Annotated in this window: 55 protein-coding genes and 2 pseudogenes (2 of these 57 cut by a window edge); 30 read left to right on the top strand and 27 right to left on the bottom strand. The window is 52.9% G+C overall.

Annotated features, from left to right (window positions below):
• The 13 genes from E3E29_RS08655 to E3E29_RS08595 form a co-directional block, all read right to left on the bottom strand.
• Positions 1-1,396 carry the 5' portion of a serine/threonine-protein kinase gene (locus E3E29_RS08655; protein WP_167910565.1) on the bottom strand. It extends 578 nt beyond the left edge of the window, so 1,396 of the gene's 1,974 nt are visible here — the first part of the coding sequence; it begins with the start codon at positions 1,394-1,396; its stop codon lies off the left edge, out of view.
• Entirely contained in the window at positions 1,383-7,271 is a 5,889-nt protein-coding gene (locus E3E29_RS08650) for a PEGA domain-containing protein (protein WP_167910564.1), read from the bottom strand. Before E3E29_RS08650 ends, E3E29_RS08655 begins: the two co-directional genes overlap by 14 nt.
• Positions 7,272-7,277: 6 nt before the next feature.
• Entirely contained in the window at positions 7,278-8,486 is a 1,209-nt protein-coding gene (locus tag E3E29_RS08645) for a 26S protease regulatory subunit (protein ID WP_167910563.1), read from the bottom strand.
• A 46-nt stretch (positions 8,487-8,532) separates the two neighbouring features.
• On the bottom strand, positions 8,533-9,657 hold the full coding sequence (locus E3E29_RS08640) for a pentapeptide repeat-containing protein (protein ID WP_167910562.1): 1,125 nt from the start codon (positions 9,655-9,657) through the stop codon (positions 8,533-8,535).
• A 2-nt stretch (positions 9,658-9,659) separates the two neighbouring features.
• The gene (locus tag E3E29_RS08635; RefSeq protein ID WP_167910561.1) at positions 9,660-14,048 is read right to left on the bottom strand and encodes a DUF2341 domain-containing protein; all 4,389 of its coding nucleotides are present in this window, start codon (positions 14,046-14,048) and stop codon (positions 9,660-9,662) included.
• A 73-nt stretch (positions 14,049-14,121) separates the two neighbouring features.
• Positions 14,122-14,739: an SNF7 family protein gene (locus tag E3E29_RS08630; RefSeq protein WP_167910560.1), complete on the bottom strand. Its 618-nt coding sequence runs from the start codon at positions 14,737-14,739 to the stop codon at positions 14,122-14,124.
• A complete protein-coding gene (locus E3E29_RS08625) occupies positions 14,736-15,344 on the bottom strand; it encodes a chromosome assembly protein (protein WP_206205843.1) in 609 nt (202 codons plus the stop codon). Before E3E29_RS08625 ends, E3E29_RS08630 begins: the two co-directional genes overlap by 4 nt.
• Positions 15,345-15,390: 46 nt before the next feature.
• A complete protein-coding gene (locus tag E3E29_RS08620) occupies positions 15,391-15,759 on the bottom strand; it encodes a nucleotidyltransferase domain-containing protein (protein WP_167910613.1) in 369 nt (122 codons plus the stop codon).
• The gene (locus E3E29_RS08615) at positions 15,755-16,180 is read right to left on the bottom strand and encodes a DUF86 domain-containing protein (protein WP_167910559.1); all 426 of its coding nucleotides are present in this window, start codon (positions 16,178-16,180) and stop codon (positions 15,755-15,757) included. Before E3E29_RS08615 ends, E3E29_RS08620 begins: the two co-directional genes overlap by 5 nt.
• A gap of 9 nt (positions 16,181-16,189) precedes the next feature.
• Complete coding sequence (locus E3E29_RS08610) at positions 16,190-17,926, bottom strand: hypothetical protein (RefSeq protein WP_167910558.1); 1,737 nt, start codon at positions 17,924-17,926, stop codon at positions 16,190-16,192.
• Position 17,927: 1 nt separating this feature from the next.
• Entirely contained in the window at positions 17,928-18,443 is a 516-nt protein-coding gene (locus tag E3E29_RS08605; protein ID WP_167910612.1) for a hypothetical protein, read from the bottom strand.
• Positions 18,444-18,745: 302 nt separating this feature from the next.
• Entirely contained in the window at positions 18,746-19,168 is a 423-nt protein-coding gene (locus E3E29_RS08600) for an NfeD family protein (RefSeq protein WP_167910557.1), read from the bottom strand.
• A gap of 5 nt (positions 19,169-19,173) precedes the next feature.
• A complete protein-coding gene (locus tag E3E29_RS08595; RefSeq protein ID WP_167910556.1) occupies positions 19,174-20,142 on the bottom strand; it encodes an SPFH domain-containing protein in 969 nt (322 codons plus the stop codon).
• Between the two features lie 228 nt (positions 20,143-20,370).
• On the opposite strand from E3E29_RS08595, the gene E3E29_RS08590 reads away from it, so the two are divergent.
• The 9 genes and pseudogenes from E3E29_RS08590 to E3E29_RS11875 form a co-directional block, all read left to right on the top strand.
• Positions 20,371-21,579: an ATP-binding protein gene (locus E3E29_RS08590; protein WP_167910555.1), complete on the top strand. Its 1,209-nt coding sequence runs from the start codon at positions 20,371-20,373 to the stop codon at positions 21,577-21,579.
• 84 nt (positions 21,580-21,663) lie between these two features.
• Entirely contained in the window at positions 21,664-23,559 is a 1,896-nt protein-coding gene (locus tag E3E29_RS08585) for a phosphoadenosine phosphosulfate reductase family protein (RefSeq protein ID WP_167910611.1), read from the top strand.
• 55 nt (positions 23,560-23,614) lie between these two features.
• Positions 23,615-24,919, top strand: coding sequence for an ATP-binding protein (locus tag E3E29_RS08580; RefSeq protein WP_167910554.1), 1,305 nt, complete (start codon positions 23,615-23,617; stop codon positions 24,917-24,919).
• A gap of 33 nt (positions 24,920-24,952) precedes the next feature.
• A complete protein-coding gene (locus E3E29_RS08575; protein WP_167910610.1) occupies positions 24,953-25,567 on the top strand; it encodes an HVO_0476 family zinc finger protein in 615 nt (204 codons plus the stop codon).
• 51 nt (positions 25,568-25,618) lie between these two features.
• Positions 25,619-25,795 (top strand): hypothetical protein, encoded by a 177-nt coding sequence (locus E3E29_RS08570; protein ID WP_167910553.1) that lies wholly within the window; start codon positions 25,619-25,621, stop codon positions 25,793-25,795.
• The gene (locus E3E29_RS08565; RefSeq protein WP_342764697.1) at positions 25,792-26,382 is read left to right on the top strand and encodes an adenosylcobinamide amidohydrolase; all 591 of its coding nucleotides are present in this window, start codon (positions 25,792-25,794) and stop codon (positions 26,380-26,382) included. The genes E3E29_RS08570 and E3E29_RS08565 overlap by 4 nt, the downstream gene beginning before the upstream one ends.
• 34 nt (positions 26,383-26,416) lie before the next feature.
• On the top strand, positions 26,417-26,617 hold the full coding sequence (locus E3E29_RS08560; RefSeq protein WP_167910552.1) for a hypothetical protein: 201 nt from the start codon (positions 26,417-26,419) through the stop codon (positions 26,615-26,617).
• On the top strand, positions 26,607-27,056 hold the full coding sequence (locus tag E3E29_RS08555) for a type II toxin-antitoxin system VapC family toxin (RefSeq protein WP_167910551.1): 450 nt from the start codon (positions 26,607-26,609) through the stop codon (positions 27,054-27,056). Before E3E29_RS08560 ends, E3E29_RS08555 begins: the two co-directional genes overlap by 11 nt.
• A pseudogene (locus E3E29_RS11875) lies at positions 27,052-27,168 on the top strand (adenosylcobinamide amidohydrolase); the annotation flags it as partial. The gene E3E29_RS08555 and the pseudogene E3E29_RS11875, both read left to right, overlap by 5 nt.
• 7 nt (positions 27,169-27,175) lie before the next feature.
• Here the strand turns inward: E3E29_RS11875 and cobT are convergent.
• Positions 27,176-28,177: a nicotinate mononucleotide-dependent phosphoribosyltransferase CobT gene (gene cobT, locus E3E29_RS08550; RefSeq protein WP_342764702.1), complete on the bottom strand. Its 1,002-nt coding sequence runs from the start codon at positions 28,175-28,177 to the stop codon at positions 27,176-27,178.
• A gap of 55 nt (positions 28,178-28,232) precedes the next feature.
• Between cobT and E3E29_RS08545 the strand changes: the two genes are divergently transcribed.
• Both E3E29_RS08545 and E3E29_RS08540 read left to right on the top strand, forming a co-directional pair.
• On the top strand, positions 28,233-28,973 hold the full coding sequence (locus tag E3E29_RS08545; RefSeq protein ID WP_167910549.1) for a radical SAM protein: 741 nt from the start codon (positions 28,233-28,235) through the stop codon (positions 28,971-28,973).
• Positions 28,958-30,409: a cobyric acid synthase gene (locus E3E29_RS08540; RefSeq protein WP_167910548.1), complete on the top strand. Its 1,452-nt coding sequence runs from the start codon at positions 28,958-28,960 to the stop codon at positions 30,407-30,409. Before E3E29_RS08545 ends, E3E29_RS08540 begins: the two co-directional genes overlap by 16 nt.
• Here the strand turns inward: E3E29_RS08540 and E3E29_RS08535 are convergent.
• The 9 genes and pseudogenes from E3E29_RS08535 to E3E29_RS08495 all read right to left on the bottom strand — a co-directional run bounded on the left by E3E29_RS08535 (position 30,406) and on the right by E3E29_RS08495 (position 34,260).
• Complete coding sequence (locus E3E29_RS08535; protein ID WP_167910547.1) at positions 30,406-30,621, bottom strand: hypothetical protein; 216 nt, start codon at positions 30,619-30,621, stop codon at positions 30,406-30,408. The two genes, E3E29_RS08540 and E3E29_RS08535, sit on opposite strands and share 4 nt — an antisense overlap.
• Entirely contained in the window at positions 30,608-31,165 is a 558-nt protein-coding gene (locus E3E29_RS08530) for an NTP transferase domain-containing protein (protein ID WP_167910546.1), read from the bottom strand. Before E3E29_RS08530 ends, E3E29_RS08535 begins: the two co-directional genes overlap by 14 nt.
• A 16-nt stretch (positions 31,166-31,181) precedes the next feature.
• Positions 31,182-31,562 carry a PIN domain-containing protein gene (locus tag E3E29_RS08525; protein ID WP_167910545.1) on the bottom strand — a complete coding sequence of 127 codons (381 nt, stop codon included), beginning with the start codon at positions 31,560-31,562 and terminating at the stop codon, positions 31,182-31,184.
• Positions 31,549-31,755 carry a DUF2281 domain-containing protein gene (locus E3E29_RS08520; protein ID WP_167910544.1) on the bottom strand — a complete coding sequence of 69 codons (207 nt, stop codon included), beginning with the start codon at positions 31,753-31,755 and terminating at the stop codon, positions 31,549-31,551. The genes E3E29_RS08525 and E3E29_RS08520 overlap by 14 nt, the downstream gene beginning before the upstream one ends.
• A 51-nt stretch (positions 31,756-31,806) precedes the next feature.
• Positions 31,807-32,502, bottom strand: coding sequence for an adenosylcobinamide-GDP ribazoletransferase (gene cobS / locus E3E29_RS08515; protein ID WP_167910543.1), 696 nt, complete (start codon positions 32,500-32,502; stop codon positions 31,807-31,809).
• Positions 32,499-32,912: an alpha-ribazole phosphatase CobZ gene (gene cobZ / locus E3E29_RS08510; protein WP_167910542.1), complete on the bottom strand. Its 414-nt coding sequence runs from the start codon at positions 32,910-32,912 to the stop codon at positions 32,499-32,501. The genes cobS and cobZ overlap by 4 nt, the downstream gene beginning before the upstream one ends.
• Positions 32,909-33,346: a PIN domain-containing protein gene (locus E3E29_RS08505; RefSeq protein ID WP_167910541.1), complete on the bottom strand. Its 438-nt coding sequence runs from the start codon at positions 33,344-33,346 to the stop codon at positions 32,909-32,911. Before E3E29_RS08505 ends, cobZ begins: the two co-directional genes overlap by 4 nt.
• Positions 33,347-33,580 carry a hypothetical protein gene (locus E3E29_RS08500; protein ID WP_167910540.1) on the bottom strand — a complete coding sequence of 78 codons (234 nt, stop codon included), beginning with the start codon at positions 33,578-33,580 and terminating at the stop codon, positions 33,347-33,349.
• Between the two features lie 36 nt (positions 33,581-33,616).
• Positions 33,617-34,260, bottom strand: a pseudogene (locus tag E3E29_RS08495) (diphthine--ammonia ligase).
• A 42-nt stretch (positions 34,261-34,302) separates the two neighbouring features.
• On the opposite strand from E3E29_RS08495, the gene E3E29_RS08490 reads away from it, so the two are divergent.
• Genes E3E29_RS08490 through E3E29_RS08480 form a run of 3 tightly spaced genes read left to right on the top strand, consistent with a single transcriptional unit; the run spans position 34,303 to position 36,901 of the window.
• Positions 34,303-35,049 (top strand): uracil-DNA glycosylase family protein, encoded by a 747-nt coding sequence (locus E3E29_RS08490; RefSeq protein ID WP_167910539.1) that lies wholly within the window; start codon positions 34,303-34,305, stop codon positions 35,047-35,049.
• A complete protein-coding gene (gene cbiB, locus E3E29_RS08485; RefSeq protein WP_167910538.1) occupies positions 35,037-35,921 on the top strand; it encodes an adenosylcobinamide-phosphate synthase CbiB in 885 nt (294 codons plus the stop codon). Before E3E29_RS08490 ends, cbiB begins: the two co-directional genes overlap by 13 nt.
• Positions 35,906-36,901, top strand: a complete 996-nt coding sequence (locus E3E29_RS08480; RefSeq protein ID WP_167910537.1) for an aminotransferase class I/II-fold pyridoxal phosphate-dependent enzyme — start codon at positions 35,906-35,908, stop codon at positions 36,899-36,901. Before cbiB ends, E3E29_RS08480 begins: the two co-directional genes overlap by 16 nt.
• On the opposite strand, the gene E3E29_RS08475 is transcribed toward E3E29_RS08480, so the two are convergent.
• On the bottom strand, positions 36,866-37,141 hold the full coding sequence (locus tag E3E29_RS08475) for a hypothetical protein (RefSeq protein WP_167910536.1): 276 nt from the start codon (positions 37,139-37,141) through the stop codon (positions 36,866-36,868). The two genes, E3E29_RS08480 and E3E29_RS08475, sit on opposite strands and share 36 nt — an antisense overlap.
• Before the next feature lie 146 nt (positions 37,142-37,287).
• Between E3E29_RS08475 and E3E29_RS08470 the strand changes: the two genes are divergently transcribed.
• The 10 genes from E3E29_RS08470 (at position 37,288) to E3E29_RS08425 (ending at position 47,273) form a co-directional block, all read left to right on the top strand.
• Positions 37,288-37,995, top strand: coding sequence for a TIGR02253 family HAD-type hydrolase (locus E3E29_RS08470; protein WP_342764701.1), 708 nt, complete (start codon positions 37,288-37,290; stop codon positions 37,993-37,995).
• A gap of 49 nt (positions 37,996-38,044) precedes the next feature.
• Complete coding sequence (locus E3E29_RS08465) at positions 38,045-39,046, top strand: 2-hydroxyacid dehydrogenase (RefSeq protein ID WP_167910535.1); 1,002 nt, start codon at positions 38,045-38,047, stop codon at positions 39,044-39,046.
• A gap of 10 nt (positions 39,047-39,056) precedes the next feature.
• Positions 39,057-39,515, top strand: a complete 459-nt coding sequence (locus tag E3E29_RS08460; RefSeq protein WP_167910534.1) for a M42 family metallopeptidase — start codon at positions 39,057-39,059, stop codon at positions 39,513-39,515.
• 4 nt (positions 39,516-39,519) lie between these two features.
• Positions 39,520-40,290, top strand: coding sequence for a sulfite exporter TauE/SafE family protein (locus tag E3E29_RS08455; RefSeq protein WP_167910533.1), 771 nt, complete (start codon positions 39,520-39,522; stop codon positions 40,288-40,290).
• Between the two features lie 38 nt (positions 40,291-40,328).
• Positions 40,329-41,063, top strand: a complete 735-nt coding sequence (locus E3E29_RS08450; RefSeq protein ID WP_167910532.1) for a sulfite exporter TauE/SafE family protein — start codon at positions 40,329-40,331, stop codon at positions 41,061-41,063.
• A gap of 40 nt (positions 41,064-41,103) precedes the next feature.
• Positions 41,104-41,385 (top strand): hypothetical protein, encoded by a 282-nt coding sequence (locus E3E29_RS08445; RefSeq protein ID WP_167910531.1) that lies wholly within the window; start codon positions 41,104-41,106, stop codon positions 41,383-41,385.
• A gap of 150 nt (positions 41,386-41,535) precedes the next feature.
• Positions 41,536-42,543 carry a hypothetical protein gene (locus E3E29_RS08440; protein ID WP_167910530.1) on the top strand — a complete coding sequence of 336 codons (1,008 nt, stop codon included), beginning with the start codon at positions 41,536-41,538 and terminating at the stop codon, positions 42,541-42,543.
• A gap of 194 nt (positions 42,544-42,737) precedes the next feature.
• Positions 42,738-43,862, top strand: coding sequence for a winged helix-turn-helix transcriptional regulator (locus E3E29_RS08435; protein ID WP_240922826.1), 1,125 nt, complete (start codon positions 42,738-42,740; stop codon positions 43,860-43,862).
• Positions 43,863-43,897: 35 nt separating this feature from the next.
• A complete protein-coding gene (locus E3E29_RS08430) occupies positions 43,898-44,587 on the top strand; it encodes a metallophosphoesterase (RefSeq protein WP_167910529.1) in 690 nt (229 codons plus the stop codon).
• Between the two features lie 46 nt (positions 44,588-44,633).
• A complete protein-coding gene (locus E3E29_RS08425) occupies positions 44,634-47,273 on the top strand; it encodes an ATP-dependent helicase (RefSeq protein WP_167910528.1) in 2,640 nt (879 codons plus the stop codon).
• Here the strand turns inward: E3E29_RS08425 and E3E29_RS08420 are convergent.
• Both E3E29_RS08420 and E3E29_RS08415 read right to left on the bottom strand, forming a co-directional pair.
• Positions 47,247-48,464, bottom strand: a complete 1,218-nt coding sequence (locus E3E29_RS08420) for a methionine adenosyltransferase (protein WP_167910527.1) — start codon at positions 48,462-48,464, stop codon at positions 47,247-47,249. The two genes, E3E29_RS08425 and E3E29_RS08420, sit on opposite strands and share 27 nt — an antisense overlap.
• 283 nt (positions 48,465-48,747) lie before the next feature.
• Positions 48,748-50,211 carry a DHH family phosphoesterase gene (locus tag E3E29_RS08415; protein WP_167910526.1) on the bottom strand — a complete coding sequence of 488 codons (1,464 nt, stop codon included), beginning with the start codon at positions 50,209-50,211 and terminating at the stop codon, positions 48,748-48,750.
• Between the two features lie 126 nt (positions 50,212-50,337).
• Between E3E29_RS08415 and E3E29_RS08410 the strand changes: the two genes are divergently transcribed.
• From E3E29_RS08410 to E3E29_RS08400, 3 genes are all read left to right on the top strand, one after another.
• Positions 50,338-52,050 (top strand): DUF2226 domain-containing protein, encoded by a 1,713-nt coding sequence (locus E3E29_RS08410; protein WP_167910525.1) that lies wholly within the window; start codon positions 50,338-50,340, stop codon positions 52,048-52,050.
• Positions 52,051-52,133: 83 nt separating this feature from the next.
• Positions 52,134-53,279 (top strand): cation:proton antiporter, encoded by a 1,146-nt coding sequence (locus E3E29_RS08405; protein ID WP_167910524.1) that lies wholly within the window; start codon positions 52,134-52,136, stop codon positions 53,277-53,279.
• 110 nt (positions 53,280-53,389) lie between these two features.
• The gene (locus E3E29_RS08400) at positions 53,390-53,863 is read left to right on the top strand and encodes a pyruvoyl-dependent arginine decarboxylase (RefSeq protein ID WP_167910523.1); all 474 of its coding nucleotides are present in this window, start codon (positions 53,390-53,392) and stop codon (positions 53,861-53,863) included.
• Here E3E29_RS08400 and E3E29_RS08395 read toward each other — a convergent pair whose 3' ends face one another.
• A complete protein-coding gene (locus E3E29_RS08395) occupies positions 53,864-54,352 on the bottom strand; it encodes a hypothetical protein (RefSeq protein WP_167910522.1) in 489 nt (162 codons plus the stop codon). It lies immediately after the preceding gene.
• Between the two features lie 99 nt (positions 54,353-54,451).
• Here E3E29_RS08395 and speE point away from each other — a divergent pair, with 99 nt between their 5' ends.
• The 3 genes in view from speE to E3E29_RS08380 are tightly spaced (at most 45 nt apart) and all read left to right on the top strand, a layout consistent with a single transcriptional unit that may run on beyond the window.
• Positions 54,452-55,321, top strand: a complete 870-nt coding sequence (gene speE, locus E3E29_RS08390; RefSeq protein ID WP_167910521.1) for a polyamine aminopropyltransferase — start codon at positions 54,452-54,454, stop codon at positions 55,319-55,321.
• Complete coding sequence (locus E3E29_RS08385) at positions 55,318-56,181, top strand: lysylphosphatidylglycerol synthase domain-containing protein (protein WP_167910520.1); 864 nt, start codon at positions 55,318-55,320, stop codon at positions 56,179-56,181. Before speE ends, E3E29_RS08385 begins: the two co-directional genes overlap by 4 nt.
• 45 nt (positions 56,182-56,226) lie before the next feature.
• A protein-coding gene (locus E3E29_RS08380; protein ID WP_167910606.1) for a creatininase family protein crosses the window boundary here: on the top strand, positions 56,227-56,714 show its 5' portion. The gene runs 229 nt beyond the window's last position; only the first 488 of its 717 coding nucleotides appear in the window; it begins with the start codon at positions 56,227-56,229; its stop codon lies off the right edge, out of view.

Genomic DNA, 56,714 nt, shown 5'->3' with positions numbered 1-56,714 from the left:
AGGCGTAGAGGATCGTCTTATGCCTCACGAGGGAGGACTTCCTTGTGGCGCCCGTGGTGAGCTTCGCCAGACCCCAGTCCCCGAGCTTGTAAGTGTCGCGGCCGAAGATGAGTATGTTACTGGGTTTTATGTCCCTGTGGAGAACTCCCTGGGAGTGGGCGTGGGCTAAGGCCCTCGTCATTTCGAAGATTATTCTTCCGGCTTCTCTTACGCTGGGGGGCCTTTCCTTCATCATCTCCTCCAGGTTGCTGTTGGCGAGCTCCATCTCGAGGAATCCCCTCATGAAGTCGGCGTGGTACACTTTGACGATGTTCTCGTGGTTGAGTTTGTTGGCGGCCGCGAATTCGCGCTTGAACGTTGAAACGGAGTCTTTGTCGAGGTATTTGAGGACTTTTAGGGCTACCTTGTGGCCGCGCGGGTTCTTGGCCTCGTAAACGTAGGAGAAAGCACCCTCCCCAATAAGCCTGGTTATCTTGTACTTCTCCCTTATCTCCTCCAGCCTCTTCTCGTACTCCACGGACTTGTTGAAGAACTCCTCCACGTCCTCGCTCTCCTCGATGACGAAGCTCTCCTTGTTCGGAATCCTAAGCTTCCATCCCGGTGGAACCTCCGCCGTTTCAAGGAGGTAGTTTATGCCCCTAATGTTCTCCGTACAGACGTCCAGGAGAGTGTTTATCTTGGTCGTCTCCTCTAGGCCGTACTTCTTGGCGGTTTCAAGGAGTGGTTCAAGCATCTTCTTTGCTTTCTGGAACGTCTTTTCAGCGGAGTACCAGTCCCCCTTCTTGTACATCTCCGCTGCCTGGCCCATCAGGTCGATTATGGAGTTCATCTCCATTACCACGAGCTTCCTGTGGGCGAAGACTATGGCATCGACCCTGTCGTCCTCCATCGGGACTGGGGTTGTCTCGAGTTCCTTGAGGGCGGTCCACAGCTCGTTCTGGTTCTGGGCCTGCTTTATCCTCTCGAATATCCTCCTGAAGTTGGCTATTTTTAGCAGGTTGTCGGTGGTGTCTATAGTGTTCTTTATCCTCGAAACGTTCTCCTCCTCAAGGCCTTCCAGCTGGCTTATCTCCAGCGCCTGCCTGTACTTCTGAAGGGCCTCGTTGAACTTTGATATTGCCTCTTCGAACTTGTTCCCCTTGAGGAGCCTCTCTCCATCCCTCCTCAGGCTCAAAGCCGTGCTGAGTATGTACTTCCTGTCGGGCAGGGCATGCAGCTTGGCCTTCTTTATTACCTGAAGGGCCTCCTCGACCTTGTCCTCACGGAGGAGCTCCAGAGCCTCACGGAGGAGCTCCTTGGCTTTATCCGGTTCGGAACCTGGTAAACCCAGGTTCATAGACCTGGTGGCGTCGTTAACGTCCCTCCTAATCTCGGTGAGGGATTTAATGCTCGGCATCTACCTCACCCCCTTCGCCAGATATGGCTTCTCCTTCCCCAAATATGGCCTCAATACTCCGAATTATCTCCTCCTTCAGCTCGTCATACTCTCTCATCTTGGCTTCCACTGAGCTTCTGAGCCCGTCTATCTCCTCACGAATCCTCTGGAGCTCCCCTATGTTGCCCGCTTTGTACGCGTCGGCTGCCCTGTTGACGAGCTCCTTCATGCGGTTCACTTCATCCCCGGCCTCATCAGGTACTATCCCATCATCTATGGACTTGTAGGCGTTTACTATACTGAAGTACACGCCGTTGAGTCTCCTTCTCCGTATCAGCCTCCAGAGGAGGAGTACACTGAGGAGTATCAGAATTCCTGCTCCTCCGTAGATGTAGAGGTTGTTTATCGTGGGCGCGAAGTCCTCCCAGTTCGGCACTCCGTCACCGTCGACGTCGTTGGCTGCCGCTATAGCTTTCTCCGCCAGTTGTTTTGCTTCCTCAAAATGTCCCGATGAGAGGTTAGACTTGGCCTCGTCTAGGAGCTCTTTCGCCTTTTTGGGGTTGAGCCCCATATTCTCGGCGTCACGTATTGCATTTTCCGCGGCGGTTATGTTACCCTCTACGGAATCCCATTTCTTTTTGAGCTCCCATGCCGTTGAGTTGGTCTGTGTCACTAAGCTCTGGGCCCTGGATATGTTGCCGGCCCTGAGGGCAGCGGTGGCATTCTTCAGGATTTCCTCTGCCGGCTCCATGTAGTATCCCTCCCCCTTCCAGGATGTGACCGTGGAATTCACCTCGTCCAGAGCGTTTTTAACGGTCTCTCCGGATTGTTTGCATTCCTTTGCTTTTTCAAGCGCTTTAGAGGCCACTTCCTCTGCTCCTGTGTAGTCTGCTTCCTGATACTTTTCCTGAGCGCTCTGGAGCAACTTCGTCGCATTGGGGCATCCTATCCCCTCTGAGTTGAGCTCCGCGAGAATTGAGGCAGTCTCGTCCATTGCATCCTTCGCACTCTCTGCCGCTTTGATAGTTTCGTTACATGACCGGAGCGCGACCATCGCGTCCTCCGCGGCTTTTAAGTACTCCTCGCTGTTCAACTCATCTATTGCCTCCTGTACCAGAGCACTCTCGTTCTTCACGTTTATGCCATGGCTCTCTGCTGTATCGGTGCAGTTCTTGGCGCCCACGATAATGTTGACCGCGTACTTCCTGGCCCCATCTTTGGCATCCTGCATTGACTGGTTTGCAAGCTGCAGAGCCTCCACAGCGGACAGTTTGGCGTCGGTGTAGTAGCCGTTCTGGAAGTAGTTTTTGGCATCCTCCAGTTTTGTCTTGGCGGAGTTGAGCTCTGATTCGGCCTTTTCCAGCGGAATCCCCGCGCTCTTGAGTGTCTGAATGCTTCTTTCCGTTGAGTTCACGGCCTTTTCGGCCTCGGATATTTCTTCACTGGAGGCGTTCTTCTCCTCCTCCAGTTTGTTTTCGGCCAATGCCTTCGCCTCCTCAGCAAGTCTGGCCGCATCGGGATACAGTTTCAGGTTGAATTCGTTCAGGGCCTCCTGGAGTTTCTCCTCCGCTTCGCTCGTATCGATGTGCTTCATTTTTATGCTCTGTATCGTCTGGTTGGCGGCCTTTATCTCGCTCAGGGCTTCGCCTCTGAACGTCTCCATTCTGCTTCCAAGCACGGATTCAATTCTGGCCGCAATAGCCGCGGAATCGTTCGCCTTCTCCCCCGCGGCAGGATAGTAGCCCTCATTGTATAGTTCGGTTGCGTTTTGCAGCTCGTTCTTGGCTTCCGTCAGGTTGGCTTCGACATCTTCCACGTCAATCCCGCCGTTTCTGGCCGAGTTGAAGAACAGGATGGCGTTCTTAACTGTGGCATTGGCGGATGCTATGGCTCCCTCCGCTTCTTTCCTCGCTGCTTCCACAGTGGAAGTAGCCGTTTCGAGCGCCTGGTTTGCGTAGTTCTCGGCGGAATCGTACTTCCCTCTTTTATATGCTGTCTGGGCCTTCTTCAGGAGGCTCTCCGCCTCCGATACGTCTATGCCGTGCTCCGTGGCATTGGAGATGACCTCTCCGGCAGCTTCTATCGCTTTTTGGGCATTTGTCTTTGCCACGGCCAGTTCTGCTTTCTGTTTGGCCTCTTCCGCAAGAGATTTGGCAGTGCTGTAATCCCCCGAGTTGAACGCGGCCTGTGCCTGGTTTAGAAGGCCCTGGGCGCTGCTAACGTTGGCACCTTCGTTGAGGGCGATGGTTATGGCTTTCGTAGCGTTCTCTATCGCATCTTTTGCATAGTACTTCTCTATTGCCGTCTCCGCTATATCTTCAGCGTTGAGGGCCTTCTCCTTGGCCTCAGGATAGAACCCTTTGCTGTAGAGTTCTCTGGAGCTGTTTAAGAGGGTCTGTGCTTCGGAGACGTTTAGGTCCAGTGAGAGGGCTTCGTTTATCTTTTTCTCTGCGCTGGAGATGGCGCTCGCAGCCTCCTCCCTTGCAGTTTCTATCGCCTGGTTGGCCTTATCCAGCGCTGCCTGTGCATCCGCCTTTGCGCTCGCATAATCTCTCTCTCTGAACTCTTTCCTTGCCCTGTCGAGGAGAATCTCGACGTCGGAGACGTCTATTCCGTGCTGCTCCGCGTAGTTCACCTGGTTGGTTGCCTGGTCTATCAGCGATTGGGCCTCTTCCTTCAGTTTTATTACCTCCATAGGATTGAACATATCGAGTACGTTGCTTCCAACCGCCATGCTGCCCGTGGGTGTAAAGGAGATGCTCCATATCCTTGAGGGCTCGGAGTAGCTCCATACAACGGCCCCGGAGGTGTCGAACACGTACACCTTCCCAAGCTGGGTTCCTGCGGCCACGTACTTTCCGTCTGAGGTCATTGCCAGAGTGGAGACTCCGCCATTAGTGCTATAGTTCCACAGGGAGTGACCACTTCCGTCCAGCAGGTAGACCTCACCTTTCCATGTGCTGGCGGATATTGTCTTTCCATCACTGGAGATGGCCACGGCACTCACGTCATAGCCCGCGTTGAACTTCCACTTCAGAGTTCCTGTCCTGTCAAAGAGGTACACGTTGTTATCGTAGGAACCGGCCACCACGTAGCTTCCATCCGCCGATAGGTCGACGCTTCTGACGTCATCCCCAAGGCCTTTCCACCATTTGAGGTTGCCGTTTATATCGAGGAAGAAAAGCTTTCCGTCCTCCCTTCCAGCCGCCACGTATGCGTCGTTGTTAGAGATCTTCACTGACCGTACACCCGAACCGCTTGGTATCCCACCTGGGGATGGGTACTGCCAGAGTAGGTTTCCGTTCCTGTCGAAGAGATAAACGTATGAGTTTCTGGAACCTACCGCTATGTACTTTCCATCCTCCGAGACGTCGACGCTCCACACCTCCCCAGGGATATCATGCTTCCAGAGAAGGTTTCCATTTCTATCGAAGGCATATACGAAGTAACCGCTTGTTCCTGACTCGAGAGGAGCAGCGATGCCCGCCACGATTAGAGACCCATCAGAGCTAAGGTCAATAGCATTAACTTTTCCCCCAGCGTTGTACTCCCAGAGCGGAGCCCCTGTTGAGTTGAAGAGAAGAACGTAGTCTCCAGAGCCGGCCGCGGTGTAGTTCCCGTCGCTGGAGGAGGCGGTTGCATAGACTGCTCCAGTCCCAACGAACCTCCAGAGGATTCCTGAATTGCTGAGGGATGTTAGGTTGACGTTAATGTTATACCCACCTCCAGCCTCGGCAGATATTAACTTTGAATAGTGTGGATAGTTTGGATATGCGAGCTGGAGAAGGTGGGGGCCGATTGATAACGTGCCCTCCAATGGGGTTGCTCCCACGTAACTTCCATCGAGGTAGACCTTAGCCCCTGATGGGGTTGAGTTGACAGTTAAAGTTGGGGGCATGGGCGTTAATTCTACGTTTATAACTTTGCTGTCACTTGCGTTGAGATACATAGTGGTCATGTAGTCTTTGTAACCCTTCTTTGATATTTTGACTTCGTATGTTCCTGGTGGCAGGCTTACGGTTATCGGAGTCCCTCCCCAATATGCATTGTTGATGAGTACGCTTGCGCCGCTGGGATTAGAGTTAATTGTAAGTGTTGCTGGTTTTGGAGTCAACTCCGCGTTTATTGTCGTAGTCTGGCCCGGATTAATTGTTATTGTCTTAATGTAATCAGCATAAGCTTGTTTGGAGAGTTTTAACTCGTGTTGTCCTGTTGAGAGCTTGTAATTCTCCAGTGGGGTCGTTCCAATGAGAGAACCGTCAACATAAACATCAGCGCCAGATGGGTTGGAGTAAACTGTTAAGTAACCAAAGGCGGGCGTTAGGGTTATTGAGAGGTTTTTAGTCTCTCCAGGGCCGATGGTTACAGTAGTAGTGTAGTCCTCGTAATCCTGCTTGGAGAGTTTAATCTGGTATGTTCCCGGATTGAGGGTTAGGGTTAACGGCGTTACCCCCTGATGAGTTCCGTTAATGTAAACTTCAGCCCCATTCGGCTCAGAGGTTATTGATAATGTCGCTAGTGGGGTCAACTGGGCGTTTATTGTTGTTGTCTGACCCGGGTTTATTGTTATTGTTCTAACATAATCCAAGTAGCCTTGCTTGGTAACTCTGACTTGATAAGTCCCTGGCTGGATGGTTAGAGTTAATGGAGTTATTCCTTCATAAGTCCCGTTAACGTAAACTTTAGCTCCGGATGGATTAGAGAATACTTGTAGACTTCCATTGGTCAGTTTACCTGTCTCCAATAAGTATACACTTCCATCAGTACTTCCCACTGTCGCGAGGTAATTCTCTGAGATTGCGTTTCCATAAACTCTCCCGTTTGTGTTAAAGGATGCCAGAATCTTTCCGTTTGTGTTGAGGATGTTAACTTTGCCACATGCATCTCCGGTGACTATAAGTGAGAAGTCTGGGGTGGCACTCAGTGAATCAATGTAACATCCAACGTCCTGTCTCCACTGAAGATTTCCCCCTCTTGAAAACAGGTATACATTCCCCCATCCATCCCCAGCCAGAACATAATCCCCTGTAGGAGAAACTAATACCTGTGATACCTCGCTGCTGGTTTTATACTTCCACAGAGGACTTCCACTTTTCGTGTAATAATAAACATAGTAGTTGCCACTTCCTGTCCATGTCCCGTTCGAAGTACAGTGTGTTCCAGTACCGACTGCAATATATGCCCCATTCTCACTTATGGATACAGCGTTAGTTGTATCATTAAAAATTTTTGTCCACAACTTGCTCCCGTTCTCGTTGAAAAGATAGAGGTAATTGTAGTTCTCTTCTCCGTTTATATAAAACCAGTTTCCGTGAGCTACTGCAATATATCCGTCAGAGGACAGATCAATTGCTCTAATCCTCATTGCTATGTTATCTTTCCAAATGAGATTGCCGCTTCTATTGAGAGCATATACAAAATCGTCAGTGCTTCCTGCTACTACATAGCTTCCGTCAGGGGATATCTTGACCCTCCACGGGAGCAAAGAGGTGTTATCTTGCCATAATAAGGTACCTTCTTTGTTAAATAACATAACTCCGTTTCCGTAGTCTGCAATTGCTATGTAGTCACCGTTGGGAGTTATAGCTACGGAGGTTACTGGGCTGTTGAATGTTTTTTTCCACAGAAGACTACCATTTTTGCTTAATAAAAACAGTGAGCCGCTATCGTTCGATTGTAGTAGGTTATCTCCGTTCTTGTCAGCCCATGTACCGACGGCAATGTAATTCCCGTCGTCACTTATATCTATCGAGAGCACCTTCTCCGTCGTGTTGTATTCCCATAAAATGTAGTTCCCCGTAGTTGCGGAAACAGAGGGGATAGCGTGGGTTGTGCTTATAACAGGAATTAAGACGGCCAAAATTAAGATTAAGACAACATAGTGGATTGATCTCATCTCTCCTCACCCCCCGAACTCCTCCGCCCACTTTTCGTACCTATCGATGTCCTTTCTCGTCAGCGGGCTCTTGATCTTCTTGAACGCCTCCTCGAAATCCCTCATCTCAAGCGGCCTCGTCCTCAAGGAGTGCTTTCTCAGCTCTTCAAAGGGCAGACTGGCCAGTTCGTGGAGATTTGGATTCTCCTCCCTTATCATGTTCCATATCGCCTGCTGGCAGAGGTTTTTCAGGTCCCTTCCGGAGTAGAATCTCCTCACGCTCTCCCCTGCTATTGCGTCAAGGTCAAGCCTTGAGATGTCCAGCCCGCGAGTGTTGATCTTGATGATCTCCTTCGTGGCCTTCTCATCCGGCAACGGAACGTAAATTCTCCTCGGGAACCTTGAGAGAACAGCTTCGTCCAGATCCCAAGGCGTGTTTGTGGCCGCGAGCGTTAGGATGAGCTTGTCGCTCTTCTTGTCCTGGAAGCCGTCGAGCTCAGTCAGAAGCGTCGCCAGCATCCTCCTGCTGGCCTCGCTCTGCTCCCCGCTCCTCTTGGTCGTCAGGGAGTCAATCTCGTCGAGGAAGACTATGCTCGGCGCTTCCTCCCTCGCCACCCCGTAGAGGGCCGTTATTATCTTCGCAGACTCGCCAAGGTACTTGCTGAGGACGTTCGAGGCCTTGACGCTGAAGAAGGTGGCGTTCAGGCTTCCAGCGGCGGCAGAAGCGAGCAAGGTTTTACCCGTTCCAGGCGGTCCGAAGAGAAGGATGCCCTTCCAGGGCTGGATCGACTCCGGCCTCTGGAGGGCCGAGATTACAACCGTCTCCATCATGAGCCTCTTGACTTCATCGAGGCCGCCTATGTCGTTCCACTTGACCTTGGACTTGCCGATGAGGTTGTTTCTGACGTAGGCCTTGAACTTCTCCTCCTCGCTCTCTACTTTGTTCTCTCCCGGATTAGACCCCGGGAGGCCTCCAGTAGGGGGCGTTGGTTTCGTGTTTCTGGTGGTTATCCTACCATTTTCAATGTCTCTGGCCAGGTTTTCCCACTTCTTGGCCTTCCTCAGGTAGCTCTCGCGGTTGAACTCGTCGTACTTCGAGAGCTGCTTCAGGATCCTGGAGCACTCAAGGGCCTTCTTCTTAGCGGTCTCCATGTCACCTTTCTTCATAGCTTCCTCGTATTCCCTCTTTGCCTTCTTGAAGGCGGACATCAGGGGTCCGGAAAGGTCAACCGGCATCTTTTATACCTCCTTACACCGTTTCAGGATAAGTCAAATTCTCATCCTATCTAATAAGTTTTCTGCTTATCACAACAACGAAAAACGCCATCAGGAACGCGCCGATGAATGCCTCACTTGCCGCGAGCAGGCGGTAGTTGGCTTTAGGAACTATGTCGCCGTAGCCGACCGTTGTAAATGTAACTAGGCTGAAGTAGAGGCTCTCTGAGAAGGAAGAGCTCCCCAGGGCGCCGGCGAGCCAGTAGATAGCGGCATAGACGAACACAATCCCTATCGTTGTGATAAGAACCCTGGAAGCGCTCTCCCCGTAGCTTGACGTTAAGCGGTAGATGACGTTCAGGAGCCACCGCGTTTTTCCTTCTAATGCAACGAGCCACCTCTTTCCGCTTCTGGCCGTGAAGGGCACGAACTCCTCAAGCTCGGCCGGACTTTCAGCCCTGTGGGCTATGCTCTGCACCTTCCCCCTTACGCGCCACTCCCCTATCGTGTAGGCGCTCGCCCTGTCGTAGATGGCCCGCGAGCGGAAGGTCTCCTTCAGCTCAAGGTAGACGGAGAGGGCCTTGAGGTAGGACTCGATGGCCCTCTGGGGGTCTTCCTTCCTCAGCCGGTCTCCTTCAGCCTCTTCGATGACCTTGGTGTCGAGGCGAGCGTGTTCAATGTTCTTAGCGCCCTTGAACGAGACGCCGTGGAGCCTCGCCCCGCGGAGGTCGGCACCGAGTAAATTGGCTCCCTCGAGCTCCGCCCCATAAAGTTCAGTTCCCCTCAAATCTGCCCTCGTGAGGTTTGTCCCACGGAGGCTGGCAAGGGAAAGTGTAGCTCCTATAAGAGAGGCCCCGCTGAGGTCGGCTTCCTCAAGGTTGGCCCTTGTGAAGTCTGCCCTCTTAGCGCTCGCACCGCTGAGGTCAGCGCCCGTAAGGATGGCCCAGCTCAGATCAGCCCCGTCAAGGATTGAGTCGCTCAAATCGGCGTAGCGGAGGTTGGCTTCGCTGAGGTTCGCCCCGGTTAGGTTCGCTTCGCTCAAGTAGGCCTCCTCAAGGTCTTCACCGCTTAAGTTCTCCCCGCTGAAGTCCTTCCCTCCCTCCGGGAGGTGGAAGGGGCAGTAGGGGAGGCCCTCAAGGGCCTCCCGCGGGCACTCCTTGAGCGAGTGGCGGTATTCGTAGGTGCACCTCAAGGCTACACCTCCTTGAAGCCCAGGCTCACCTTGTGGGCTATTATCTCGGCTTTAGCCAACAGTTCCTCACTCACAACGTTGAGGCCCTCCTCGAGGCGGAGCTTTATGCCCTCGGCCAGCTCCTCAACGTCCCCTGACAGCTCGCCGGAGGCGTAGAACTTCAGGTCGCTCGCGTACTTGTAGGCCTCCTTCAGGTTGCCCATCTTGAGGAACATCAGCATGAGCTTGCCCGCGTAGAAAGCGGCTCTTGGAGCGTCGTTGAGCGTTATGGACTTCTTCAGCGCCTCGAGGTATTTGAGGCCGAGATATGTGGCGAGTTCAAACTGGAGCTCGGCGGCGCTCTGGTAGCGCTCCTCCCTGTCCTTCTGGAGGCAGGTGAGGATTATGTGCTCCACATCCTTCGCCTCGGGGTTGATCTCTGAAGGAGGAACCGGCTCGTCGGTCGCTATCCTTGAGACGACCTCAATCAAATCATCGCCCTCGAAGGGGAGCCTTCCTGTAACGAGCTGGTAGAAAATGACGCCCAGCTGCCAGATGTCGCTCCTGTGGTCTGGTTTGCCGAACCGCCTTGAGGTCTGCTCCGGGGAGGCGTAGAAGGGCGTGAAGCTGGCCATTGTTGTGGAGTGGGTTTCGGCCATCGCCTTGCTGAGCCCCCAGTCGGAAATCTTCGGTATGCCGTCCTTCAGGAGGATGTTTGAGGGCTTGAGGTCGCGGTGGATTATGCCCTTTGAGTGGGCGTACTTCAGTCCTTCGGCAATGTTGAAGACTATCGAGGCAGCTTTTTCGACCTCCATCGGTTTTCCGAGCTTGGCTAAGGAGCCTTCACAGTACTCCATCTCGAGGTAGGGGATCGGGATGACGTTGACATCGTAGAGCTCAACGATGTTGGTGTGCTTGAGGTGAAGCCAGTTGCTTATCTCCCTCACGAAGGCCTTGCCCGTTGCGGGATCGAGGGTCTTCGGTATCTTGACGGCGACGACCTTCCCGTCCCTCTTTCTCCTGGCTTTGAAGACCCTCGCGAAGCCGCCCTCGCCGACGTACTGGAAGTCTTCATAGAGGGCCTCAAGCTCATCCGGAGCGGCCTTGGGGGTCGTTGGCCTCGGCGTGAAGACCCCGGGTGAGTAGTAGTCGCCGACCTTGACGCGGAGGGTCTTGGTGGTCTCTCCTATGCTGGACGATACCCCCACGTTGAACTCGAAGTCCCCCTTGAACTGGGGGACGAGCTTCACGTCCTTTCCGAGGCTCCTTCCCGGCCTTATCGGCGGGAACTCGATTTTCTCAGCGTCCATCGAGAAGTAGGCGGCCATATCGGAGAGGTCTATGGTGAGTCCCTCAATCGTCTCGTCGAGGTTGTTGGTCACGTTAACCCCGAGGGTTACCTCGCGGTTGTAGGGGAGCTCCCTCGGAAGGGCTATCTCTATCCCGTCCCTCAGGACTTCGAGGCGCCACTGCTTTCTCCTCTCTTCGATCTCAGCTTTCAGCGATGCCATCAGCGAAGAGTCGCCGAGCTTTTCTGCCAGTTCCAGGGCTTGCGAATAGAGCTCGATGGCCTTTCCGTGATCCTTCTCCTTCCTCGCGTCGCCAACGAGCCGAGCTATTTCGCCCCTCGTCTTGGCATCCTCCAGCTTGTTCCGTATCTCCTCGACGCTCACCGTTCCGCCGGTTCTTTCAGCCAAAGCGAGGGCCTCACTCAGGCTCTCAACGGCCTCACCGTAGTGCCCCTCGGCCATCGCCTGGGTGGCTCTGCTCACGAGGGCTGAAACCTTTGAGCTTATCTCGCTGAGATTCTCGTTGGCCTTCGAGAGCCTCTCCCTTGCCATCTCCGCCAGGGACTTGTCCCCCACCTCCTTCGCTATCTTCAGAGCCTCCTCGTACTTGGAAGCGGCCTCGGAGTACTTCTCCCCCTCCATCAGGACGTCTCCCTCTGAGAGGAGCTCCCGTATCTTCCTTATCTTCCCGACGCTCTCTATCTTCCCCTCTACCTTCTTCACCTCATCCCTGTCGCTGAGCTTCTTCGCGAGGTCGAGAGCCTGTCTGTAGTATGCTATCGCCCTGTCGTAGTCGCTCTTCGAGAGTGCCTCGTCGCCTCTCCTCAGAAGACTCCCGACCTCGGCCAGAACGGTCCCCCTGAGCGGGGCAAAGCGCTCCTGCGCGAGCTTTATCAGTTCAGGTTTACCGATCTTCTTCGCTAAGCTGAGGGCCTTGGAATAGTACTCGAGCGCGCCGAACTGGTCTTTCTCCGCTATGCTGTCTCCGGCCTTTATCATTGCGTCGAACTCGGCCTTAAGGGTCTCCTTTCTGGTTCCGGACTTTCTGCTGTAGGCGACCCCGCCGACGAGAGCTCCGAGGATGACTAAACCAAGGAGGAAGTAGAGGATGGTGTTTGAATAAGTGGGTTTTGGAACAAAGCCCGAATTCTGGGGGCTTCCGGAGGTTAGGTGCTTGCTCCCGAGTATTGCTATGGGATCCTTGGGGGCGTATTTGCGGACGGCCACCCAATCTAAGTAAACATAACCCTCTCTCCACGCTAAATACCCTCTGTTGTTCTCTGTTAGTGCATAATCCGAAGTGTCTGTGAAATCTACAAGTTTTTTGTCATTTAAAAAGAATTGAATGTGATTTTTGTCCCGCTTTATCTCCCAAGTAACCCAAGTATCTGGATGCTTGAAGTCGGTTTCATAAATCTTGTTATAATACTTGCCAAGATAATCGTATACCGCTGGGTTTTTGACCCATATTCTAAATACAGTTCCGTCGTCGGATATAGGAGCGACTAAATACCACTTTGAGTCCGCTCTCTCATTTTCTAAACAGTCGGTTTCTGCATCGAAATAGTTGTTGAAGAGGATATCAAAGCCAGCGTTTGGATAATAATCATCGTAACCGTCGTATGTGAGTTTGTAGGCTTTTAACCGGGCCATTACCGTTAGAGGCAGACTCAACTCCTTTGATGTTTCTACAACGAACGAACAACCAGTATTGTCTTGGGTTCCATAGAAATTGCCAACACTTCTCCCATCAATGTTTTCCAACTTGAATACTGCTTCAGGACAAGCCTTCCATCCATTTCTGTTATCAATGAAGTCGTCAAAGAACTCGAACACCTTATCCCCGTCGCTTCTGCTCATCGCGTTCGGGTTCCCGTAGTAGAGCTTAAGCTTAACCTCACCGTTTGCAGGAATCTCCGGGAGTATCGTCCATATTCTCGCCTTTTTAGCGCTCACATTCCACTCCTCAATCCAGTATGGGAGGAAGTTTCCGTTCTCGTCAACTATTCTAACGTCGCTTCCGTCGGGTAAGGCCTTTGAGAAGTCAAAGTTGTCCGAGTTCAGCTCGATGAGAACTTGAAAGTTCTGAAGGGTTTGGCCGGACTGTTCTTTGATGGTTACCTCGCGGTAGTACTTCCACTGGGAGAGGTCTTCGGGAGAGAGGTATTGGACGGATTGTGAAAGACTCGTATTGGAGGATGGCTGACTTGCGAATGTTATTGAATTTGCAATATTGAACAGCTCCTCCTTTGTTTTGGCATAAACAACAGCAAATTCCCCACTCAGAGTTTCCCTCACGTTTAACTGCTCGTTTGGAGTTCCCAAATAGAATTGTATTCCTTTATCATGAGCCCAGGCAGATGCCGTTGTTATTGTTGCATATTCAGGCTCTTTAGAGACAATGGCAAGGTAATAAGTCCCGGTATCAGGCCTTTCAACTTTCATGTAAACAAGATGAGCATTTGGTATTGTTATCGAAGTAACATATCCCGTTGTGAATTTCCCCTCTTTAATAGTTACATTGAATTCATATTGCTTTGCCCAATTATATACTGTTTCCGGGTCACTTGAGTCTACATACTTCTCGTCAACCCCGAATCCTTTCACGTAAACTGTCTCTCCCGGATCACTGGTGACATAAATATCCGAGATGAGGCTTAATCCATATTTTATATCATCTTTCCGGGCCTTTAGTATAGTAACTGTAGGTTCAACATAGAAAACTGTCCTTGTGTTGTCAAGGTTGTATTCGATTCTCTCTTTAACCCCTGCATCATTATTAGTTCTTGTAAAGATTATCTTGTTAGAATACGTCTCGTAATTGCCGCTTATTGGGGCCCAACAGTTGCTGTAAAACAGTCTCATTGCTTGCCATCCTCTTAGGTCACCAAAAAACAGATTTGGATCGTCTTTGGGATTCCCATCTTTGTCCATGTCAACTTGAAAGTTCGTGAGTTTTCCTGTAAGCTCCCCACTATCGGAAGGAGGATTCTCAAACTGTATGCACATCAGGGAGTTACAAAGCGTTGGAGTTTGGGAATTTGCTCTTACCTGTCCTGGCATTACTCCGATTATCTCAGTTATTACCAATGCAACAAATATCAGCGCCACAGCCTTCTTCATCCCCCTTACCCCCAATCATCATGCCAACTAACCTGATTCTCAGGGGGCTGATTTAACCAGAAAACAGAAAAAATCAAAGCTCCTCCACTAACTCCTTCTCTTCCTTCTTCTCCCGCTCCTCGCCGGTAACCTTCCCGGCCGCTTCATCGGGCTCAAGCTCGCCCTCTTTAACCGCGTGGATGGCCTGCATTATCTCCGCCAACTCCTCATCCTCCTCGAACTCTACGCCCGCTCCAATCGTCTGGTCTGTTATGCCGAGCATCTGGTTCAGGTTCTCGTTGAAGGTCTGGGCGTCGAGCTGCATCTCGGAGAGGTTCCTCTCAAGCTCTTCTGGAGACATGTTCCGGAGAAGCTCCCAGGTGGGCGTCCCCTTCAGAATGGCCTCGTTCTCCTTGATTATCGTGAGGTTGCTGATGAGCATGAGCTGTTTGTTGAGCTGGGCGTGCGTTTTTTGGAGGTTCTTCTTCCTCTGGTTGAGGGTCTTTATCTTGGTGGCTATGGTTAGCTCCTCGCTCTTGCTTCTGGCTTTCTTTGCCTTCTCGAAGAGGGCCGCCACTTCCGCGTCTATGCTGGCTATCTCGTTCTCAATCTTCTGGATTTGGTACTCGAGCTTTATCCTGTTCTCGTTGAGCTTCGGCAGGGGTATGTCGAGAGGATTCTTCTTCCCGAAAAATTTGGAGAAGAGGCTCATAGCTCCTCGTCCTCCAGCTTCTTGTCAATGGAGACGACCTTTTCGGCCACTTCTTCGACGTCGGCTTCTCCAGCTTCCACCTGCCCCCAGGCCTGCATGAGCTCCTTCTCGGTCTCGTCCTCGGTCTCCTCGAACTCCGCGACCTCCATCTCGAAGACCTTGTTGAGGCCCTCGACCATCTCGTCGAACTCTTTTCCATCGAGATTTACCTTTATCAGCGCCTGCTCAAGCTGCTCAGGCTCGACGCTGCTGAGCTTCTCCCAGAGACCGGTCTTCCTAAGCTCCTTCTCGTACTTCTTGATGATTATCATGTTGGTGACGAGGGTGTACTGCTTCTGGGCCATGGTGAAGTCCTTGAGCTTGAGCTTCTGCTCTAGGTCGAGGCTCTTGATCTCCTGCGCCAGCATCTTCTTCTTGAGCTTGTCCGCCCCGATCCCCTCCTGGAAGAGCTGCTTTTTCTTCTTCTCTATCTGGTTCAGGTCCTTCTTCAGCCTGTCCAGCCTGTTCTTCAGCCTTATCTGCTCCGCCTGGAGCTCCCTCAGGGAGAGCTTCTCCAGTGTGTTCTTCTTTCCAAACATTCCGCCGACCTTGTCCATCAGTCCCATTTCAGACACCTCCAGAGGTTAGAGTTAGGATCAAACAATGAAAGCTTCATCCGGCCAGGAGTTCTCTCCTCATCCTCCTTTCGAGGGGTTCGTAGTCGAGGTACTCCCAAACGGTCTCCTCGATGAACCTGAACCTTCTCTCAGGGTCGCGGTCAATTAGGGGTTCCCCCTTGACGGCCCGGTATCTGAATGCTGGGGGGGCGTCGTTGAGAACCCTGACGTCGACCTCGGCCCCGGTTTCCCTCTCAAGCTCGACCGCCAGCGAGAGCTCGTACTCCGTGTAGTTCTCCACCCCGTTCACGTAGACTGCCACATCCACGTCCCTGAAGTGGTCAGTTACGAGGAAGCTTCCGTGGAGGTAGGCGAAGACGACCTCCGGGTGCCTCTCAAGCACCCTCCTGAGTCTCTCCTTAATCTCTGCCTTCGACGTAGGCCATCACCTCTCTGATAAACTCCTCAAAGTCGCTGGTGTCTTTTTCAAGTATCTCAAACACCCTCTCGTCGTCTATCCTCCAGTACTGATGGACGAGCAGGTTCCTGAACTTCGCCATCCTGGAGAGTTTTTCAGCGAGTTCTCGGCTTATGATGCCGAGCCTGGAGAGCTCGGTAAAGCACTCCGAGTAGCTCCCCGGGACCCTGCCCCTCCTGACGGCTATGTGGTTGCAGACTGAAAACGCAGCCTCTATAGCCGTTATCAGGAGGTACTTGGCCGCGTAGCGGAGGTAGACATTCGAGAGGAACTCCTCCTTCCCCTTCCCGGTTATTCTCCTGAGCTCGATCAGGGCACCCTTTATATCCCCAAGCTTCCGCTCGATCAAGTCCCTGTCTATCTCCACGCTCCCACCTCAGATGAAACCCTCTCTCGCTATTACGAAGCCGACACCCTCGATGAACTTGGTGATGTAGCCCTTCTCCTTCGAGAGCTCGTGGAAGGCCCTCTTCACGTCCTCCTCGTTTCCGTGCTTGAGCATATCATCAAGGACAACGTAGCCCCTCACTAAGATTCCATCCTCGATGAGCTCCTTCAGCTTTGCCATGAGTTCTTCATCTCTCTCAAGCCGGAGGTAGGGCTCAAATGCCTTCGCGTACTCATCGTGGGGGTTTATCGTCAGCTCGCCGCTCTCAAGGTCGAGGAGGGCTAAGGAGACTTTTCCAGAGACAAAGTTTCTCCTGAAGTCCTGGGAGTTGACGTAATCCCTCACCCTCGATTCAAAGCCAGTTGGGGAGGCGACGAGGAGTATCACCCTGTCGGCGTCGCTCTTCTTGGCGTCTATGAGGAGGGCGTTTATATCGGCCAGTTCGAGCGGGTCAACATCGAAGCCGAGCTCCGCGTACTTCTTGGGCCTGGAATAGAAGAGTGCTTTAACGAGAACCTTCCCCTTCTTCCCCAGGAGTTTCTTCTCAGTGAACTCGACGCTCAGCTCCGTGTTCTCTGGGACGTTCTTGAGGTCGCGCTCCTCCAGCTTGTCAGAGAAGACCGAGGTATCGTAGGTGGCCCTCTCTTCAACGGTTCCCGGCTTGAAGGTCTTGCCGTTTATCTTGACCTCCGAGGCGAGCTTTTCCCTCAGCCTGCCGGTGAAGTTCATCTCCATTATCCTTGCCTCATCCCGCCTGACGAAGCGCGAACCTTTCTCGATCTTGCCCTGGGCCTTCAGTATCTCCCTGATCTTCTCCTGAACTTCCTTCTCCTTGCTGGTTATTTCCGCCTCTTTCTTTTTCAGCTCCTCCTCCTTCCGCTGTATCTCGGCGAGCTTTTCATCGAGTGCCGAGCGCATTCTTTCGAGCTCTTCCCTCAGGCGGGCCTTCTCCTCGTCGTTTTCTATCTTGTCCTCAAGCTCCCTCATCTGGCGCTCAAGTTCTTCCTTCTCCTTTAGAATGCGGGATATCTCCTCCTCTTTTGCCGCCTCCATTTCCCTCATAAGGGATTCGTAGCGCTCCCTAATCTTTGACATCTGCTTCTGGTAGAACTCTTCGAGGGCCTTCTCCTCTTCGGAAACTCCCAGAAGGAAGTTCGTGAACCACGTGAACCTTCTCGTTGCATCGCTGATGGCCTCGTCAACTTTGCCTCTGTATGAGCTCCACTTCTCCTTCAGGAAGTTCCTCAGCGAGAGCTTTACCGATGGGTCGTTCAGAAACTCGTCCATCCACCGCTGAACGTTGAGGTAGTAGTCGCGGAGCATGTTGAGTATGTCAGCGTCCTTGCGCATTATCCTCGCCATGACTTCGTCGTGGCTCAGTATCTCGAAGACGTTGTAGCTCAGAACCCGTTCAATGGCCTGAAGCTCCTTTTCACTGTACCTTCTCCGGGCTGGCTCGAATCCCTCCCCGTTCTTCCAGAAGCTCCAGGCGAGTATTGCCAGCGCTCCCTCAAACTTGGACTGAAAGTGCCTGTCGAGGTCGCTGAGGAACTCTCCGCACTCTCCATCAAGGTAGCGGTCGTAGTTGTCCTTGATCTTTCTCCACAGGTCTGCCCTTCTATCGAAGTCCTCCCCCAGGATGTCGAGCCCCTGCTTCAGGGTTCTCTCGGCCGGCTTCAGCAGGGTTTTAACGCAGTCCGTCCTCCCCTCTTCGAATATCCCCATTTCAATCACCCGCAAAGATTTTGAGTTCCTCCTCTATCTTATCGGCCAGAAAATCAACGACATCACCGTAACCCTCTATCTCTATCGTGACCTCCGTTTTTCCGTCACCCCTCAGAAGAACCTTCAGCGTGGCCCTCCCCTTTCGGGTGTACGCACTGTATACCTTCGCCATCGCATCGGAGTAGGCATAGCTCGCGTTCAGCTTTGAGAGCAGGTACCCGATGAAGCGCTCTACGACCTTTTTTTCCTCGTCTATTGTGTAGTGGAGGGTCTTTTTCTTCGTCTTCGTTACCAGGACCTCCTCCTCCACTCTGTACACTTCTACCTTTTCCCTGGGGTCGCCTTCCAGCTTTGAGAGGAGCTCCTCGAGGAATTCCTCGGCCTTCTCTGTTTTTATGAAGAAGACTAAACCTCCTGGCTTCCTTACCGTGGCCTTCTCCGCCCATTTGCTCAGGAGGTAATCGACCCTCTTCCGTTCAGCATCGTTCTCATATCCAACGAACACCACGTACTCCATAGGCACCACTACTTGTTTTTGCGTTTTCATCCTATATAAAGTTTTCTCCATTTTGGAGACTAACATATATGGCGATTATGGAATGTTGTCGGGATTTGTTCTTTCGGAAAGGTCCTTTTCCTTCCGTGGATAGACAGGAGGGCTCACCCGTGATATTATGGATGCATAGAATAAACGTTTTTCGCTTTTGGATGTCCGAATTTAGAACCGGGTGTAAAGAAGGTAAAATACCACGTTATATCTGGCGTGAGATGCCATAAAAGGATAAATAGAGCCCATTCTGGGGAGTGTTAATCACGTGTTCATGCCTTTCTCACTATCAACTTCACACCGTCCACTTTAACAACCTCAACGGTGTCCCCGACTTCCAGCTTCTCGTCGCTCAGGGCTATCCACTTGTCCCCCTCAAGCTCGACGAGGTAGTGGTCTTCGGCGACCTTTACGACCCTGCCCCTCTTTCCGACCGGGTCGAAGGTGTACTTCTTCTCCTTCTCGCCGAGGTCCTCCACGTCCTTTCTGATGTACCTACCGACGAGGATGTAGGCAAGAACGCCAAATATAAGCGCCACCACGAAGCTCTCGGTGAAGCCCCAACCGAAGCCGAGTAGAATACCGAGGACTGCGAAGGTAACGCCTATCGGGGTCGTGAAGGCCGTGACCATCATGTCGAGCAGTATTATCAGGAGCCCAAGGATCAAAAGGGAAGCGGGGAAGAGAGCGCTCATGGCCCTCACTCCTTCATGTCCTTGAGTTTCTCAAGATCTTCCGGGCTCACTTCCAGATTGTCGAGGTTGTTATTCTCTGGCTCCTTCTTCTCGCTCTCGGGTGGCTTCGGCAGGGGGCTGTCCTTAACCTTCTGGAGGACCCTGAGGAGCCCTATGAGGGCCTCTGTGTCGTAGGGCACTATGAGGTTGCCGTACTTGGCGAGGTCCGGTAGCTTCTCGATGTACTGGAGCGCCAGATACTTCTCGTCGGCCATCTGGAGCGCCTCAAGAACCTTTCTGATGGCCTGCGCCTGACCTTCGGCGATGAGTATCTGTCTCTGCTTCTCACCCTCTGCCTTCAGGATCGCCGACTGCTTCTGTCCTTCAGCCTCTCTTATGGCACTCTCCTTCTTACCCTCGGCGATGAGTATCATTGCCCTCTTCTCCCTCTCAGCAGTCATCTGCTTGGCCATCGCCTCCTGGATGTCCTTCGGCGGGTCTATCCTCTGTATCTCGACGCGGGTTATCTTGACGCCCCAGCGGTCGGTTATCTTGTCGAGCTCCTCCCTCAAGCGGGCGTTGATTATGTCCCTGCCAGAGAGGGTCTCGTCGAGCTCCATCTCACCGATTATGGCACGGAGGTTCGTCTGTGCGAGCTTGATGATTGCCATCAGGAAGTTGCTGACGTTGTAGGCCGCTTTCACGGGGTCCATTATCTGATAGTAGACGACCGCGTCGACGGTTACTACGACGTTGTCCTTACAGATGACCTCCTGGGGCGGCACATCAACGACGTGTTCGCGCATGTCGATTTTCTTAACGCGCTCCATGAACGGGATTATGAAGTGGACACCCGGGTCGAGTATCCTGTTGAACTTTCCGAGCCTCTCAACCAGCCCCTTCTGGTAGGGTCGTATAACCTTCACTCCCAGAAGCAGGAGCAGCAGCAGAAACAGTCCAAGCACGAGTATAACGAAGGCGGCGAAACCTCCCATTACCACTACCCCCAATTAGTTCTCAAACTTGAGAAGAATTGAAGTTCTTATAAATGTTGCTGTGGTCTTTTGAGTGTTGCCCTATTGCTCCGTTTCGGCTTTTGGTATTGCCTGCTGGAAACGGCCAGTATTTATAAAGAGATAGCGATTATTGTTCAGCAAGACTTTATAAATCTTTGCCGAATATCGTTCCGCAAGACATATAAGCAAAGACTCCTATCAAATCCCATGTTCGACCTTGAGGAGTATAACCCATGGTGGGTTCATGAGGGAGATCCGGACTTTGAAGAGTGGAGGGGATTAAAGTACCGGTACGTCCCCTCATGGATAAGGGAACTCTCGTTCGAACCCTTTTCCGTGAACTTTTTGGTTGGGCCGCGGAGGGTCGGCAAAACCCTCGGAGTGAAGCTCCTCATAAACGAGCTCCTCAGGGAAAGGGAAAACCCCTACGGGATTTTTTACTATGACTGCACAATGCTCGACAACCAGGATGACCTCTCGGCCGTTCTTAAGGCTTATTTGAAGCTCAAGGAGACCAAAGGAATAAAGAACTCTCTCATCTTCCTCGACGAGGTTACATCCGCCAAGAACTGGTGGAAGGCCATCATTGACCTCATAAACCGGAAGAAGCTTAAAAACGATGTCATCACGGTAATGGGTTCAGTATCGGTCAACCTTAATAGGGCCGTTGGATACTTCTCCGGGAGGAAGGGCCGTGGAAAGGTTCTCGAAATAATGCCCCTCGGCTTCAGGGACTATTACCATCTCCTAACAGGTGTTGAGGACTACTTTGCAGGGAAAGGCCAGGATGCCTTCGAAAGCTACCTTAGGACCGGGGGCTACGCGGCTTACCTAAATAGAAGGATACGGAAGAGTGATATAGTGGGCGCACTGAAGGCCGACCTCAGAAGCCTTGAAAGGGAGAAGAATCCAGAAATCGCGAGGGAGATACTGGGGGCGATAATATCCAAGGCACCAAGCCCTCTCTCGTACAGCGAGCTTGGTCAAGAAGCCGGTGTCAACAGGGACACCGTAAGGAGCTACGTGTCAGCCCTCTCCGAGCTTAAGGTACTTCTGGAGATACCATTCTCACAGTGGGGGAAGAAAATCGTCCCAAAGAAAAACCGGAAGTTTGCCATCAGGGACCCATTGATGGCAAGGGCGTTCGCCGAATGGAGCCATGTTAAGGTCGAGGAGTCGGTTCTCTACGAATGGGCCGTTCAGGAGCACCTCTACCGGAAGTTCAGGAAGGTGTATTACTTCCAGAGCGAGGGCTACGAGATAGACGCCGTTGTGCCGGGCATGAGGGTTGAGGTGAAGTCAGGAAAAGCTAAGGGCAGGTATCCGAGGGATGTCATCGTGCTCAGTGGAAGCGAAGTACCACGGTTCCTCCATAGAATAGAGTACCGCCACGTCGTTGAGTACGATGAAGTCTAATCACGAGTTTTCCCTTTGGCTGGTTCATTCCCCGACCATCTGCCTTTATAAACTCCCACTCCGCTCAATTCCCAGGTGAGAAGAATGGGGAGACCAGTCTTCCTTGGAAAGTCATACATAAACTGGTGTGAGAAGTGCAACGTCCCGCTCATCGGCGACTCCTGCGCCGTTCACGGGAAGGAGGGAGTTTTCAGGCTCAACATCACCCCACCAGGAGACCTGCGCTTCGCATTTGAGAAGGACATCGAGTTCATTCGCTCAGCCTTCATGGAGCACTACGGTGTGGATATCGGCGAAATCCTGGAAGGAAAAATCGTCCTCCTCAATAAGCTCCCGAGCGAAGACGACGCCTACGAGATAATATTTGACGGCTACGTTTTTGGTTATATCAAGTACGACCCGCTCGAACTGAAGTGGCATGCGGGGCTGAAGATGGAGGGAGCAATCGCCCTCTGGAAGCGCTTCGGAAAGGAAATGAAGAAGTGGGTAGTCGTGGATAATGGGGCGGTCGAGCCCGTAAAGAAGAACGCCAACCTTCTGCCAGTTGGAATAGTCGAGGCCGAGCCGAGCATAAGGGTTGGAGATGAGGTTATACTCGTCACGGAGGAAGGAGAAGTCTTCGCCACGGGGATAGCCAAGAAGGACTACGAAGCGTTAATGCGGAAGGAGAGAGGGACCGGCGTAAAACCGAAGAGGCAGAAGACCGTCAACTACCGCGAGGGCAAGAAGGCCACCGTGGAGGACGTTCTGAGGGCGAACAGCACAGCCCTTGAGGGGAAGGTCGTAAAGAGCAGGGAGTTCATGAGGAGGGTTGCTAACAAATACTCCGACCTTCCAAAGGCTGTTGCATTCTCCGGCGGAAAGGACAGTTTAGCGGTTCTCGGCTTGGCGCTGGAGGAGTTCGGGACCGATTTCACAGTCTTCTTTAACAACACGGGCATCGAATTCCCTGAAACGGTTCAATACGTTGAGGAGCTGAGAAAGGAGCTTGAGCCGAAGGGAGCGAAGTTTATAGTGGCCGACGCCGGCGACGCCTTCTGGAGAGCTTTGTATGTCTTCTCGCCGCCGGGAAGGGACTACCGTTGGTGCTGTAAAGTTACAAAGCTCGGGCCAATAACGATGGCCATAAAGGAGAACTACCCAAAGGGCGTCCTCATGTTTGTCGGCCAGAGAAAGTATGAGAGCATAAAGCGTTTCAAGCAGCCACGCGTGTGGAGGAACAAGTGGGTGCCGAACGAGATTGGGGCATCTCCAATCTTCCACTGGAGGGCCATAGAGGTCTGGCTCTACATATTCAGCAGGAAGCTGAAGTACAACCCGCTCTACGCCCGCGGTTTCGACAGGATAGGATGTTTCCTCTGTCCTAGTGCTTCCTTAGCTGAGTTCGAGAGGCTGAGGAGGGAGAAGCCTAAGCTCTGGGAGAAGTGGAGGAAAGCCCTTGAGTACTGGAGGAGGCGCTTTGACCTCTCGGAGGAGTGGGTAACCTACGGCTTCTGGCGCTGGAAGAAGCTCAGCAAGGGCGAGAAGGCTATAGTAAGGAAGCTGGAAGTTAATATTCCAGAGGAGCGCTCGTGGGAGCCAGTGAGGGTTCAGATCGAAGAGACCGACGATGGCTACGAGCTGACCTTCAACACCGTCCTCAACAGGAAGAGGCTCCTTGAGGTCGCTCCAATCCTTGGAAAGGTAAACGTCGAGGGAGATGCTATCAAAGCAGGGCAGGTTGAGTTCATAGGTGGAACGAGAACCGCCAAAGCTCCGAACGAAGAAGAGGCCTGGAGTGCCTACTACCTCATTAAGAGGGCCTACGAGTGCGTCGGCTGCGGGGTCTGCGTCGGCAAATGTCCAGAGAACGCGCTAAGTATAGACGAGAGGAGCAAGAAAATAATCGTTGACTGGGGCTCCTGCACCCACTGCCGCGAGTGTATGGACGTCTGCCCGCTGTTGAAGATTAAGAACCCAGAGGAGGGAAGCCAGCTCTGATGGTAAAGCCAAATTTGACAAAAACACTTAAATATGGTAAAGTTGAGTTGTACATATGATGAGAGAGGTGCTCGAGGAGGCCATAGTAGAGTTTTGGGAGCTTGGACTCCCAGAGGTGAAGGAAAGGGAGCTCGTCCTGCCTACGAACCTCGCCACTGCCCTTTCCGTCTTTGGCCTCAGGAGGGTAGGTAAGACCCACCTCCTCTACGCGACGATGAAGGGGCTCATGGATTCTGGGCTCCCCCTCAGGAGGCTTTTTTACGTTAACTTCGAGGACGAGAGGCTAGTTGGAATGACGGCCATGGATCTCTCCAGCATAGTTGAGCTCTATCACAAGCACAACCCCAGAGCTAGGGTTATCTACCTTTTCCTTGACGAGGTGCAGGCTGTAGATGGATGGGAAAGGTTCGTGAGGCGGCTGGTGGAGAGGGGAAACGCTAGGGTTTTTCTAACGGGTTCTTCTTCCAAACTCCTCTCGAAGGAGATCGCAACTTCCCTCAGGGGGAGAACGCTGTCGTTCCAGCTCTTTCCTCTGTCTTTCAGGGAGTTCTTGGAGTTCAAGAGTTTTAAACCGACTCTTCCCCTAACCGAAGCCCGGAGGGGTCGGCTTTTTGCTCTCCTCGACGAGTACCTCAGATACGGCGGTTTCCCGGGAATAGTGGACTATTCGCCCCTCCTCAAGATCAAAACCCTTCAAGAGTACCTTGACCTGATAGTTTACAAGGATCTAATTGAGAGATACGGTGTTGAAAAGAGCTCAGCCATGAAGGCCCTGATCCGGGTTATAACAAGGAATTTTGCCCGGAAGGCCTCGGTGAGAAAGCTCCACGGTTTTCTATCCTCTATAGGGGTCAAAATAAGCAAACCGACCGTTTATGAGTACTTCTCCTACCTTGAGGACATCGGGTTCGTCATCCCCGTTCGTAAGTACCACGGCAACAGTGTGGAGTCCCTACGGAGTGCTCCAAAGCTCTATCTGGCCGATGTCGGATTTGCAGAATCCCTCGGAGTGGAGGACTTAGGCTTCAGATTGGAGAACATCGTAGCCGTTGAGCTGTTGAGGAGAAAGCACTACTTTGACCCCCTAATCGAGGTTCACTACTGGGAAGGGCGCGAGGGGGAAGTTGATTTCGTGATTTCAAGGGGGTCGAAGGTCTCGGAGCTGATCCAGGTCAGCTGGAGTGTTGATGATCCAGAGACAAAGAGGAGGGAGTTAAAAGCGCTTCTCTCCGCTTCAAAAACCCTCGGCTGTGAAAACCTAAAGGTGATTACGTGGGAATACGAGGCCACGGAAACCGTTGATGGGAAGAAGATTGACTTCATACCCCTCTGGAAGTGGCTCCTTGGGGCAGGTTTATAAACCGTTTTCCCTTCTTCCTTTCCGGTGAGAGAAATGGAGGAACTGTTCGTATGTCCTGAGTGCGGTAGCGAGAACGTTGAGGTCATAAAGGAGAGGGGGAGAGAGCTTACCCTTCGCTGTAACGACTGTGGAAATGTTTGGCACGTCACCCTTCCGAAGTTCAGGAAGGTTCCGCTCATCGTCAGCAAGCACGAGAGGAGCTTCAAGAGCGAGGCCGAGCTTCCTGAGGGCGAGGAAATAAGGGTCGGTGATATCGTCGAGACGGAGGAAGAGGAGGTCAGGATAACCGGTATAGAGCTCGAAGGGGACAAACGGGTGGAGAGGGCTAAAGTTGAGGAAGTCAAGACCCTCTGGGGCGAGAGCCTCACCTATCCAAAGGTCATAAAGGTCTCAATCTATACCTCTGGTGGGGTTACGCAGTCCTTCCGGGTTAAAATGCCTCGCAACGAGGAGTTCGCCGTCGGTGAGGTTCTTGAGGTTGGTGGTTACACTTTCAGGATAGAGAGGATTAGAACCGAGAGGGGAGCAGTAAAGCACGGTTCCGCCGTGGCGGACGAGATACACACCATAATGGGACACCACATTCCGCGCGCTAGGGCACGGAGAAGCCTGGAGATATACAGGGGCTACCGAAAGGAGGCCCGATGAGGAGTTTGGTCGCTCCTGAGCCGGGATGAAAACTCCGCCTGAGGGTTGCCGATGGAGAGAAAGAAAGCCTACCGGGTTCTCCTCGTTCTGGTTCTCTTTCTTACCTTCCTCTATACGCTCGGCATTGTTGGGGTTATTCCCTTCCGTGTGAGCTACTACCTCACGATACTCTTCTTATTCATCTTCATAGCCCTCCGCATGGACTACCATCGGGGGAGGCGGCGGTGAAGTTCAATCATTTCATCCTCCCTTTTGAAGGGCCGATGCTCGCACTCAGCAACGCTCCCCATAATGGGGGCCTATTCAGGGCAAACGGCTTCTTCTTCATGATGGTTCCCAGGAACTATTCGGGCGACTGCATGGAGGACTGCCTGAAGTTCGAGCGGGAGAACGGTCTAACGGCCTTCGTCGGCTTCATGACTGCCGCGAACGTTGAGAAAGTTTTGGCCGTCTCAAGGAGCGGAAGCGTTACGGCCTACGTGACGGCCGGAATAACCAATCCGGCGATAGCGGGTGAAGTGCCGCCGCCCTGGAGTCCTGGAACGATAAACATTGCAGTCGTGATTGAGGACGGCCTAACGGTCGGAGCGATGGCAAACGCAATAATGACCGCAACGGAAGCGAAGACCTACACCCTGCTGAGGCTCGGCTACAATGCGACCGGGACAACCAGCGATGGAATAGGAGTCTTCGCCTTTGAGGGAGAAAGAGAGTGGGCTGGGACGGCGACAGAGCTTGGGATAAACATCGGACGGGCGGTTAGAGAGGCGCTGGAGGAGAGCTTGGAGAAGTGGGGATCATCGAGAAAGGATTAAATACACATTTATCAAAATTCACCTTGGTGAGAGGATGGAAGAAGCAAAGATCGAGAGGATTTTTCTTGATGCTCAGGATCTGATGCTTGAAGTGAAGTTCAAAAAACTTGGAATGAAACGGATAACTCTCGACGAGATTAAACGCTTGGCTGAGAGCCTCACTAACTATGACGAAGATGTCGAGGATATTACAGCGATGGTAAGGAAAATGAGGGAGAAAGACTATGACTATTGAGGCTGTCTTGGACACCAGCGTCTTCGTTAAGGGATTTGTTCCTCCGAGACGAAAGAAGAGGGACGATATCTACCTCCAAAGGCTTGCCCTCCACCAGAAAGCTGAATCAATTCTCCGTAAAGTGGAAAGTGGGGAGATGGCCCTTCACGAGCCTCTTGTGATGCTTGTCGAAGTTGCAACAGTCGTCTCAAGGCTTTCCAGCAGTGAGACCCTCTCGAAGGCCGCCGTTCAGTTTTTAATCCAGCATTCAAGCTTTTATTCTGATATTTACCTTCTCGACGAAGCCATAGAACTCGGAATTCAGACAAAGATGAGCGGCTTTGACGTTCTTTTTCTGGCCTGTGCAAAAGTTTGCAAGGCCGTCCTCGTTACAGATGATCTAAAGATGTACGAAAAGGCAAGAGAGATTGGAATAAAGAGCCAGTTGCTCAGGATTTGAGGGAGAAAGAGAGTGGGCCGGGACGGCAACAGAGCTTGGAATAAACATCGGACGGGCAGTTAGAGGGGCGCTGGAGGAGAGTTTAAGGAAGTGGGAAAAGAACGGAAAATAAAAGGTGCTCATTTCATCTCCATAAGCCTTCTGTAGAGCTCCTCAACCTTCGCGGAAATCTCATCAGGTGATAAGCCGGCCTTGACGGCGAGCCAGGTCGCCCCTCCAGCTCCAACGCCCTCCTTGACGTAGCCGTTCTCATAGTCTCTTAAGCCTTTGAACTCGCTCTTTGAGAAGTCTAGGTCGGCCGCGTAGGTGATTATTCCTATCTCCTTCGCCGTATCAAGGAAGGTCGCGCTCCTGTCGTTTACGACCCACTTAGTGGTCGCTATCATGAACCTGCTCAAGTCCTCGCCGAGGGCCTTCAGAAGGGCAGATACTGCCAGCATTTGGGTTCCGCCGGCTAAGACGATGTTCTTCTTAAAGCCGAGCGCCAGACCAACGACGGCGGTCATCATCGGGTCTCCGAACTGTCTGAGCGCTTCGAGCGGGTTGTCTCTTAGCTGGCCTTTCTCGATTCCTGCCCTCTTGAATCCTCCAGCAATAACTTGCTCTTTGAGGCTCTGCGGGTTATCTGGAGCGGCAGAGCTCGTCCTCGCATCGTAGCCCATAGCCCAGAGGACGGCCTGGGCTGTTGTGGTTCCGCCGGGAGTTGATTCGCCTATCACCAGTTCCTCTATGTCCGTCTTATTCAGCTCCTCACCGAGGAGCTTTGCCATCCTGATAATCTCACCGAATTCTGGGAGTGCCGGCTCTTTCCTGAAGTCCCTTCCGACAGCGGAGCTTATGTGTACGTGGGGCACGAGTGGAGCGAGGTGTGTTCCTCCCCTGACCACGAGTATCGGAAAGTTCGCAAGCTCCCTCGCTGCCTTGGTGATTATGGCAGGCGTTGGGTGTCCTTCGGGAGTTACTGGTATGGCGTTTATTATCCTCGGCTTCTCGTAGAGGAGATATTCAGCGTCGGCAGGTGGAGTCAGCTTCGTAAGTTCGGGAGACGCTCCAGCGACGCTTATTCCAGGTATCAAGCTGACCTCCGTGTTTCCCAGGACTAAAACGAAGAGGCTCTTCACTTCGACCACCGTGGACTTTTTATCCAGAGACAATTTAAATCTGTTGGGTGGGGGAATGACGAGGATTTACCATGTGGTCAGGTTCAAGAGTGGAAGCGCCTACGTGTTATTCGATGGCTGTAACTGGAACTGTTCGTTCTGCGTGTGGAGAAAGGTAACGCGCTGGAGCCTCTGCTTGCCATTGAAAACGCGCAGAAGACTCGACTCCATATGGAAGGCGGGCAGAGTCAGATACCTCTCCGTTGATGAGGTCGCTAACCTTCTGAAAAATGCAGAGGTTACAACTGCCTTCCTCGGCGGTGGAGAACCAACCTTAGACCCCGAGCTCAAGACTCTAATGCGAGCCCTCAGACGTGAGGGGATAAACCCCTGGATCGTCACCAACGGCGAGAACCTCGACGACGAGATGGTAGGGCTCGCCGAGGGTGCAACCTTCAGCATAAAGGCCCTCGATGATGAACTCCACCGTAGAATAACGGGAGTATCTAACAGAAGAGCGATTGAGAACTTCAGAAGCTATGCGGGAACAGGGAAGCTTGTCGCAGAGACGGTCTTTGTACCTGGCCTCGTGGAGTGCGACGAAATAGAAAGGATAGCACGCTTCGTAGCGTCCATCACCCCTGAAATGAGGCTCAGAATAGACCCGCTCGTTCAAGGGGCCAACATTGAGAAGGTGGATGAATGCATAGAGCGCGTGAGAGAAATTCTGCCGAAGACAGATAGGATACGCGTTAAGGGAAGCATTGAGCCCCCTGAAATTCTTTACCCGGAGGTGAGAAGATGGGAAAGGCGCTGATGATCCAAGGTACAATGTCGGGAGCCGGAAAGTCGCTTCTCGTTGCGGCCCTCTGCAGAATCTTTGCGAACCTCGGCTATGACGTTGTTCCCTTCAAGAGCCAGAATATGAGCCTCAACTCGGCACCGAGCATCGAAGGGGGCGAGATAAGCCGCGCCCAGTACCTTCAGGCGCTCGCCTGCAAGAAAAAGCCGAGCGTGAGGTTCAACCCGATCCTACTCAAGCCCGAGGGCAACCTGAGGAGCCAAGTCGTCTTCATGGGGAAGCCGATGGGGAGCGTCTCCGCCAGGGATTACATGCTCTCGCGGAAGGAGGAACTTTTTAGGAAGGCGGTGGAAGCCCTGAAAGCCCTCATAGGGGAGCACGAGCTGGTCATAATCGAGGGAGCCGGCTCGCCGGTCGAGATAAACCTCAAGGACTACGACATAGCCAACATGCGCGTTGCGAGGTCCGTAAACGCTCCGGTCATTCTTGTTGCAGACATAGACAGGGGCGGGAGCTTTGCCCAGCTCGTCGGAACCATGGAGCTTTTGAGCGGGGAGGAGCGGAACCTCGTTATGGGCTTCGTCTTCAACAAGTTCCGGGGTGACCCTTCCCTCCTAAAGCCGGGCTTTGAGTTCCTCGAAGAGCGCTACGGAAAGCCGGTTCTCGGCGTTGTGCCCTACATAGACCACCGCCTGCCTGAAGAGGACTCGCTTGCCGAGTTCCCGAAGGTTAAGGGCGACCTGCACATCCAGATAATCAAGCTCCCGCATATAAGCAACTTCACTGACTTCGAGCCTCTCCACTGGGCGAACGGCGTGGATTACGTGACGAGGGCTGAGGAAATAAGTGGCGACCTCATAATAATTCCCGGAAGCAAGAACACCGTGGAGGATTTGCTCTGGATGAGGGAGAACGGGATTGAGGATGCGATAATCGAAGCCCACAGGGAAGGCTCTTTCGTCGTGGGAGTATGCGGCGGCTTCCAGATGCTTGGGGAGGAGATAGTTGATGATGTTGAATCAAAACGCGGAAAAATCAAGGGCATCGGTCTCCTTCCAGCCAAAACCGTCTTTTCCCGGGAGAAGAGGACGAACTACCTGAGGGCTGAGGTGCTGTGGGAGCCTGCGAAAGGGATGATGGTTGAGGGCTACGAGATCAGGATGGGGCGCTCCACAAGCGATAAACCTTTCTCGGTGATCACCTCGATAAACGGGAGCGGGGCCTTTGAGCCCGAAGGAGCTATAGGCAAGAGGGCCTTCGGCACCTACCTCCACGGAATCTTCCACAACTTCGCCTTCACGGAGCGGTTTCTCAACACCTTGAGGGCTGAGAAGGGTCTTGAACCTGTGAAGGTCGGGGAGTGGAGCATTGAGGAGGAGATAGAGAGGTTTGCCAGTGTTGTGAAGAGGAGCGTTGACATAGACTACATCATCGAGGGGCTGGGACTTTAGACGTAATCCTCCGGCCTCTCAAGCTCTTTAGGCGGATGTCTCTTCCTCCACCAGAGCTTTAGGCGTATGTAAACGTAGAGACCGGCGATGAGCAGAAGAAAAATCGCGAACAGGAGGAGAGCAAAAAGCAGAAAACCTGTTAGGAGGACAGTCCCGACCATCACAAGGAGGATTAATGCCAAAGCACTCGCTATCCTATTACGGTATCTCACTTTCATCCCCCCTAACGAGTCTCTCTATCCTTTCAGCGAGCTTTAACTCTTCCGGCGTGTTGACGTTTAATGCCAAAAGCGGGTTCTCAAGTTCAAAGAACCTCTCCCCATCAAGGCCCACGGCGTTGAGGCCTACTACCGCGTAACCCTGGTAAACGAGCGGTTTAAGGTCTTTGGGAACTTTCTGGAGAGGCAGAACTCCAGTCAGACTCTCCCTTCTGTCGAATGCCTTTTTGAGGGCATAAAAATCGCTCGGCTTTACGAAGGGAATGTCTGCTGAGGAGCTTATAAAAGGCCCGAACTCCCTCAGGAGCCACCGAACGTCCTCAACGTATCCTTTACCTGGCGTTTCAATGAAGGGAATCCCCTCACGGAGACACAGCTCCTTCGTCTTCGGTGTGTTTCGTGAGAGGGCAACGATGGTCTTGCCGACCTTCGAAGCAGTTTCGTAAATCCATAGGAGCATCTCCTTTCCAGCTATCCTAAGAACGGGCTTCTCCTTCCCCATGCGCGTTGATCTTCCTCCAGCGAGGATAATTATCAAAGATACCACCGTGAATTTAGAGCAGTTTCACCTTTACATCCTGCGGGGCCCTGAGAAGGTCGCTGTCGAGGGTTGCAATCGTGAGGTTGAACGTCCTTGCCAGGGCACACTGGTAGGCATCGTCAAAATCCAAACCACTCTGAAGGTGAATTTCCACAACGTATTCGTATTTGCCCTCTGGAAGTGTGAGGAGGGTTACATTGGGCAGAACATCGTTGAGGAACTCCCTGAAAACCTCGGGCCGTTTTAGTTTGAACAGGATTATCCCAATGGAATGAAGGGCGAAATCACTAACGGAAAGCTTGCCTTCGTTTTCGATCAGGAATCGTTTGGCTTCCTCTTTCTTTTCTTGGCTGAGGAGTATCTCCAGAAAGACGTTCGTATCAACCAGATACATCCTTCCTCCACTCCAGTGGCCTGCGCTGGAGCTCTACGGAGCTCATTTTAATGTCCTTTAACTTCCCTTCCCAGGAGAAGGTAAACTTCTTGCCCTTCTTTTTGTATTTCTTCATGAGGAACTCGGCGTAGTCGAGAAGCTCCTTTCTCGCCGCAGGGGGAAGCTCACTCAGTATTTTTTCAACATTCTCCATGCTTCCACCACCCTTCTTTGTCCTTCCCTGAATTTAAACCCATCGCACAACTCACGCGTACCACCACGCGATGGCCATAACTAAAACCGTCCCGGTCCGCGTTATCTCGGCAACGGCGCCAATGCAGTCCCCGTTTATTCCGCCGAAGTCTTTCAGAGAGAGTCGGACAATGTAGACCCCAAAAAGGAGTCCGAGGATTCCAGCTAAAGCTTCCGGCTCAAAGAGGCCAACGGGAAGGTAGAGGAGGGCGTAGAGGGACACCCCAACGGCCAGTTGCCTCCAATTCATCTTCCCCATGAAATACGCCCCCAGCCCATTTCCGAGGGGTTTTTTGGTTGCCAGAGCCAAAAGCATGGCCATCTTGGAGTTCAGTTCGCCTAAGAAGATAGCGTAGAACGGGAGGCGCTGGAGGGAGTAGACCTGGAGGAGGAGAACTATGACAACGGCAAAAAGCCCGGCTACCCCAGTGTTCACGTCCTTCATAACTTGGATTTTCTTTTCCCTATCTCCCTTGACCATTATTCCGTCGGCCCAGTCGGCCAGGCCGTCTAGATGGAGGAGGCCTATCGTCCAGTAGAGAGCGAGAACCGCGAGCACGTTGGCGAGGGGGAGTTTTAGGTACAGAACGGCTGTTGAAAGGGCCGAGCTAACAAGGGCCACGAGAGGAAAGGCCCACAGCTCGTTTGGAATCTTTTCAAAGTCCCCTTTGACGGGAACTCTTGTCAAAAACGGTAGGACGTTCCTCATAATTCTCCCTCGAACACCTTTGTCATGCAGCCGGCTATAAAGCCCCCGATGGCATCATCCAGAAAGGGTGGAAGTTCCGCCAGGATTCCGGGCTTCCTCGTGTCGTAGTAGAAGAAGTTGAAGAGCGCCATCTTTCCGCCGATGTACTCTGCGATGTTTATTCCTATGAGCTCATCTGCCACGAGGTTCACGGGGTCGCCCTCGACTTTAAAAGCATCCTCAAGCAGCAGAGCGGCCATCAGAAGGGCCTGGGCGTTGATGTCATTCAGATAATGGAGCATGAGCTTTTGCAGCTTTTCCCTAACGGCCTCTTCTTCCTCCCCGATATAGAGCTCCAAGGCTGCGTCAATCATTGCATCAAGGGTTATCCCCAGTGATTCGAGCCTTTTGAGGAGTTCTTGGGCGTTCATAGCTCAGACCTGCCTTCAAGGAAGTCTAAAACTTCTCTGGGAGTGTAAACCTTGATATATCCACCAACAGATTCCGCAAGCTTCTTGTCTCCCGTAAGAAGTGGGACGTTGAGTGCCAGAGCGAGGGCCACATATGGGATGTCTTTTGGGTCAGGACAGATTTCCCCAGCCTTTTCCACTCCTTGAAGGATTACGTTTTCAGGAATTACAACAGTCTGTCTCCGTATAATCGAAAGCACGTAGGCAACCTCATCCTCACTCAAATGCGTGAGCCTCGATATTCTCTCGCGCTTGGAGTCAAGCTCTTCCCATAAATAGGCTGGAATCAAGAGTCGGAACTTATCTAGGACGTGGTTCTCCATAAAAATTTTGTAAGCAACGCCTCTTCCGTAAAGTGCCGAGAAGATGACGTTGAAGTCGAGCACAAGCTCCATTCACACCGCCCCATATCTCCGGGCTATTGACTCTTTTATCTCCTCTTCGAGCTTTTTGAGGCCTTCCTCGTCAGGTTGAGCTTTCTTTAGAATCTCCTCAAACTTTCTTGCCTCTCCAATCCTCCGCTGCATTTCCTGGGAGACCTCAAGGATCACCTTTTCCCTAATGGCCTCAAACATTCCCTCCCACTCGGGGGGCACCTTGAGCCGTATGACGATCTCGGACGTTCCCATAAACCTCACCTCAGTACCCCTAACGCCTAAACGTTATTATGTCTTTCTCAGCCCAAACCTCACCCACCAGTACCTCTCGCTTTCCTCAACGGACTTTATTTCGATGTCAATCTCTCCTTAAAGAGCGGAGATTCCAACAGGACCGTGTGGAACTCTCCGGCCTCACCTATTGGATCAACGCCCGGGTTGGCGTTGAGAAAGCCTTCCAGATCATCAATCAAACGGAAGGTGTAGCCAAGCCACTCTTTCCCGAGCTTTTTCTTATTTACCGCTATTATTGCCCACCTGAAGCCTGCATCCAGCATTTCCTCCGCGAGCTCTTTTGTGTCCCTTCCCCAGAGGGGCTCTAGGGGCTTTACGCCGGCCTTCTCCGCCAAGTGCTCCACCCATCTCAGGTGGTCTTCGAGGTAAACATCACCCGCTATGAGGTAATCAACGTTGAGTGACCCTATGAACCTCGCCAGTGCATCACTCCCCCTCGCCATGTCAAAGGTTAAAACCTCCCTCCCCATTGCATTTGCCAACGTCTTCAGCGCCTCAAAGTTCTCCCAGTGGGGGGAGAGTCCTATCGTCGTCTTGAGGGTCAACAAATAGGGCACCTCTACCCTCATTCTCCCCACGAGATGGAGGGCGTAAAGCCCGTCCTTGCCACCCGAAAAGAAGGCAACTCCCTTAGTCATTCAACCACCAAAGCTATAAACCCCATGGAGTTTTTATCCATTATGCTCTTGGAGTTCGGGAAGCTCAGGAAGACCGGAGAGGTTTACATCAACCCGAGGAACCTGAAGACGACTCTTTTTCCCATCCGGGACTGGAGGGACTTTTTAGTGCTCGACGAGAGAACATACGGCCCTTACGCGAGGACGATCTACAACCCCTCTGAGAGATTCCTTGTGGTCGGGGAGCGGGACATTGAGACTGGAAAAAAGCTCACGGAGCTTTACCGGGAGCTTTTGGAAGACCCGATCCATTCCTGCGGCGAGGAGAACTACCGTTATCAGCTTCAAATTGGGGAGTTCGAAGGACTTCCATTGGCCAACGGCTGGCCTGGCTCGGGCCTCGTCCTCGTCGGAGAGGCCCCTGGGAGGAGGGGTTGTGGAAAGACTGGAATATGCTTCTACCGGGATGCCTCGGGAATGCTCCTAAGGAAGGTTCTCTTCGCCCTCGGCCTCAACCCGGATTTCGTTTACATAGCCAACGCCGTCAAGTGCAATCCGCCTGAAAACAGGCTGAAGGGCATCCCTGAGGGTGCGCTGGAGCTTTTGGCTGAGGAGTTGGAGATTCTAAAACCGAAAGCGGTCTTCGCAATCGGCAGAACAGCCCAGAGGGCCTTAAGGAAGCTCGGCTTTAATGCGAGTTACCTCCGCCATCCTGCCTGGTACGTGAGGAAGGGCGTGAGAGAGCCAAATTGTGGAATCCTCGAAGAATATCACGTAATAAAGGAGGCCTTTGGAGAATGGAAGCCTTAGCGGTCTTTTCCCTGGCCCTCGCGTGGGACTTGGTACTCGGCGAGCCTCCGTCGGAGCTCCATCCTGTCGTCTGGTTCGGGAAGATAGTGGACTTTCTCGACTCTCACTACAGGAGGTGCTCTCCAGTCCTTGATTTCATGGTTGGACTCTTCACAGCGTTGATTGTAATTACCTTTGCATTTCTCCTTTCAATTCTGCCTTTTTGCCCTCCCTTCCCACTCAACTACATCCTCGCGGCCTACTTCCTGAAAAGCTCCTTCGCCGTGAGGAGCCTCCACGAGCACGTTTCGAGGACGATAACCAATGACATTGGGGAGAAGAGAAAGGCTGTCTCGATGATAGTCAGCAGGGACACGAAAGCTCTCGATGAAGCCCACCTGAACTCGGCTTCGATAGAGAGCCTCGCGGAGAACCTGAACGACTCGGTTGTGGCGCCACTCTTCTACTTCCTCCTCTTCGGCCTTCCGGGGGTGGTAGTTTACCGCGCCGTGAACACGCTCGATGCTATGCTCGGCTACCGGAACGAGCGCTATGAGTTCTTCGGAAAGTTTTCGGCGAGGCTTGATGATGTCCTGAACTTCATCCCTGCCCGGCTAACCGTTCTCCTCTACCTCCCCCTCGGCGGGAGAAAGATTCTGGAGTACTGCAAGATGGCGAGGTTCAAGATAAACTCCGACAAGCCAATGGCGGCCATGAGTGCAGTCCTCGGAGTTTGGCTTGAGAAGTCTGGAGTTTACGGCTTTCCAGGTAGAGAACCAAAAAACGAGGACATAAAACGAGCTTTGAGGGTTTACTGGACGATTGTTGCTGAGTGGGTTGTGATCGTGATGATACCGCTCGCAACGGGGGTGTGCCCATGCTTGAAGCCGTGAATTTCTCCACCTACCACGGCGGGGCAAGGAGAAAGGATGAGGGGCTGGTAGACTTCTCGGCTTCCTTGAACCCCTATCCGCCGGAGTGGCTGGATGAGATGTTCGAGAGGGCTAGGGAGATAAGCGACCACTACCTCTACTATGAGGAGCTTGAGGAAGGCCTATCAGAGCTGGTGGGCGAGCCCGTTACTGTAACGGCTGGAATAACCGAGGCCCTCTATCTCCTTGGAATCCTTGGGCTGAGGGGTAAGAAGGTGATAATCCCTTCTCACACCTACGGTGAGTACGAAAGGGTCACCAGAATCTTTGGGGCGATGGTCGTCAAAGGTCCAAACGACCCCGAAGGGCTTTCCCGGCTTGTTGAGAAAAACTCAGTAGTGTTCTTCTGCAACCCAAACAACCCGGATGGGAAGTTCTACAGGAAAAGGGAGCTGAAACCCCTCTTAGATGCCGTTGAGGACAGGAACGCCCTGCTTGTCCTCGACGAGGCCTTCATAGACTTCGTGGAGAGGCCCGAAAGCCCTGAGGGAGAGAACGTCGTGAAGCTCAGAACCTTCACAAAGAGCTACGGCCTGCCAGGGATAAGGGTCGGCTACGTGCTTGGGTTCTCGGAAGCCTTCAGGAGCGTCAGGATGCCTTGGGCGATAGGTTCAACAGGGGTGGCTTTCCTTGAGTTCCTGCTGGAGGATGAGTTCAGGCATTTGAAGAGGACGATGCCCCTAATCTGGCGGGAGAAGAGGAGGATTGAAAGAGCCCTTGGGGTTAAGAGCGATGCGAACTTCTTCGTAAAGCACGTTGGAGATGCCAAAAAGACGGTTGAGGAGCTGAAGGAGAAGGGGGTGCTCGTAAGGGACTGCTCCAGCTTCGGTCTTCCCGACTATATCCGCTTCTCGGTCAGGACGCAGGAGGAAGATAACATGCTGATAAAAACACTTCTGGAGCTCTCACACGGCGAGTTCTTGTATGGCTTCGATCACTGAGACCTTCATACTTTCCCTGTCCCTAACTGCCGAGATCTTTACGGGCAGGAGCTTGTAGGTGTTCCCGTTGATGATTCTCCTCAGGAGCCTCTCAAAGGCTTCCATCTCCGCAACATCGGCGAACTCCACCCTGGCTATGAAATCGTACTCCCCGTACAGCCACTGCCCTTCCACGGGGATTTTTTCAAGCACCTCATCCCTTACTCCCCAGACGAGGAGTATTGCCTCCGTTTTTATCACCCATTCTAAGACCCCGCTTCTTTGATAAAAGTTTTTCTAAAAATTTATCGTCTTTTCGCCAATTTGTCAAAAGAGAGCCATAGAAATCTTGACGAACTGACGGAAAGGGGTTTAAATGACCTGGAGAAGCATACCCGGTGGTGGCCGTGATAAGGGCTGTGTTCTTCGACTTCGTGGGGACGCTGATAACGAAGGCCGGCGAAAACATTACCCACCAGAACATCGTGAGGGAAGTCCTCAAGAGGGCCGAAAGGGAAGACCTCGACTATATAAAACTCTGGGAGGAGTACGAGGCCGAGAGCTCCGCTCTCTTCAGGGAACTCACCGGAAAGCCCTACGTTAAAATCCGCGAGGTTGACACTGAAGCTATACGGAAAGTGGCCGAGAGGTACGGCTTCGAGGTTCCGGAGGAGTTCTGGGACATCAGCATCGAGATGCACCGGAGGTACGGCCAGCTCTTTCCAGATGCAAAAGAAACCATTGAAGCCTTAAAGGGGGCGGGACTCCACGTTGGTATAATAACTGACTCCGACAACGATTACATAATGGCCCATTTAGACGCCCTCGGAATCCTCGACCTCTTCGACACGATAACGACGAGTGAAGATGCAGGCTTTTACAAGCCCCATCCGAGGCCCTTCCAGCTGGCCCTTGAGCGCGCCGGGGTGAAGCCGGAGGAAGCGGTCTACGTTGGCGACAATCCCTCGAAGGACTGCGTTGGGTCTAGGAACGTGGGGATGCTCTCAATCCTGCTTGATCCCGAGGGCAAGAAGCGGGAACTCTGGGGCAACTGCGATTTTGTTGTCTCCAGACTGAGAGACGTCGTTGATATCGTCCGCGGGCTCAACGAGTGAGCCCGACAGGTTTATTAACTTTTTCGACGCATATCTTAACGGTGATACGATGAAGCCAGAGGTTTTGGTTATCTTCAAGATGAAGAGCAAGCCCGTTGAGGAGCTGAAGAAGTATGCTGACGTCGATTTCTTGCTCTATCCCAGCGTCGAGGAGTTAGCCGAGAAGATCAAGGACTACGACGGACTAATAGTCTCCCCCCTAAATCCCGTTCCAAGAGAAGTTATCAAGAAGGCCGGGAGGTTAAAGGTCATAAGCTGCCACTCGGCCGGCTACGACCACGTTGACGTTGATGCCGCGACCGAGAAGGGGATATACGTCACCAAGGTCTCCGGCTGGCTTAGCGAGGCGGTGGCGGAGTTCGCCGTCGGTCTGACGATAGCCCTCCTCAGGAAAATCCCCTACACCGACAGACTCATACGCTCCGGAAAGTGGGAGAGCCACGCAATGATATGGAGCGCGTTCAAGGACATCGAGACCGTCTACGGAAAGAAGGTCGGAATTCTCGGCATGGGGGCCATTGGAAAGGGCATAGCGAGGAGAATGAAGGCAATGGGGACGGAGATAATCTACTGGTCTCGCTCAAGGAAGGAGGAGGTTGAGGCGGAAGTCGGGGCGAAATATTTCCCGCTCGATGAAGTTTTGAAGGAGAGCGATATTGTCATCCTTGCCCTTCCCGCTACGCCTGAAACCTACCACATCATCAACGAGGAGAGATTAAAGCTCCTTAAGGGTAAGTACCTCGTCAACATTGGCAGGGGAACGCTCGTGGACGAGAAGGCCGTCGTTAAGGCCATCGAGGAAGGTAAGCTTAAGGGCTACGCGACTGACGTCTTTGAGAAGGAACCGGTGACTGAACACCAGCTCTTCAAGTACGAGTGGGAGACCGTCCTAACCCCTCACCACGCTGGCCTTTCAAAGGAAGCGATGGAAGACATGGGCTTCCAGGCCGTAAGGAACCTCCTCGCTGTTCTCCGCGGGGAAGTTCCAGATACCCTCGTGAACAGGGAGGTCGTGAAGATCCGCCCGCCAGAGAAAGTAAAGATGCTTTGAGGTGGGGAACATGTGGATGGACGAGCTTAAAGAACTCCTTGAACCTTACAGTCCCCCGCTTGAGACTGGAGGGGGAATCTACACCGAGCTGGTGGATGAGGAAGGAGAAGTTTACGACAGACTGGCTTTCTACGTTGAGAATCCTGAGAGTGAGTGGGCATTAGTGAAGGCCCTCATTGAGGCGATAGAAGACTTAACGGACCACGACATTCCAGGGAGGAACGTCTTTGCCTTCGGATTCAGGCCAGATTTCGAGGGGATCGTGATTAAGCTGTCCTTCTTCGACGCTGAGCCAGGTAAAGGAGTCGTCATTGGAGCGGTTCCTGAGAGGCTTGTGGAGATAGCTGAGAAGAACGACCTTCCGCTGATCTGGGCCGGGGAGGAGGGCATCGGCCTGCCAAAAGAATACATGGACGAGGACTTCGAGGCGCTCGTCAAACTCGTGGAGGCGGTAACCTTCGAGTGGTGAAAACATGCGGGCGTTTGTTTGGGGTGTTTATTTCTTCATTGGCGTCTTCATCGGTATCCTTGCTGCCATGTTCGGTCTTGGTGGGGGGTTCCTGATAGTCCCTACTCTTAACTTCCTCGGTGTTGAGATACACCACGCCGTTGGCACCTCCAGCGCGGCGATCGTTTTCACATCCCTGAGCTCTGCGATAGCCTACCACAGGCAGCGCAGAATACACTACAAGGCAGGCCTCCTGCTGGCTTCAACGGCCGTCATCGGCGCCTACATCGGGGCATGGATAACGAGCTACATAAGCTCCTCTCAGCTCAAGGTAATCTTCGGTGCCGTGCTCTTCCTCGTCGCTATTAGGATATACAGGAAGAAGAGCGTTGAGCCCGAAGAGGTCAGAATTGAGGAGGTCAAACTTGACTACAAAATCATCCCTATCGGCGGTTTCATCGCGGGAATAGCCAGTGGCCTTCTCGGAATCGGTGGTGGGGCGATAAACGTACCTTTCCTAACATACATGGGCCTCCCGATACACTACGCGGTTGCCACTTCCAGCTTCGCCATAGTCTTTACCGCCACGTCAGGAGCGATAAAGCACTACACCATGGGCAACGTCGAGGTCGGGTGGCTGCTTCTCCTTGTTCCCGGTCTCATAACCGGCGCCCAGCTCGGGGCGAAAATAGCCAAGAGAACTAGGGCATCACAGCTTACGAGGGCCTTTGCCGTCGTGATGGCTTTCTTGGCGATAAGGATGATCCTCAAGGGGATGGGTTACCCGTTTCCATGAGCCGAATGATTTTTAATTCCCTTAGGGTATCACGCTTCATGCTCAACTATCTGCTGAACTTCGTCCTTGGACTCGGCATAGGCTTCATCGCCGGTCTCCTTGGGGTAGGCGGCGGCTTCCTGATAGTTCCAACCCTAGTCATCCTCGGCGAGCCGATTCACTTAGCTATAGGCACGAGTCTTGCGTGCATAACCATAAGCGCCCTTGCCTCCGCCTACACTCACCTCCGCAGGGGAGCAGTTCTTTTCCGCGTCGTCCTGATAAAAGAGACTTTTTCCATGCCGTTCGCTGTCATCGGGGCTTACTTATCTTCGCTTATCCCCACCCGACCGCTGAAGGTAATCTTTGCGGGGCTCCTCCTTTACCTGACGTACTCCCTCTTCCGTAGCAGGGGCGAATGCCATAACGAAACAGCAGGAGAGATAAACTACCGGCGCGTCCCCTTGGTTGGAATCCTCGCGGGTTTAACTTCAGGTCTCCTTGGTATAAGCGGCGGCGTTTTAAACGTCCCCCTCTTCCACACCTACATCGGCCTTCCGATGGGGTACTCCGTGGGGACTTCCAGCCTCTCACTCTTTTTCACGGCGCTCGCGGGTACAATCGGCCACTACCGCCTCGGCCAGGTTGACCTCCACGCTGCCCTCCTCCTTGCCCCCGGGCTGATAATCGGTGCCCACTACGGTGCCTTGGCCGTCCACCGCCTCCGTCCGGTTTTCATAAAGAGAATATTCGCGGTTCTACTCATCATCGTCGCGCTCAAGATGCTCCTATGAAAGTTTATTAACCGTCCTTCTAACTCACTCCGGTGAGAGCATGAACGAGCTGTTCGATAAGGTTCGTGAGGAGTATGGAATCGAAATACGGGATGAAGGCGACATGACTAGTGCCTGGAAGCTCGTGGAGGTTCTCAAGGAGAAGGGCTGGGTCGTGTATATCATCGCTGCAAAGGGGAGAGAGCAGGTCGACGCGTGGCACCCCAACTTTGGCTCGCTGTTTGCTCAATTTGGGGAGACTCCGAATTTTGAAAGCGTGTTGGAGGGAATATGTAACATAGCCTTGCTCGTCAGAGAACTCGAAAATAATGGGGTCGTTTGATTTTTCAATACTTTATCAGGGTTTGATATGCCTTTGAAAACTTTTAGTACCTATGTTATGATATTGGAACATTCTGAAACGAATTCTTCCTTCAGGTTTCGGCGAATCCCTCATATACAATGGCGTTGCAGGTACTCATGGTGATGAGGCATGGTGGGGAGAAAGGTTTTGGTGGTGGGGATTGTACTCATAATGACAATGGCAATAGTTCCGGCCTATGCACTGGCAGGGAACACCAGCGGCGCTCAGGAGAAGAGTGGACATGGGAATGCCCCCAACACAACGGCCAATGTTACCATGAGCGTAACCGCCCTCCAGAGGGCCGCGAAGGACCTCCTGAGCATCGTGGACAGACTGGCAAACTACACGTCTGAGCTCATGGCCAACTCAACCAACGTGAGCAACGAGACGGTTGAACTCTTCAAGAACGCCGGGGAGCTTAGAACGGAGGCATGGGCACTTTATTACAATGGGAGCTACAAGGAGGCAATTCACACGGCCATTGCCGCGATGAGGGACTACAAGCGCGTGCTTATTATGCAGGCGGGCAAGATTGAACCAGTGAAACCAAACAACTGCACAATCGCGAGGGTCGAGGCACTCCGCATGAGGGGGTACTTCCTCCATGTGAAGATGCTGATAAAGACCGCTGAGGCGCAGGGCCTCAACGTGACGAAAGTGGAGGAGCTCTACAATGCAACCAGGGAAGCCTACAAGAAGGTTGTGGTCGATGCGATGAGCGGCAACGCAACCGCCCTCAGGACTGATCTGCCCAGAGCGAGGGAGCTCAGGGGACAGCTTGACCAGGCAATTAGGGGGCTCATGAGGCAGTTCGTCGTGGAGCACGCTCATGGCATCGCAAACGCCTTTTCCCGGAAGCTTGACATGCAGATAAGGGCCCTTGAGAGGCTCCAGAACTTTACGGGAGCAAATGTCAGCGTCATCAAGAACCTCACCCAGCAGCTCATCCAGCTCAGGCAGAACGTGACTGAGCTCATCAGGGAGGGCAAAATTAAGGAGGCCCTCCAGCTCATCAAAACGTCCCTCCCTGACATCAGGATGGCCGCTTTCAGGCTCAGGTGGATCCAGAAGCACGAGGGCATGTACTGGCCGGTGCACTACGGTGGAGGACGTGGCGTGGGTCACGGCCACCACTGATTCACCGACTTTTATCTTCATTTTTTCTTCCTTGAATTTCTTTTTAATTTACGATCCCTATTTGTTTTTTTGAGGGCCTCTCCTAATTCAGCGGTTAAGCCTGCTCTCGGGGAAACGTTTTAAACAATGTTCCTGTTAGTGTGTTTGGTGGAGTAAGGAAAAAATCTCATGGGGTGGATGAAGGAGGTGAAAAAATGAAGAATGCCCGTGTCATGGGCTCACTGATGGTTTTCACGTTCATCCTGGCCTTGTTTACCCTCCCAACAGTCTCGGCGCAGTACACCGAGTCCCTCTCCTTGACGGTTTATCCCGATGGCTACGTCCTCGTCAACGAGACCGTCTTAACTGCCAACTACACAGTGGTGCTCGATGTTCCCCTCCTTGGGAGCAACGTGGATGGGTTCATTGCGCTGGACGAGAACGGAAACGTCCTTCCCGCGGATATCAACGGGACCGATGCCACTGTTTATTTTGGAAACGCTAGTGAAGTGCTCGTCTCCTATTACACTCCTGACCTGACGTCAAAGGAGGGGCCCGTGTGGACGGTCTCCCTCCAGAGCCCTGTGGAGGTTTCGATAACCCTGCCAGGGGGTGCCATAGTAACCGACCTCAGCAATATCCCACTTGAAATACGGGGGAACACAATAGTCATGCCCCCTGGGAACGTCAGCGTCTCCTACATAATCCCAGTCCAGACGACCACGACAACGTCTTCTTCCGGTGGTCAGGGCTCAACGAGCACTTCTAGCTCTTCAACTTCATCGACGTCATCCACCTCCTCAACGACCTCTTCACCTTCCACTACCTCGACGATACCCTCTGGTGGGACGACAACATCAACCTCCTCTACCTCCACTTCACCAGCTTCCTCTTCATCCACAAGCACTACCACGACATCCACGACAACTTCCACCTCATCCACCGGAACGACCACAACAACCCCCGGTGGTGGAACGGGCGGCTCATCGACGGGAAAAATAATAGGTGCCCTAATAGGTATCCTGGTGATCGCTGGCGGCGCCTATCTCTACCTGCGCCGTCGAAGTGGTCCTGAAAAAGTCGAGAGCGGCGCAAGCCCGGAGGCACTCCAGAGGTTCAGGGAGAAGATCGAGTCCATCCCGGACCTCAACGACGACGAGAGGGGAGCCCTGATATACCTCGTCGAAAACGGCGGAAAGGCACCCCAGTCCAAGGTTAGGGACGCACTCGGCCTTCCGAAGACGACAGCATGGAGGATGTTCAAGAGGCTCGAAGAGCGCGGTCTCGTCCGCGTTTACAAGCTCGGGAGGGAAAACTGGGTCGAGCTGGTGCTCGATTGAGTTAGGGTTTTTAACCCCCTTTCTAACTTTTCTCCATGAAGTTTGAGTTCCTCCCCGAGAAAGCGCTGAAGATTGGGAATACCCTAATCGTCGCCGACCTCCACGTAGGCTTCGAGGAGGCTATGGTTAGCGAGGGCCACTACATCCCCAAGCTCTTGGACGAGCTAATCTCCTCTCTCCAAGGGCTTCTTAAAAAGGAGAAGCCTAAGAGGCTCATCATAGACGGCGACCTCAAGCACTCCTTTGTTCCGTTGAAGAGGGAGATGCAGGAGCTTAGGACGTTCTTTGAAGGGATTAACGGGCTTGTTGATGAGATAATTCTCGTCCGGGGCAACCACGACGTTGGAATCCTCTGGCTCCGGGAACTGGGGGTTGAGATAGTAGACGAACTTGAGCTCTCCGGCTGGAAGGTCGTTCACGGCCACAAGCTTGTGAGAGGAAAGCGCTTCATAATCGGCCATGAGCATCCTGCTATAAGGTTGAGAGATGAGGTTGGTGCCGCGATAAAGGTCCCGGCATTTCTGGCAGGAGAAGAACTGATAGTCCTTCCAGCTTTCAGCCCCTGGGCCTACGGGAACGATGTGACGAGGGAGATAGTTTCTCCATTCCTTCGAAAGTTTGATATCTCGAAGCTCAGGGTTCTGGTGCCGCTGGGGGATGAAGTACTCGACTTTGGAGAGCTGGGGAAGCTTATGGATGCCCTGAGAAAGCTAAGTTTGGTTTGATTTTGGAAGCCAAAAAGTTTTTAATCGAACCTAAGAAGTACCGATCATGATACGGTGGGCCGAAAGGGGGTACGAGGACGAGGAGATATACTCCATTCTGAGCGAGCCGGTTAGGGAGTGGTTTAAGCGGGAGTTTGACACCTTCACCCCTCCCCAGAGATATGCTGTTCTTGAAATCCACAAGGGAGAGAACGTCCTCATCTCCTCCCCCACCGGCTCCGGAAAGACTCTCTCCGCCTTTCTCTCCGCCATAAACGAACTGATTCTTCTCGGAAAAGAGGGAAAGCTTGAGGATAAAATCTACGTCCTCTACGTCTCACCCCTTAGGGCCCTGAACAACGACATCAAGAGAAACCTTGAGGGGCCGCTGGCTGAGATACAGGAAGTGGCCAAGGAACTCGGCTATGACCTGCCTGAAATAAGGGTTGGGATAAGGACGAGCGACACATCCAGTTATCAGAAGAGCAAGATGGTGAAGAAGCCGCCCCACATCCTGATAACCACCCCTGAGAGCCTTGCGATAGCCTTGAACGCCCCCAAGTTCGGCGAGAGGCTGAAGACGGTAAAGTACGTCATCATTGACGAAGTCCACGCACTCGCTGAAAACAAGCGCGGCTCACACCTTGCGCTGAGCATTGAGAGGCTCCAGGAGATGGCCGAGAACGAGTTCATCAGGATTGGCCTGAGCGCGACGATTCATCCGCTTGAGGAGGTTGCCAAGTTCGTCTTTGGCTTCAACGACGATGGAACCCCAAGGCCAGGCCTTATCGTGGACGTCTCCTTTGCAAAGCAGACCGAAATAAAGGTTGAGAGCGTTGTGGAAGACCTCATCTACACCGACGCGGGAACTCTAAGCGATGCCCTCTACAACCGCCTGGTGGAGCTCATAAGGGAGCACAGGACGACGCTCATCTTCACCAACACGAGGAGCGGTGCCGAGAGAGTGGCCTTCAACCTTAAAAAGAGGTTTCCCGAGTTTGAAGGTTTGATAGAGGCTCACCACTCTTCCTTGTCGAGAGAGGTCCGTCTGGACGTCGAGGGGAAGCTGAAGAGGGGAGAACTGGGGGCGGTTGTCAGCAGTACATCTCTGGAGTTAGGTTTGGATATAGGGACGATAGACCTCGTCATCCTAATCGGCTCTCCAAAGAGCGTTAACCGAGCCCTCCAGCGCATAGGTAGAGCTGGACACAGGCTCCACGATGTGAGCAAGGGCGTTATCCTCGCCCTCGACAGGGACGACCTCGTTGAGGTTACGGTTTTAGCGCACAACGCGAGGAACAGAAGATTAGATAGGGTCAGAATCCCAAAGAACCCGCTTGATGTCCTCGTCCAGCACATAGTCGGCATGGCCCTCTACAAGGTCTGGGAGGTCGAAGAGGCCTATCGGCTCGTTAGGAGAGCTTATCCCTTCCACGAGCTTCCCTTCGAGGACTTCATGAGCATCCTGAAGTACCTCTCCGGAGGCTACGAGGGGCTTGAAGACAGGAAGGTCTACGCCAAAATCTGGATGGAGGACGGGAAGTTCGGAAGGCGTGGAAAGATGACGAGGGCGATCTATTACATGAACGTTGGAACGATTCCAGACGAGGCGAAGATTAGGGTTTACACAATGGACAAACAGATAATCGGGACAGTTGAGGAGGAGTTCGCCGAGAGGCTGATGCCGGGAGACATCTTTGTCTTGGCTGGAAGGACGTACGAGTTCATCAAGAGCAGGGGCAACAGGATATACGTCGTCCCGCGCGAAGGGGCGAAACCCACCATTCCCGCTTGGTTCTCTGAGATGCTCCCGCTAAGTTTTGACCTGGCCCTCGACGTCCAGCGCTTCAGGGGAGAGGTGAAGGGGCTGTTGAACAACAAGCGGGCCAAGTCCCTCCTCATGAAGAAGTACGGGATAGACGAGAGGGCCGCCAAGGCAATAATAGCATACTTCCGCGAGCAGGAGAGGTATTCGACGGTTCCGGATGATGAAACCGTTCTGGTTGAAGAGGTAGAGAAGGAGAAGGTCTATGAATACTTCTTCCACACTCTGATAGGGCGAAGGGCAAACGATGCCCTCAGCAGGGCCTTTGCATACGCCGTCGGGCGGTGGAAGGGTGTAAACGTCGGCATAGCCCTCAACGACAACGGCTTCCTCCTTAGGGTTCCAAAGGAGGCCAGGCTGAGCGAGACCGAAATAAGGGAGCTCTTCCAGCTGGAGGATCTCAGGGAAATACTCAAGAGGGCGCTGGACAACACGGAGCTTTTGAAGAGACGCTTCAGGCACGTTGCCAACAGGGGCTTCCTGATTCTTAGGAGATACGTGGGGAGGAAGAAGAGGCTTGGTAGACAGCAGGTCATAGCGGTTTCGCTCCTCAAGGTTCTCAAGGAGCACTACCCGGACTTCCCGCTCCTTAGAGAGGTTTACAGGGAAATAATGGAGGACAAGATGGACGTCGAAAAGGCTGAGCTCTTCCTGAGCTGGGTGAGGGAGGGGAAGATTAAGGTCGTCTTCGAGAGAAACGAGCTTCCGAGCCCGTTCGCCTTCAACCTCGAGGCGATAGGTTCAAGTGATGTGGTTCTCATGGAGGACAGGAGGGAGATGATAAAGGCCCTCCACAGGAAGATAATGGCGATGATTGGAGAGGCCAGTTGGAGGAGAATGAAAATGGAAGAGAGTTCAGAAGACGGTTACCTTCTCCTCTAGGATGAGCTTCTGTATCTTTGTTATGTCGTCGAGCCAGGCGTCGGCTATTTCGTAGGCTGGCTTCTCTATGACGTCAAGGGAGTAGCCCTTCTTCGGAATGACCTGGACGCTGGCAACGAGCGGCTCGTCGATGGGCTTGCCTATCTGGCTGAGTATCCTGACGTAAACCTCCTCAACGCCTTCGACCTGCTCGGCTATGTCTTTGGCTATGAGGGTGGCTAGGATGTTGTATATCTTTCCGACGTGAGAAACGGGGTTCTTGCCAGCTGCGGCCTCCATGCTCATGTGCCTGTTTGGCGGGATGAGGCCGTTAACTCTGTTGCCTCTTCCAACGCTGCCATCGTCTCCAGCCTCGGCGCTGGTACCGGTGACGGTGATGTAGTAGATGTCCTTCTTCGGGTCGTCAGCGGTGTTGACGTAGACCTTGGTCGGCCTCTGGGTGTGTTCCTCCACGATTTCCCATGCCGCGTCGTGGATGGCCTCTTTTACCGCCATGTAGTCGTCCGGGGTGTCGACTTCGCTGTCAACTATAGCCGCTGCAATCGTGAGGTCTATCTCATCGCCCTTCCTGAGGCCCATGACCTTGATGTCCTCTCCAACCGCGGGCCACTTCTTCTTGAACTCGTCGCTGTTGAGGAGCTTCTCGGTCTCGAGGACTATCCTCTCTGTCTCGCTGAGAGGGGCGTAGCCGACGCCAAAGGAGGTGTCGTTGGCAAGTGGAATCGGGTTCTCCTTGGCCTTGTTGAAGACTCCGACGAGGTCAACGCTTCCCTGGCCGATGCGGGAGTCGATAATGACGTGATTTTCGAGGTCGAGGTGTCTAACGGCCTTCTTGAGGTAGTCCCTCGCGGCCTTTATGGCAACTTCGTGTACCGGGAACTCCTCCTTATCGACTATCTCAACCGCCCTTCCTGAGAGAAGGATGTATATCGGCTTGATGACCTCACCGCCGCCGAAGCGCGGGTAGGCTTTTCCTCCGACGACCTCAACCTGGTCGGTGTTGTGGTGGAGTATGATTCCATACCTCTTGATGTACTCACTTGAGAGGGCCCTGCTGACGGACTCAGCGATTCCATCCGCTATGCTGTCGGGGTGTCCGATACCCTTCCTCTCGACGAGCTCAACCTGCTGCATTTCAACAGGGGTCCTCATCATTTCCTCAACGACGATGTTCCTAACCTTCTCCGCCATGATCATCACCTTCTACAAATTAACTGGGGCATTGTTCGGGTCTGTTCATCCGCTTATATACTTTTCGGCATGAAGTGCTCCAATGAATATTCCTACTGGTTATCAAATTCAAAAACCTTAAAATCCCTCCCGAAAAATTTTCCATGACGGTCGCGCCCGGGAGCTTTCGGGTTGCCGTGAGCGGGTAAGACGATGCCGGGCGCACAGAGCCCGCCCCCTCCGGCCCGCTGGAGTACGCCCTCCGGCGTTCGATGAAAGTGGGGGATGGGCCGGGCCCACAGGCTCAGCCTTCCTTAACGTGAAGGGCTTCGAGAAACTTCTCGGTTATAGCTTCCTCGGCGAGCCTCAGCAATGAGTTCTTGTCCTTCGCGAGCTTGAAGAGTCCCAGGGGGATCCTGGCACCGCCCATCGTGGCGTGCCCTCCCCCGCTCCCGATATTGCTGAAGGCCTCCTTCATGACGGCCCCTATGTTCACGCGGACATCCCTCGTTCTCGCCGACATCTCTATATAATCGTCCACTATACCAAAGACCAGGACAGTGCTTATCCCTTCCAGCCTCAAGAGGAAATCCGCCGATTCTGCCAGGGCGTCCCTATTCCTTATGAAACCTACGTTGGAAACGACGACATTTTTGTATGCCCTCCTGTTGAGTATGGCCCTTGCCAGTATTTCCGCAGTTTCTGTTGAGATGTCCGGGTGTTCTATTCTATCTAGGAGTTCGTGGTTGACGCGCCCGGCCAGGAACTCTATCGCCTTCAAATCGACGTGGCTCAGCTTTGAGAACTTCTTAGTGTCCGTGTAGATTCCATAGAAGAGGGCAGTCGCGAGGTTCTCGGAGGGCGTTATGTTGAGGGACTTTATGTACTCCGTCAGTATCGCCGCGGAGGACTTGACCTCCGGCCTTATATCCAGGAAGGCACCGTCGGGCAGGAGCTCGTGGAGGTGCTGGAACACCTGGTGGTGGTCTATTATCACCTGCACCCTGGGGAGGTCGTCGGGATCCAAAACCGTCAGGTTGCCGTTGGGCTGGCAGTCCACTAGGGCTATGAACGGGTGCTTTCTTATCTCGTATGAACCGCGGGAGGCCTTCCTAAGGTGAACCCCGAGGAGGTTCACAAAGGCTTGGTTCTCGTGGTGGGTGATCTCGCCCCCGTGGGCTATGGTCGTTTTCAAACCGGCGTTCTGGGCTATGACGGAGAGAGCTACGGCGGCAGATATGGCGTCGGGGTCGGGATTGTCATGGGTCAGGATGAGGAGGGAATCCCCCTTTCCTTTTAGCTCCTGGAGCTTTTTATATAGCATGAGTGCGTTCTTTCTCTCCCCCAGCTCGAGTAGGGTGCGAAGGAACGCTTCGGTAATGGCCTTCTGTGGATAGATGCCGTGGTCAACGTGCACTTCCTTCTCGAACTCCTCAAGGATAACGTCCTCCAGTGTCTCCTTCGGCATGTCATCGGGGAGGAGGGTTATTATTGGAACTCCCCCGTTATTGGTTCTGATTACATACACAGTTTTTTTCGCTGTTTCCAGGTCTCTCGTGGTTATGACGACTGCATCAGCCCTATCAACGCCCGCTTTCAGGAGCGTGGCGGTGTATGAAAAGTCTCCCTGCACCACGTTGAAGCCACTTTCGGCCAGTGATTTGGCCCTGATTTCGTCCTTCTCGACGATGATTATCTCAAACTCTCCCTTGAGGGATTCGGCTATCTGACGGCCAATACTGCCGCCCCCCAGCACTAGGATTCTCATGATCACCACCTGTGAGCAACAACGTTTAAATAGGTGCGTTGGTATATCCCAACGGGAAGGGACACCCCCCCTTGGTGTTTCGGATATATATAGGTGTCGCCCACTAACCAATCAGACGGTGAGAACATGAAGCTGCCGGATGTCAAACCCCTTAAGGAGAACATAGTCGTGACCTCTCCAGGGGAACTGCTCAGAGAGATACAGGAGGCACTTTCAGGTGCAAGCTCCGTTTTTATCAAAGCCCTTGGAAAGAAAGGAAGTTCAAGGTATTACATAACGGTTCTTTTTGACAGCAGCAAGGTTTTGGCCGCAGAGGGTCAGGAGATTGAATCGGGTGCCGTTGTTAAAGGAAACGATGCCATAGAGCTCCTACGCGGAATGGCCGCTGCCCCTATGGTGATTGACGTTTATTCCCTTGACGAAATAAGCACTAAGCTCTCCATAGCTGATAATCTTGATATCTACAGTGAGACCCCGAAGGTCCCCCTGGATGAGCTCTTCGGTGGGGGGCCGCCGGCAAAACCTTCCGCACCCCCAGTTCAGAAAGCTAAACCCGCTCCAAAACCCCAACCTCAGCATAAACACCCTGAGGAGAAAACTCCCCCAGTGGAGAAGAAGGTTAAAGAAACTGAAGAAACAAGAAAACCCACTGAAGAGAAGCCCAAACTATCCTCAAAGCCAGGAGAGGTTGAGATAACCATTGAAATACCCGGCGGGGAAAACCTTGAGGGTGCTCTAAAGGAGTACGCCAAGCTCCTCATCCAGGAGGCCAGGAGGATAAGAACCCTTCAGCTCAACCGCATCGAGTTCTCCGGTGAGCTCTCCGGTGGGGTTCTCTACCTGAACGTCCACCTCTGTGGCCACAGTGAAGGGCAGATGAGAGAAGTAGCAGAGAAGAGGATGCTCCACGCCATAAGCAAACATGCTCCGGTGATACTGAGGGAGGCCGATGTCAAGCCAATCCTCAGGGATATACGCGTTTCTCTCGATGGGAAGGAACTGAAACCGCAGGAAATCGTTGAGAAAGACAAGAAGAAGACAGGAAAAGTGGGCAAGGACGGAAAGATAACACTCTCTGTCCTTGAGGACGTGTGGACGTACTTCAGCGCAATGACCAAGACCGCTGTCGGTGAGATGAGGGATGCAGGAATCAAGGTGGATGCCGCCAACTTTGATGTTAAGGGTCGCAGGGAGTTCGAAATAAACGTCAAGCTCGCGGTTGAGACCTCACTGACGGAAGACGAAGCCCAGAGGGCAATCCGGGACATACTGAACCACCATGCCAAGGAGCTCGGAAAGACGCTGGATCGCTACATAACCGTTCATACGGTTGATGTGGAGTTCGTAAGGAAGCCTGCCGCGGTTGTAACACCTTCCGGATCCAAGGTGACGTCCAGCAAAGCAGCCGAGATACTCCAGAAGAAGGCAGACCTTGAGAAGGAAGTAGAGAAGCTCCTTCGACAGGCAGGAGTAGACGAGCTCTCATTCCTAACTGAGGAGAAGAAGAAGGAAAGCGAGCAGGCACTTTTGAAGAGCAGGATTGAGCCCGCCATGGAAGTCCTTAAGAGCAGGCTCCACACCGAGCTTAAGCTTATTCCAAGGGTTACCTTCAAGTGGCTCAAGCTCAACTGGGACGTCAAGGACTCAACTGTCTATGTTGACATCGAGGCATCCTTCCTTAAGGAGGAGGTTGGGGGGCTCTTCGGCTCGTTTTCCGGTGTAGATGAGGATAAACTAAAGAGGGACGCCAGGGAGACAATACTCCGCGTCATCAGGGATGTTTCAAGGGAATACAGCATCACTCTAAAGCTCCAGAAGCTGAACGTTATCGTCAGGTGAGTTTAGTTTTCCCAAAACTTTTTCTATATCTCTGTATCATTGTCTTTCATATATCGTTTTCAGCTCTTGCAGGAGGTTAGAGGGTGGCGTTTGGGGTCATAGGGTACGTCTTCATAATAATAGCCGTTGCGAGGCTCTTTGCCGAACTCTTTGAGAAAATCGGTTATCCAGGTTTTCTAGGAGAGATAACAGCGGGTCTGGCTATTGGCGTATTCTTCAAGGGTATGCCGCGCTCAGATATGGAGCTCCTGGCGGAGCTGGGCGTTTTCTTCCTCATGCTCTATGCGGGTCTGGAGCTAACCCCCGAAGAGGTTCGTGTCGGGGGAAGAAAGAGCCTTCCAGTTTACATCATCACCCTCCTGGTGATGATCGTCCTCACCCTTCCCTTCACGGACTATCATCTTGGAGTGGACACTGTTGTCGTGGCATCGATACTATCCGTGGCATCTGCCCCAGTTGTCATAAGGTTCACGCGCTTCTTCGGCCATGATTTCCTTCACATAGCGCTCTCATACGCCGTTATCAGCGAAGTCGGAACCCTCACCATTCTCTACCTAGGTATAAACGTGGAGCTTTACCACCCCAGCCCCCTAAGGCTTGCCTTCGAGCTCCTCTTGGACGGGCTTTTCATCGGGGGTCTGCTGGCGGTTAACTACGTCCTCGGAATAAAGCACAGACTGTGGATAATCACGAGACTGCGCAGGCTGAGGAGTGATGAGGCCGTTTTTGGTATGGTCATGATACTGGCCACTTCCCTCGGATTGATAAGCGAGGAGATAGGCCTCCACTTCAGCATAGGGGCGTTTCTCGTAGGCTTAATGCTCCACAGTGATCTGGTGGGAACCAAACAGTATGAGAGGATTTACACGATAATCTCGGGAGTTACCTACGGCATATTCGCCCCGATATTCTTCGCTTGGAGGGGGATAAACTTCGATGCCGAGCTGTCACTGGGGGTTATCTACTTCTTCGTGGTGGTATACATCGTCCGTCTTATCATGACCACTGCCTTTTTCTGGGATGGTAATGCTAGGGCCTCCCTCGCCAGGGCCGCTGGTATATCGAGCTTTGGCGTCCTCGGCCTCCTCGTTGGAGAAGTCGGCTACTCCTACGGTGTACTGAGCGAACACCTTTATGCCATGACTTCTCTAGCTAGCATACTCGGTATCTTCGTCTCAGCAAGCCTCGGCAGGATTATACAGTTCCTTGGGAACGAAGAGGGAGCGTGAACTCCCCTCTTCTCCAGGGGTTCTCTGGACATCGGTATTGAATCCTCGAAACGTTTATAAGTAGTGCGATGAGGGAACGGGTAGTTAAAAAGTGAGATAGGTGGTGAAAGATGAGCTGGACGACCCCCAAGAGGGCGTTTATTGGTGCTGCTTCCGCAGAAGGAGGAACAAAGCTCAATGCGTTCGATAACGCTCTCCTCAAGCTCGGCATAGGGAACGTTAACCTCGTCAAGCTGAGCAGTGTCATTCCCGCGCACATCGAATGGATAGAGGTGGTCCACAACGTTCCCATAGGAATGCTCCTCCCGACCGTCTACGCCCACATAGAGAGCGATGAGCCGGGAATGACGATAAGCGCGGCCCTTGGTGTTGGCATAAGCGAGGGCAACGAAGGAGGCCTAATCTACGAGTACTCCGGCTACTGCACCAAGGAAGAGGCCGAAGAAATGGTCAGGAAGATGGTGGAGGAAGGCTTCAGGGTCAGGGGATGGAAGCTCAAGGAGTTCCGCGTTGCCTCGGCTGAGATAACGGTTGAGGACAAGCCGGCGGCTGCCCTGGCTGCGGTCGTGATGTTTCCCTACTGACTACACCCTCTCCATTTCCAGGAGGATGAACTCTCCTCCCCTCTTTTCAAACGTCATCCTGTACCGGATTCCCCCCTTCGTTGCCAGAACTCCTATGTAACCTCCTTCTGCGTTCTCGTTGACGGTCATCCACACTACTTCGAATCCTCTCTTTTCGAGGGCATTTTTCAGAACACCTCTGATCACGCTTCCCGGTTCTAGAGCGTCCCCACTTGACTTTCCGTTCAGGAACATCCAGAGTTCCAGAAACAGGCGCCGGGGATTGGGGGTATCCGCAGGGAACATAAACCGGAGAACACCGTTCTCGGGAAGGAGGATTCTGTGATGCGAGTTTTCAAACACCGTAACAGAAATATCCACTTTGGGCTCTCCACCATCGGTTATCTCCCCAACGAGGTGAGGGACACCGTATTTCAGACCTTCCTCCACGAGGGGCGCGAGTTCGCTGACCTTCTGGAAGAGCTCCTTTCTGATTACACTCTTGCTCATGTTAAAGAATGTTCGTCGTCCCTTTATAAATTTTACATAGGTTAACCTTCCCAAGCGTCATGTTTAAAACTACAACCTCAACCCCTCTTTGGTGATGACATGGGGTTCAACAATGAAGATAATGCCTTCATCGAATGGTATCCCCGCGGATACGGCGTGGGCTTTAAAGTGAGGAGGAGGCTCTTCGAGACCCAGACCGACTACCAGCGCCTGGAGATATATGAAACAGAAGGATTCGGGAAGCTGCTCGTCCTCGATGGGACGGTTCAGCTCGTGGAGGTTGGCGAGGAGAGCTACCACGAACCCCTTGTTCATACAGTGATGCTTGCCCATCCCAACCCGCGCAGGATTCTCGTCATAGGCGGCGGCGACGGCGGTGCCCTCCGCGAGGTTCTGAGGCACAAGACCGTTGAAAAGGCCACGATGGTTGAGATAGACGATGGGGTCGTCGAGGCTTCCTACCTCTACCTCGACATTGCCAAAGACCTTCTCGATAGACTAATAAAGGGAGAGGAGCCGAGGGGGAAGCTCATTATCGGCGATGGGGTTAAGTACCTCCGCGAAACCGAGGAGCGCTTTGACGTCATCATAGTTGACTCGACTGACCCGGTTGGCCCGGCCAAGCTTCTCTTCTCCGAGGAGTTCTTCAGGGACGCCTACGAGAAGCTCAACGATAGGGGACTCTACATAACCCAGGCTGGCAGCGTCTACCTCTTCACTAACGAGCTTATGGACGCGTACAGGACAATGAAGAATGTCTTTGACAGGGTTTACTACTTCAGCTTCCCCGTCATTGGCTACGCATCCCCGTGGGGCTTCCTGGTGGGAGTTAAGGGAGATATTGACTTCACGAAGGTCGACCTTGAGAGGGCCAAGGAACTCGACCTGTACTACTACGACCCGGGGAGGCACGAGACCCTCTTTCAGATGCCGCGTTACATCAGAAAGCTCCTGGAGGAGGGAGATTGAAACGGAATCTCAGGAGGGCCCTCTCCCTTGCCCTCACGATAATCCTAGCCATCTTTCTCTTCTTCCGTATTTCAAAGGAGGTTATGACGATAGAGCTCTCAGAAGTTGAGCCTCTCTACTTCTTTTTGGCCTCTCTCTTTGGCGTGTTTGCGTACCTGGTTTCCACTGCTGTTTGGTATTTCCTCCTCAGGGGCTCTTCCTCCGTCGGTTTTCTCCAGCTCCTGAGGCTCAACCTTATGAACAGTTATCTTTCCATGACCCTGAATTCTGCAGTGGGGAACATAGTAAAGGCCAAATACGCCATGGACGACTGGTGGATGTCCTTAGGTGTAATAAGTATGGTGACTGTGTTTGAAATCTTGCCGGGAACGGTGGTCGGTGCTGCCTTTGGAAATTACTCAATGCTTCCCTTTGCCTTTCTCTTTCTCTGGGCACTAGTTCATGAGGACTCTTTGTACCGTATAGTAGTGCTTCCGTTTAAGCGGTTGGGGCGTGAAGACTGGGCATACCGCTTTTATACTGGCTGGAAAAAAGCCAAGAAGGGGCGCTTTGTCGAGGCCCTCCTCATCTCGCCCCTTCAGCCTTTATTTCTCTCCCTGGCTTTGGTTTCAACAGCCAGGGCATTTGGGGTTCATGTGTCTCTCTGGAGGGGGCTTCTGGGTGTCACGTACTCCACCGTCCTTGGAGGGGCCCTCGGGACTCCAGGTGGGATTGGTGGAAACGAGCTCGGCGTCGTCATGGCCATGGGTAGCGTTCCCGCGGGGATGACTATAGCCTTCACGTACAAGTTCCTTACCCAGTACATCTACGCGGTGGCGGGGATAGTCCCCTTTTACAGGATAGGCGTTGGAGAAGAGTGAGGAAAGGCTTATGAGGTTTGAGGGTTACCCTCTACGGTGGCGATAATGAGGCTTGAGGAGTTGACCTGGCCGGAGTTTGATAGAATAAAGGAAAAATTTGAGGCTGTAATCCTGCCTGTTGGGAGCGTTGAGGCCCACGGAAGGCACCTCCCCCTTGGAACCGACGTTTTCTCTCCCGTGGAGATAGCCCGCCGCGTTGAGGAAAAAATTGAGGGAAGAGGCAGGGACGTTCTGGTAGCCCCTCCCGTTTGGTACGGCCACACGTTCACCCTCAACGTCTACCCAGGGACCATAAACGTCAGACCGGAGTCGCTGAGGATGTACGTTGGGGATATCCTCTCGGAGCTGGTCTCGGAGGGTTTTGAGCGCATCGTGCTTCTGAACGGCCACGGGGGGAACATTTATCCCCTAACTGAGGCAGCGGAGGACGTCGCGGAGCTTTATCCGGACGTCGAGATATGGCTGATAAACTGGTGGATTGACTTCAGAGAGGAGATACTTTCAGTATGCTCAAGCCAGGGGCACGCTGGAGA

It is taken from the genome of Thermococcus sp. Bubb.Bath, from assembly GCF_012027595.1.
In the GTDB taxonomy this organism is placed as follows: Archaea; Methanobacteriota_B; Thermococci; order Thermococcales; family Thermococcaceae; genus Thermococcus.
The sequence above is the reverse complement of the archived record's forward strand: the minus strand, read 5'-3'. Positions and strand labels throughout refer to the sequence as shown.

Bases quoted from the DNA above. Each gene is read 5' to 3' on its own strand.
- E3E29_RS08650 (WP_167910564.1), bottom strand. From the start codon at position 7,271: ATGAGATCAATCCACTATGTTGTCTTAATCTTAATTTTGGCCGTCTTA.
- E3E29_RS08645 (WP_167910563.1), bottom strand. From the start codon at position 8,486: ATGCCGGTTGACCTTTCCGGACCCCTGATGTCCGCCTTCAAGAAGGCA.
- E3E29_RS08635 (WP_167910561.1), bottom strand. From the start codon at position 14,048: ATGAAGAAGGCTGTGGCGCTGATATTTGTTGCATTGGTAATAACTGAG.
- E3E29_RS08630 (WP_167910560.1), bottom strand. From the start codon at position 14,739: ATGAGCCTCTTCTCCAAATTTTTCGGGAAGAAGAATCCTCTCGACATA.
- E3E29_RS08625 (WP_206205843.1), bottom strand. From the start codon at position 15,344: ATGGGACTGATGGACAAGGTCGGCGGAATGTTTGGAAAGAAGAACACA.
- E3E29_RS08610 (WP_167910558.1), bottom strand. From the start codon at position 17,926: ATGGGGATATTCGAAGAGGGGAGGACGGACTGCGTTAAAACCCTGCTG.
- E3E29_RS08605 (WP_167910612.1), bottom strand. From the start codon at position 18,443: ATGGAGTACGTGGTGTTCGTTGGATATGAGAACGATGCTGAACGGAAG.
- E3E29_RS08600 (WP_167910557.1), bottom strand. From the start codon at position 19,168: ATGAGCGCTCTCTTCCCCGCTTCCCTTTTGATCCTTGGGCTCCTGATA.
- E3E29_RS08595 (WP_167910556.1), bottom strand. From the start codon at position 20,142: ATGGGAGGTTTCGCCGCCTTCGTTATACTCGTGCTTGGACTGTTTCTG.
- E3E29_RS08590 (WP_167910555.1), top strand. From the start codon at position 20,371: ATGTTCGACCTTGAGGAGTATAACCCATGGTGGGTTCATGAGGGAGAT.
- E3E29_RS08585 (WP_167910611.1), top strand. From the start codon at position 21,664: ATGGGGAGACCAGTCTTCCTTGGAAAGTCATACATAAACTGGTGTGAG.
- E3E29_RS08580 (WP_167910554.1), top strand. From the start codon at position 23,615: ATGATGAGAGAGGTGCTCGAGGAGGCCATAGTAGAGTTTTGGGAGCTT.
- E3E29_RS08575 (WP_167910610.1), top strand. From the start codon at position 24,953: ATGGAGGAACTGTTCGTATGTCCTGAGTGCGGTAGCGAGAACGTTGAG.
- E3E29_RS08570 (WP_167910553.1), top strand. From the start codon at position 25,619: ATGGAGAGAAAGAAAGCCTACCGGGTTCTCCTCGTTCTGGTTCTCTTT.
- E3E29_RS08560 (WP_167910552.1), top strand. From the start codon at position 26,417: ATGGAAGAAGCAAAGATCGAGAGGATTTTTCTTGATGCTCAGGATCTG.
- E3E29_RS08555 (WP_167910551.1), top strand. From the start codon at position 26,607: ATGACTATTGAGGCTGTCTTGGACACCAGCGTCTTCGTTAAGGGATTT.
- E3E29_RS08545 (WP_167910549.1), top strand. From the start codon at position 28,233: ATGACGAGGATTTACCATGTGGTCAGGTTCAAGAGTGGAAGCGCCTAC.
- E3E29_RS08540 (WP_167910548.1), top strand. From the start codon at position 28,958: ATGGGAAAGGCGCTGATGATCCAAGGTACAATGTCGGGAGCCGGAAAG.
- E3E29_RS08525 (WP_167910545.1), bottom strand. From the start codon at position 31,562: ATGTATCTGGTTGATACGAACGTCTTTCTGGAGATACTCCTCAGCCAA.
- E3E29_RS08520 (WP_167910544.1), bottom strand. From the start codon at position 31,755: ATGGAGAATGTTGAAAAAATACTGAGTGAGCTTCCCCCTGCGGCGAGA.
- cobS (WP_167910543.1), bottom strand. From the start codon at position 32,502: ATGAGGAACGTCCTACCGTTTTTGACAAGAGTTCCCGTCAAAGGGGAC.
- cobZ (WP_167910542.1), bottom strand. From the start codon at position 32,912: ATGAACGCCCAAGAACTCCTCAAAAGGCTCGAATCACTGGGGATAACC.
- E3E29_RS08505 (WP_167910541.1), bottom strand. From the start codon at position 33,346: ATGGAGCTTGTGCTCGACTTCAACGTCATCTTCTCGGCACTTTACGGA.
- E3E29_RS08500 (WP_167910540.1), bottom strand. From the start codon at position 33,580: ATGGGAACGTCCGAGATCGTCATACGGCTCAAGGTGCCCCCCGAGTGG.
- E3E29_RS08490 (WP_167910539.1), top strand. From the start codon at position 34,303: ATGCTCTTGGAGTTCGGGAAGCTCAGGAAGACCGGAGAGGTTTACATC.
- cbiB (WP_167910538.1), top strand. From the start codon at position 35,037: ATGGAAGCCTTAGCGGTCTTTTCCCTGGCCCTCGCGTGGGACTTGGTA.
- E3E29_RS08480 (WP_167910537.1), top strand. From the start codon at position 35,906: ATGCTTGAAGCCGTGAATTTCTCCACCTACCACGGCGGGGCAAGGAGA.
- E3E29_RS08465 (WP_167910535.1), top strand. From the start codon at position 38,045: ATGAAGCCAGAGGTTTTGGTTATCTTCAAGATGAAGAGCAAGCCCGTT.
- E3E29_RS08460 (WP_167910534.1), top strand. From the start codon at position 39,057: ATGTGGATGGACGAGCTTAAAGAACTCCTTGAACCTTACAGTCCCCCG.
- E3E29_RS08455 (WP_167910533.1), top strand. From the start codon at position 39,520: ATGCGGGCGTTTGTTTGGGGTGTTTATTTCTTCATTGGCGTCTTCATC.
- E3E29_RS08450 (WP_167910532.1), top strand. From the start codon at position 40,329: ATGCTCAACTATCTGCTGAACTTCGTCCTTGGACTCGGCATAGGCTTC.
- E3E29_RS08445 (WP_167910531.1), top strand. From the start codon at position 41,104: ATGAACGAGCTGTTCGATAAGGTTCGTGAGGAGTATGGAATCGAAATA.
- E3E29_RS08440 (WP_167910530.1), top strand. From the start codon at position 41,536: ATGGTGGGGAGAAAGGTTTTGGTGGTGGGGATTGTACTCATAATGACA.
- E3E29_RS08435 (WP_240922826.1), top strand. From the start codon at position 42,738: ATGAAGAATGCCCGTGTCATGGGCTCACTGATGGTTTTCACGTTCATC.
- E3E29_RS08430 (WP_167910529.1), top strand. From the start codon at position 43,898: ATGAAGTTTGAGTTCCTCCCCGAGAAAGCGCTGAAGATTGGGAATACC.
- E3E29_RS08425 (WP_167910528.1), top strand. From the start codon at position 44,634: ATGATACGGTGGGCCGAAAGGGGGTACGAGGACGAGGAGATATACTCC.
- E3E29_RS08420 (WP_167910527.1), bottom strand. From the start codon at position 48,464: ATGGCGGAGAAGGTTAGGAACATCGTCGTTGAGGAAATGATGAGGACC.
- E3E29_RS08415 (WP_167910526.1), bottom strand. From the start codon at position 50,211: ATGAGAATCCTAGTGCTGGGGGGCGGCAGTATTGGCCGTCAGATAGCC.
- E3E29_RS08410 (WP_167910525.1), top strand. From the start codon at position 50,338: ATGAAGCTGCCGGATGTCAAACCCCTTAAGGAGAACATAGTCGTGACC.
- E3E29_RS08400 (WP_167910523.1), top strand. From the start codon at position 53,390: ATGAGCTGGACGACCCCCAAGAGGGCGTTTATTGGTGCTGCTTCCGCA.
- E3E29_RS08395 (WP_167910522.1), bottom strand. From the start codon at position 54,352: ATGAGCAAGAGTGTAATCAGAAAGGAGCTCTTCCAGAAGGTCAGCGAA.
- speE (WP_167910521.1), top strand. From the start codon at position 54,452: ATGGGGTTCAACAATGAAGATAATGCCTTCATCGAATGGTATCCCCGC.